Genomic DNA, 54,378 nt, shown 5'->3' with positions numbered 1-54,378 from the left:
GCGGAGTCCTCGGAGGAGAGGAACGTGATCACAGCGGCGACTTCCTCCGTGGTGGCGTTGCGGCCCAAGGGGATTCCGGCGTTGATGGCGGCTTCCTGCTCTTCGGTGCTGCCGACCCGGATGTTGGTGTCCACAGCGCCGGGGGTGATGGCATTGACGGTCACTCCGGTGTCGCCGATTTCGCGGGCGAGTGCCTTGGTGAAGCCGAGAATGGCGGCCTTGGCTGCGGAGTAGGGAACCTTGCCAAAGACGCCGCCGCCGCGCTGTGCGGAGACCGAGGACATGTTGACGATGCGGCCCCAACCGTTGGCGATCATGTCCGGCAGGAACGCCTTGGTGACCAGGTAGGTGCCGGTGGCGTTGACGTCCATGACCTTGTGCCACAGCTCGAGCGTGGTTTCCAGGAACGGGACCGGTGAGGTGATGCCGGCGATGTTCGCCAGTGCTCCGACGGGCGGGAGGTTTCCGGCGGTGACTTCTGCAGCGACGGCGGCCTGCGCTGCGGTGACTGAAGCTTCATTGGCAACGTCGATTTCGTAGCCGAAGGCGGGAACGTTGAATTCGTTGGCGATCTCGGCGGCGACCTTGGCGGACTTCTCGCCGTCGAGGTCCAGGATCACAATGCCCCAGCCCTGGTGGGCATAACGGCGGGCGGTGGTGAGGCCGATGCCGCGGTCGGATGTAGCCCCGGTGAGGACGGCGGTGCGCTGGATGGTGGTCATGGTGCTCCTTGAATATGAGGTAACGCGGTTTAGATGAGGTCTGAGATGTAGCTGGCCGCTTTGGCTGCAGCCGCGGGGCGTTCATCGTGGGTGACGTCCCGGGTTTCGAGTTCCAGGGAGAAGTGGCCGGTATAGCCAACGTCCCCCAAGGCCGAAAGGCCGGCAGCGAAGTCTGCTTGTCCGTTGCCGATGCTGAGGTTGATGTTCCCGGGCTCGTTTGCGGTCGCTGGAACCGCGTCACGTAGGTGGACGTGCTTTATCCGTGCGGAGAAGCGGTCCACGAAATCCGCGGGGTCGCCTCCGGACGCGACGATGTGGCTGAAGTCCATGACGATCCCGACGTCGGAACCGGCAAGGCGGTCGGCGAGCAGCTGCGCGCGTTCGGTGTTCCAGCACAGCCGGTAGTAGTGCAGGGATTCGGTCCACAGCTCGACGCCGAACTCCTTGGCACGGGCAGAGGCGTGAATTAGTTGAGCTGCGACAGCGTCGATGTCTTCTTCCAGGCCCCGCAAAGGATCGTGGTCGATCGCACCGCACGGCAGGACAAGTGATTTGGCGCCGGTCTTGGCCGCCAGAGTGAGCAGCATCCCGAGGTGTCGTTCGCGCGCTTCCCGGGCGCCGGCGTCGAGCGTTGCGTTCAGGTCGCCGACGTCGCCGTTGACCGAGCGGACGCGCAGTCCCGAGCTGTTGACGACGGCGGCAACCGCCTCCACTGCCTCGGCGTCCAGTATGTAAGGCACATGGTCACAGACGCCGGGGAGCGCGCCGAGGTCGATTTCCTCGAAGCCGAGGCCACGCATGGTGTGCAGGGCTGTGGCCAGGTCCTGGTGGCGGAAGCTGATCGACGAACAGCCAAGTCGTTGATGAAACATCGTCGTTTGATCCTCGTGTCGAGCCCCTCGACGGAGAGGGGCCTTAGTGATGGAGACCACGTTAGCTAGGTTGACTGTCAACAGTCAACCTCCTAAGTTGACTGTTGACATTGCTGGTGGTGTCGGTCACAGTTGACGTATTATGTTGACTGTCGACAGTGGGGTTGCCGAAGACGCACCGCACTCTTGAAAGGGAAAGACACACATGAGCAATGAAGCTCTGACCATGCGTGGTCCGGTTCATGGAACCAAGGAAGCAAAGCGCGTCGCCGTCGGTTCCGGCGTTGGCGCAGTCATCGAAACCTACGACTTCATCGGTTTCGGCACAGCCGCAGCACTGTACTTCGGTACGGCGTTCTTCCCGGGCGCTGACCCGGTAACCGGCACCCTGGCCTCCTTCGCGACCCTCGGCGTCGGCTTCGCTGCCCGTCCACTGGGTGGCATCATCGGCGGCCATCTCGGCGACAAGCTCGGCCGCAAGCCGGTGCTGGTGGCCTCCCTCATCCTTATGGGTCTGGCGACGTTCGCGATCGGCCTCCTGCCCACCTACCAGCAGGTTGGCCTGCTGGCTCCGGCTCTCCTGGTCCTCGTCCGCGTCATCCAAGGCCTGGCCTTCGGCGCTGAATGGGGCGGCGCCATCCTGATGAGCTACGAGCACGCACCCTGGCGGAAGAAGGGCCAGTTCACGGGAATCGTGCAGGCCGGCTTCCCCGTCGGCCTGCTCCTCGCCAACCTGGTGTTCCTGAGCAGCGTGGGCCTGGGATCCGAGTGGGCATGGCGTGTACCGTTCCTGGCCAGCATCGTGCTGGTTGCCGTCGGTCTCATCATCCGTTCAAAGGTTCCCGAGTCCCCGGTTTTCGAAGACGTCAAGAAGTCGGGCGACATCGTGAAGTCCCCCATTGTCGAGGTCATCAAGACCGATTGGCGCAACATCGTGCGGGGCATCGGCCTCCGCATCGCTGAGACAGCCGGCTACGCCGTGTCGGTGACCTACATGATTTCCTACCTGCACACCAACAAGCTGGCTGACAAGACCGAAACCCTGGTGGCGCTCTGTGTCGCCGCAGGAATCGGAATTTTCGCCACGTACTTCTGGGGCAAACTGACAGACAAGGTTGGCCGCCGCCCCGTCTACGTGTGGTCCACGGCCTTCGCAGTGGTGTTCGGTATCCCCATGTTCATGCTGGTCAACACTGGCCTGTTCTTCCTGATCATCGCCACTATCGTGGTGGCCTACGCGGTTTGCCAGAACTCCCTCGCCGGCGCCCAGGGTGCATGGTTCCCCGAGTTGTTCCAGGCCAAGACCCGCTCCTCCGGGGCGTCGCTGTCCTACCAGATCTCGGCCATGGTCTCCGGGTTCACCCCCTTTATCACCACCCTGCTGTTCGTCAGCATGGGATGGATGGGGCCGGCGCTTCTCTTCAGCGTCTATGGAGCCATCGGTCTCTGGGCAGCCCTGATCACCAAGGAAACCTGGGGCAAGCGTGAGCGTCAGCTCGCCGAAGAAGCCGCCAGCAAAACTCCCCAGACGGTAAACGCCTAAGCAACCATCGACGTCGGGCACGTTCTCTCCATTGGTACGCGCCCGACTCCGGAAGGAATCCAGTGACTATCTCATCCGTCGAAACGGCCGCCGTTTCCGCCCCCACGCCGGAGCGCATAGAGCGCATCCGCGCCGCCGCATTCCGTATCCGACACCACGCACTCAACATGGGCGAGGTCCAAGGCCAGGGCTATGTGGGCCAGGCGCTCGGTGCGGCAGACATGTTCGCCGCTGTCTACGCAGACCAGCTCAACTACCGCGCCGAGGACCCCCATTGGGCAGACCGGGACCGGTTCCTGCTCTCCACCGGGCACTACGCAATCGGCCACTACGCCGCCCTGGCCGAGGCCGGAATCGTCCCGGTGTCCGAACTTGAAACCTACGGCTCGGACGATTCCCGGCTACCTATGTCCGGCATGTCCACCTACACGCCGGGAATGGAAATCTCCGGCGGTTCGCTCGGACACGGACTCACGATCGCGGTCGGCATGGCGCTGGGCCTGCGGGCGCAGAACTCGACCAACCGTGTCATCAATTTCCTCTCCGACGGCGAACTCGACGAAGGTTCCACCTGGGAGGCCGCCATGGGCGCCCACCACCACCAACTTGGCAACCTCATCGCCATGGTGGACATCAATGCGCTCCAGGCCGACGGTGCCACCAACACGGTGCTCCGCACCGAACCGGTCACCGAAAAGTGGGAATCGTTCGGCTGGTACACCCAGCGGGTGGACGGGAACGACGTCGGCGCGCTGCTGGCCGCGTTCGACAACATCGCCACCCGCAGGGCGGCTGCGGGATCCTCTGCATCCGGACAGCCGTCGGTGATTCTCTGCGACACCAAAGTTGGCCGCGGGGTTCCACTGCTGGAGACCCGCGAGAAGGCGCACTTCATGCGCATTGAAGAAAACGAATGGCAGATCTGCCGCGATCAATTGACTGCAGGATACGAAGGGGCGGCTTCAGCATGAGCACCACCACAACAGCAAAGCCGAAGCTCAAGACCTCGGCGATGATCGCATCCTTCGCTGATCCCGGCCAGAAGACCACGTCAGCTCCGTTCGGGCACGCGCTGGTTAGGGCCGCTGAGGCGGACTCCCGGATTGTCGGGCTCACCGCTGACCTGGGCAAGTACACGGACATGCACATTTTCGCCAAGGCGTTTCCTGAGCGCTTCTTCCAGATGGGCATGGCTGAGCAGCTCCTCTTCGGCGCAGCCGCGGGCATGGCCGAAACGGGACTGGTCCCGTTCGCATCCACCTACTCGGTGTTCGCTGCCCGGCGTGCATATGACTTCCTGTGCCTGGACATCGCGGAACCAAACCTGAACGTAAACATTGTGGGCGGCCTCCCCGGCCTGACCACCGGCTACGGACCCAGCCACCAGGCCACCGAGGACATGGCGATCTTCCGCGGCATGCCCAACCTGACCATCGTGGACCCCTGCGACTCCGTTGACATCGAACAGGCGGTTCCGCAGCTCGCTGCCTCGGACGGGCCCACGTACCTGCGGCTCCTGCGCGGCAATGTGCCCACCGTCCTGGACGAGTACGACTATAAGTTTGAGCTCGGTAAAGCCAAGGTTTTGCGCGGCGGGAACGACGTCGTCTTCGTGTCTTCCGGTCTGATGACCATGCGTGCCCTGCAGGCGGCGGATGCGTTGGCGAAGCACAACGTGGACGTGGCCGTAGTGCACACGCCCACCATCAAGCCCTTCGATTCCGCCACCGTGCTGGCTGAGCTGAACACGGACCGGCTGGCCGTCACCCTGGAGAACCACACGGTTGTTGGCGGTTTGTTCGAAACCGTTGCCTCCGCCGTCGTCACCGCCGGGCTCGGCAAGCGCGTGGTTCCCATCGCCCTGCCCGACCAATTCCTCGACGCCGGTGCGCTGCCCACACTGCACGAACGCTACGGTCTGTCCGTGGACCGGATCGTGGCCAAGGTCCTTTCCGAACTCGGCTGAGTTTCCCGGGAGTGCGGGACGGATATGACTGCCCGTCCCGCACTTCTGCCCGTAGTATCGACAGTTAACACCTGACTGTCAGCAGTTGCCCATAGAACCGAGGACACACCATGGCCGCCACAGCCTCCCTGCTGGGACTGGAGAAGAAGAGCCTCCGCGAACAGGCGCTCGCAGCCCTGCGGACCGCGATCACCAGTGGCGAGCTTGAGCCCGGACGGCACCTTGTGGAAACCGAACTGTCCGAAATGCTGCAGATCAGCCGCGGTACCCTCCGCGAAGCGCTGCGGCAACTGGAACAGGAAGGTCTCATCTCCGCCGGACCACGCGGCCGGATGTCCGTCAGGCACCTGGACGTCAAGGAAATCCGTGACATCTTCGCGGTCCGGGGTGTGCTGGAATCCTTGGCCGCCCGGACGCTCAGCGACATGCCCGATAAGGAGGGTGCGCTCGCAGAGTTACGTGCCGCCGTCGACAATATGGAGAAGGCCGCGAAATCCTCATTGGAGGAACGGATCGAATCCGACCTCGAGTTCCACCGCACCCTCTGCCGCTTGTCCGGAAACGAGACGCTGCTGCACTCCTGGGAATCCCTGGAAGGCTCCATCCGGATGTCCATCATGTTCGCCGGGCTGGAACGCGCAACCCGAAACATGAGCGTCGGCCGGCACCACGACATTGTTGCGGCCATTGAGACCGGAAATGCCGCCAAGGCACGGGAAACGATCATTGAACACATGAATGGTGCGGCGGAGAATCTGGTGGGTTAGGCAAATGACCGGGCCGTGTTGGGCTATCGGGCAGGTTGCCGGGCTCCAGCCGGGCATAGCATTGTGAACCATGGCACTGCGACTGGTTCAAGTGAATTTCAAGGCCGGGGACGACTCAGCCCTCGGGCAGTTTTGGGCGGATGCTCTCGGCTGGGGTGTTTCCAGCGAAGGTCCGGGGGTCACCAACGTGGAACCCCTTGATTTTACGTGGCCGGACCCTGCGGCTGTATGTGTGGACGTGGTCAGTGTTCCGGACCCCGAGTCAGTGAAGTACCGTGTCCATCTGGACCTTGCCACCACGTCCGCTGATCATCAGAGGGAACTCGTACAGCGGCTCAAGGAGCTTGGTGCTTCGCCTGCGGATATTGGCCAGGGAGAGGTGCCGTGGGTGGTGATGGCTGATCCTGAGGGCAACTTGTTCTGCGTACTCGAACCTCGTGCGATCTATCAGGACACCGGCCCCATAGCCACCGTGGTGGTCAACTGCGAAGATCCCCTGGCCATGGCCGATTTCTGGGGCCGGGCAACGGACTGGACCGTGCATGAGGTGACTGATGAGCATGCGAGGTTGCGCTCGTCCAAGGGGGTTGGTCCCTACCTTGAGCTTCTTCGTACCCCCGAACCGGACGCCCTGCCCAACCGTATCCATCTGGATCTCAAGCCATATCCCGGCGACGATCAAGCCGCTGAGGTTGCCAGGCTCCACAGCCTGGGTGCCCGCGATGTCGACCTCGGCCAAGGCGATGTGTCCTGGAAGTGCCTGACCGACCCCGAAGGAAACGACTTCTGCGTATTGAGTCCAGGGTGATCATTCCTGAGCGCGGCTAGTTCTGCGCGGCCTTCAGCAGGTGGTCCGGCAGTCGGTTTCCCGGGGCGCGGCCACGGATTTCGAGAAGTTCGCGCGCGTGCGCATGCAGTTTCTTGTCCTCCTCGGATACAGGGACCCATTGGGGAATCGGCACGGCCGTCCCCGTTTCGTCACGGGCCACCATCACCGTCAGGCAGTACGTGGTGAGGTTCATTTCCCGGGTCTTGGGATCGCCCGAGCGGACGTGGACCGCGATGTGCATGCCCTTGGCGCCGGTGTAGACCAGCCGGGCTTCGACTTCCACCACATGGCCGATCAGCAGCGGCCGGTAAAAACGGACACCACCGGAGAAGACGGCCACAGTGTCCTTGCCGCAGTAACGGGACGCGCAAACGTACGCAGCCTCATCGATCCACTTCATCACGATGCCACCGTGGACTTTGCCGCCCCAGTTCACATCGGTGGGGGACGCCATGAACCGCAGCGTGACGCGCTCGGCGGTTCCGGCGTCGGTGTATTCCTGGGCGTTCATCGCATTGACGATCTGCTCACGGACTTCGATGCGCGCCAGCGCGTGGTCCCGCTGCTCGATCTCGGCAGGCGTTGAGGGTTGGAACTGGGGAACGGGAATCGGCTTGCCGTCCGGACCCACAGCTACGAAAATCACCATGCATTGGCTGTGCATTGTCTCCGGCCCGCCCTTGGGATCCCGGGAACTGACCACGGTGTGGATGTGCATGGAGGACCGGCCGGTATAAACGATCGTTGAGGTCACTTCAACCATATCGCCGCTGTTCACGGGGTCGGTGAAGTGGATGTTGCCCACACAGGCGGTGACGCAATAGGACTTGGCCCATCCCACCGCCGCTGCGTAAGCCGCTTTGTCCACCCATTCAAGGACGGTCCCGGCATCAACGGATCCGCTGTGCCCAACGTCCGTGGGGGCTGCCAGGAAGCGGAGGGTCACAGAGTTGCCGGCGTCTTCGCTCATGCTCGAAGTTTACTGGTGCCATGTTTCTGTTACGTGACTAAGACTGCGCCCGCTGGATGCCCAGGGTGGCAATGAGGTCCTCATGGATTTCGAACCAGACGTGGTGGAAAGAGTCGCGGTCTGTACCCGTCAGCCAGGAGGCGTCCTCGGTTGAGAACTTGAGGGCCCGCAGGAGCCGGTCCGAATAGCCGCCGAACCGCGGAAGGCTTCGCATGAGCTGCGCTTCCAGGGGGCGCCACGCCGCCAAGGCTCCAATCAGCACATCCGTGGCTTCCTGATTGGAGGAAATCCCCAGCTGAAGAGTGCCGCAGGCGTTGACGACTCCATCATTGAACTCCGTAAAGTCCTCGTGCACCGCCAGGACCCGGGATCGTGCACCTGCCAGGTCCAGCTCCTCGGCGAGCAGCCGTTCGTTCTCCGCCCTGCCGGCCCCGGAGAGCAACCAGCCGCTGGTACCGGCGAAGGTGCTGCGCGAAACAAAGCCGTTCACACCGGCGTCGATGAGGGCGGACTCCACCACGCTTGGGTCCTGGGCAAAGCGCGCCGCTACGGCTTCTGTGTCAGCGAATCCCAACAGGCGCACGGCGTGCAAGATGAGGAGGCTCATTGCATGCCCGCCAAGGTGACCGTCCCGGTCGAACCATCAACAGTCACAACGCTGCCGTCAGGCACAAGCTCCAACGCAGCGTGCACTCCCAGGACGGCCGGAATGCCGTATTCCCTCGCGACGATCGCGGCATGGGACAGCATTCCTCCTGTTTCGGTGACCACTGCCGAAGCCATCCCGAACAGAGGCGTCCATGCGGGATCAGTGGTGCGGCAAACCAGTACGTCTCCGGTCCGGAAACGGGCGAAATCATCGGGCCCCTGGATCAGGCTGGCCATCCCCCTGGCACTGCCGGCGCTCGCTGCGGTTCCGTTCAGGACTACCGCCCTTGTCACTTGGCGGCACCTGTTCCTGGGCGGTCGGACAGCCGGTCCAGCCGCTGCTGCGCGGCCTGCGCGGAACGGAGCCCAAGGCTCTCCGCGATCTGCGGCCAGGTCAGCCCTTCCGCCCGGGCCAGAAACAGGAGTGCAGTTTCGACGGCGTCCATCTCACCTCGGGCGGCGGGTATCAGTGCGAGGGCCGCGCGGAGATCGGAGGAATCCGGGGCTGGATCACCCTCCTGGCTCCGGAAACGCCACAGCACGTGCTGGATGAGGTCCATGGCGGTCGGTGGCTGTTTTTCGTGGAGCCAGGGACGCTGGGGCAGTGCGGCGGCGCCCCGGTCCAGGAGCAGCCGGGTCGCGTCCGTCTGCAACTGCGCGTCTTTCCCGTCTTGGGGTGTGGTGGAGGCGTTCATGCGAGCGAGCATCCCCCATCAACATCATGTTGTCAATATTTTGTTGATATTTGGGATTGATTTGCCCTCTAAATGAGAATCAATAGCATTTAACTCATGTCACATCACTCACACCCCACCCTTCCTGCCGTGCGCGGCCGTAAACGCCACTTGCCCACGGGCGCGGTCGCCGTCGTCGGGCTTTCCGCCCTTCTTCTTACTGGCTGCGCGACTCCCGGCGGCTCCGCTGGCAGCACAGCCGACGCTTCGCCGTCGTCGTCCGCAAAGCCCAGCCCCAAAGAGGCCGACGCCCCGACCCCTCGCCTGGTCTACACGTACGACGGCGGCATGGGAGTTCTGGACGCCGCCTCCCTGGAGAAGGTGGGGAGTGCGGACCTGGGTGGTTTCAACCGGCTGAATCCCGCAGGCGACGGCAGGCATGTTTTCGTGTCCACCGGTGACGCCTTCCGCCTTTTCGACGCCGGCGCCTGGACCGAGCCGCACGGCGACCACAGCCATCACTACGTCAGCGATCCCAAGCTGACGGATCTGGCGTTCGAGGCGAATAAAGCCGGTCACGTGGTGTTGCACGCCGGCAAAACCGTGCTGTTCAGCGACGGGTCGGGCAAGGTGGAGAGCTTCAAGAGCTCTGCGCTGGGGGCTGCTGTGGAGGACGGCAAATTGCCTGACGCCGACGTTTACACAACGCCTGAAGCGCACCACGGAGTCGCCGTCGAACTCGAGGACGGCAAGCTGCTGGTGACCCTCGGCAATGAGGAAAGCAGGTCCGGGATCGCAATACTCTCCGCCGGCAAGGGGCAGGACCGTAAGGAAATCGTCCGCAACGAGGACTGCCCGGGCGTGCATGGTGAGGCAGTGGCTGCCGGAGAAGCAGTAGTGGTCGGATGCGAAAACGGCATGTTGATCTACAAGGACGGGGCCATCACCAAGGTGGCGAGCCCTGATGCTTACGGCCGCTTGGGCAACCAGGCGGGATCGGAAAAATCCCCGGTGATCCTGGGCGACTACAAGGTGGACAAGGCCGCCAAGCCGGAACGTCCCACCCGGATTTCGCTGGTCAACACCGAAACCGCAGCCATGCAGCTCGTGGACATCGGCACCAGCTACTCGTTCCGCTCACTGGGCCGCGGCCCGGCGGGTGAAGCCCTGGTTCTGGGAACTGATGGCGGCCTGCGCGTGATCGACCCACTCTCCGGTGCCGTCACCTCAACCATCCCTGTGGTTGCCGCATGGGAGGAGTCGGCCACCTGGCAGGACCCGCGGCCCACCCTTTTTGTCCAGGGCTCGACGGCGTACGTCACCGAACCTGCGACGCAGTCACTTCACGCTGTGGACCTGAAGGCGGGCAAGGTGGCGAAGTCGGTGAAGCTTGATCAGACCCCGAACGAGCTCACCGGCGTCACGGGCTAGTCCAATCCTTGGGTCCCGCGTCGTGGAAATCGGACGCTCGCTCACGTCCCCTGCCTTAAACGCCGACGCTCCCTCACGTCCCATGCCTTAAGCGCCGACGCTCGCTCACGTCCCACGCCTTAAGCGCCGACGCTCGCTCAATTTCCTCGAGAAAGTGAGCGAGCGTCCGCGTGAAAGTGTTGTTACGTGAGGGGGCGTCCGAGGGGAGGGGCCGCTTAGGCCAGTGCGCGGAGCTTCGAGCCGGAGCGGCCGAAGAGTGCGGCGTCGGCCGAGATCCTGCCGGCGCCCGCCAGTGCGAGGGCCAGCGCGGCACCTGCGAAGAGCAGTACGAGTTCATACCCTCCGTTGGCCACAAAGATGCCGGCCGGAGCGTGCACCAGGAAGAGGGCCCCCAGCATGTCGATGGCCAGGAGTGCTGCGAAGACGCGGGTCAGGAGGCCGAGGATCAGTGCGATGCCGCCGACGAGCTCCAGTGTTGCCACGATGGGGGCCACGACGGATGCGCCCGGGACGCCCATCTGGGTGAAGGAAGCCTGGGTTCCGGCGATGGTGAATTCGTTGAACTTCTGCCAACCGTGCGCGGCGAAGAGAAATCCTGCAATGACGCGCAGGATGGTCAGGGCTGTGGTGGTCAAGCTGGACTTGTTCATGCTTCAACCCTTGCAGCCAATTTATTGAAGTGTCAACTAAATGTGGCGCACTATCACCGAATTCCCAGCTAATTACGAGGCTTCGCCTGAAGCCAGGGCTGCAGGAGCCGGGTGGTGATCGGCAGGAAAATGTACGTCATCAGAGGCGTCAGGATCACGATGTTCAGCAAAACGGCAAACACCAGCGGCCAATCCTGCGTCAACGGGTGCAGCAGGAAATTTGCCAGCAGGCTGAGCGGGAAGAACGGGAGGAAGATGCTGATGGCCTGCTTCCAGCGCGGTGGCACCACAGTTTCGGGCACGACTACCGAGACATCGCCAGGCCGCGAGAACCAACCCTCAATCCCCGTGTGACGTTCCACGCGGGTGGTCTCCATCATGTCCCTGGCACTGTCGATCCACCAGCGCCTCTCCTCGGAGTCCTCCCACGCCTGCAGCGATTCGGCGTCGGCGAAACGATAGAGCATGTGCCACTCGGTGGAATCCACTCCGTTGCGCACCCATCCAGATCCCAGGTAACCCGGCCACTCGCGGGCAAGTTCCTGCCCGGCATGTGCCCACGCGTTGGCTTGGCGGGTGTAGCCCGGAAGAATGGTGCGGGCTACGGAAACGGTGACGGGATGCTCATATGACACGGCCCAAATGTACCCGTCCCCCAGCAGACTAGGCTTGTTTAGTGCCTCAAACCACAATCGCCCCCGCCCGCTCCACCGCGCGCGAAATCCTGCGCCTGGCCGTCCCCGCGTTCGGTGCGCTGATTGCCGAGCCACTGTTCCTCCTGGCCGACTCTGCGATCGTGGGGCATTTAGGGGTCGACCAGCTGGCCGGCGTCGGACTGGCGTCAACCATCCTGCACACTGCGGTGGGACTCATGGTCTTCCTGGCGTATTCGACGACGCCGGCGGTCGCCCGCGCGATCGGCGACGGAAAGTTGGGGAAGGCTCTGGCCGCAGGGCGCGACGGCGTCTGGCTGGCCCTGCTGCTGGGGCTGGTGCTCGCTGTGGTGGGCTTCGTAGCAGCCGAGCCCTTGGTCGGTTTCATGGGTGCATCGGGCGATGTGCAGGGATTCGCCGTGGACTACCTCCGGTGGTCCATGCCCGGGCTGGCGGCAATGCTCCTGATTTTCGCCGGCACCGGTGTCCTTCGTGGTTTACAGGACACCCGGACGCCGCTGGTGGTGGCGACGGCCGGATTCGCGGTCAACATAGCCCTCAATGTGTTCCTGGTCTACGGGTTGAACATGTCCGTGACGGGTTCGGCGATCGGTACCAGCATTGCGCAGTGGGCCATGGCCGCCGTCTACCTGGTGATGGTGGGCCGTAATGCGCGGCAGCATGGTGTGTCCCTGCGGCCCGACTGGCACGGCATCCGGGCCATGACCAAGGTGGGCTCGTGGCTTATGCTCCGCACGCTGAGTCTTCGCTTGGCCATCCTCGCCACGGTCCTGGTGGTGACGGCCCAGGGTGCCGTCAATGTGGCAGCGCATCAGTTGGCCATGACAATTTTCTCCTTCCTTGCCTTTGCCTTGGATGCGCTGGCGATTGCGGCGCAGGCCCTGATCGGCAAGGAACTCGGAGCCCGGAACGCAGCCAGGGCCCGTGAACTGACCCGCACGATGATCCGCTGGGGTACGGGCTTTGGCGTGATCACCGGCATACTGCTGGCCGTGGCGGCTCCGTGGGTGGGATACATCTTCACGTCCGATTCCGGCGTTCGATCGGCACTGACGGTTGCGCTCTGGGTGCTCGCGCTCGGTCAGCCGCTGGCCGGGTACGTCTTCGTCTTGGACGGTGTCCTCATTGGCGCCGGCGACGCGCGCTATCTGGCGATTGCCGGCGTCGTAAATCTTGCGGTCTATTTGCCGCTGCTGGTGGCGGTCCACCAGCTGAGGCCCGGCGGCGAGGCGGGTCTTCTGTGGCTGTGGGCGGCGTTTGCGCTGGGTTACATGTTGGCCCGTGCGGTGACGTTGGGGCTGCGCGCGCGGACCGATCGGTGGATGGTGCTGGGTTCGCACTAAACTGGACGGGTGACTCTTCCATCGACTCCTGCCCAGACTCCTGCTGCCCCGCCGGCCGGACTGTGGAAACCCATCCTGATCCGCGCAACGGTCGCGGTGTTGTTTGGTTTGGTGACCATCTTCTGGAGTTCGCCGTCAGTGGAGGTCCTGGCGTGGGCCGTGGGCCTGTATCTGCTTGGAACGGCAGCGGCCGTGTGGATGTCCCGCGTTTTGCCAGTAGCTGTAGCAGTTGTGGTAGCCGCGGGCGGCCTCGGCGCATTGGTGACGCAGTCGGATCAAGGCGTGGCTCTTTCCGCCATGCTGGCTCTGCTGGTTCTTGGACTTCTTGAGTTCATGCAGGGCCTGAAAAAGCGCGATTCCGTAGCCCGCGACTGGCTCATCTCGGGCATTATTTCGGTGGGTACGGGCATTCTGCTGCCATTCTTTACTTCGCTGGGGGCGCACGCGCTGCTGGGGGTTGCAGGTGGGGGCGCCATTCTCTCGGGCGTCTTGTGGATGCTTTCCGGTCTGTCGCTGCGCCATGATTCCCGCACCGGTACGAGGACGCAGGCCTCTGCGCCCGGCGCCTCGCCGGAGGCCGTAAACTAGTAGTTTGGACGTTCTACTCGTTGTAGAACTTTTGCAGACCGGCGGGCATGTACCGCCATCATTGGAGGAATGACCGTGGCAGACCAGACACCAGGAGAACCGCGCAAGATGCGGACCTCGGTCAAGGGACCCCTCATGTTCTCCGCCTTCTTCGCCGTGCTGGCCTTCGTGGCCGTGCTGATCTTCGCTTCCGGCGGCAGCGCGCGTGTTCCGCGGTTCGACCTCGCGTTCACCGGCGCAGGCATCGCGTTCATTGTGAGCCTCGTTGTGGCCGCCATGCTGTCCATGAGCTACAAGGAGAACGCCGACCACCTCGGCAAGGGTTCCGGGGTCAACCTCAGTTCCAAGCGTCCGCATGGCGGGTCGCCGGCTGCGGACTCCTCCGGCGGGACTGAGACGCCCGACGCCGGCCACTAACCTTCCAGCGCTTCCCCACTGTTGTTGGGGGAGCGCTTTTTGGTGGGTTTGGCTGGGCTGGCGTTAGTGGGCCAGCGAAGCGGCAGTGATGCGTTCACCAGAAGAAATGCGAGAACGCACCAGCCGCCCATGAGCAGGCCGCCGTCCGGTGCCGAAGGAATGTAGTCGATCCCGTTGGGCCTTAAGGTCTCAGGCGTGGGTTTCAGGTACCCGGAAGCAATAAGGGCCAGGCCAGCGGCGGCCACGAGTACGTAGATTCGACCGTTGCCCGCCCACCAGCGGTTGATCGGGGGAATGAGGCGCAGGGGCAGACCCACCATGACTGCGAGGGAGATGGTTGCTGCCGGCACGAGAATGCCGCCCAGTACAAGGCCGATTATCACTCCGATGCCGTCGTAGTCCACCATGGTTGCCACCTGCAACATGATCCACGATGGGGCCAGGAAGGCGAAGGCCAGGGCGAGTTGGCCGAACCCGGTCATTCTTAGGCTTCCGTAGCGTTCACGTGGCAAATCGCGCAGTGTGGGGACTGGGCGATCCGCGGAGGGGTGGGTCACTTGGCCATCCTTCCAATGCGTGGTCGTTTTCGGAACCGGAGCGGGAACGATGCACTAACGACGAGGAAGTTGATGATGAGGCAGCCGCCCATGAGCATTCCGCCATGGCTCGTGACGACGTCGAAGTGGTAACCATCGATGTCGCCTATGTGGCGCTCGGGCGTGTTGAACCCGGAAATGATGAGAGTCACGCCGGCGACCGCCAGAAGAATGTACATGGGGGCATTCCCCAGCCACCAGCGGCTTAGCCGCCGGTTGAGACGCAAAGGCAGTCCGACGGCCACTGCAACGCCCATCAGGAAGGGTGGCCCTATCAGCAGGAAGAGGAGAGTTCCCAGGAACTCATACCCCGGACTTGCTGCCATCACGCATACGAACCACATTGTCGCCATGAAGGGGTATGCGATGGCCAATTGGGCAATCGGGGCCATGTCCGGTTTATCGGGGGGCCGGACCCAGGCGGTATTCGGAATCGGCGTCCGTCCAGCCGGAAAGTCGTAAGCGCCTGTATTCGGCTGTTCCCCCATGCCGCAATTATGTCTGGGTTATTCGCTTTCGGCGGCTTTCCGTGCGCGGTATGCCGCCACGTGGGCCCGGTTGGCGCAGTTGCCTGTGTCGCAGTAAAGCTTGGAGCGGTTGCGGCTGAGGTCCAGCACCACGGCATCACAATCCTCTGCGGCGCAAATGCGCATCCGGTCCATTTCCCTGCTGCGGATCACGTCGACGATGGCCATCGCGGCCTCGGTGCCCATCCTGTCAGCCAGGGGCGCTTCCGGTGTGGTGGCGTGCAGGTGCCAGTCCCAGTGGTCATGCTTGACCAGCTGTGGGAGGGCTTTTGCGTCCGCGAGCAGTTTGTTGACGGTCTTGGCTGCAGTGTCTTCGTCAGAGGTCCAGAGTGCTGCGAGTTCGCTGCGCAGGCGCTTGATGCTGGTCAATTCATCGGCCGAATTGGCGCGCGAGCCCGTGAACTCCTCGGCGTTCAGGAACGAGTTGAGTTCCTCCACGGTGGCCAGCAGTTCTTCACCGTTGGCGGCAGTGTTGATCAGGTTGACGACGCTGCGTAAGGCAACTTCGGTGTCAGGCGCAAATAGCACTTTGACTCCTTACATATTTCGGGAGTACTGTCATGACCATAAGCCCACTTTACTCCTGACAGGAGGCTGCTGTGTCAGCTCCAACGACGAAGGCTGATGCAAAGAGTTTCTTGGCATCGGGACTCGGCATTGCCCTTTTCTCTTCAGCTGTCTTCGGAACCTCCGGCTCTTTCGCCAAGTCGATGTTGGAGACCGGCTGGTCCCCGGGCGCCGCTGTTACCGTGCGCCTCACGGGAGCGGCGCTGATCCTGGCGATTCCCGCCGTCATGGCTCTCCGGGGCCGTTGGCATCAGCTCAAGGAAAACTGGCTCACCATCCTGCTGTTCGGCCTCATCGGAGTAGCCGGCTGCCAGCTTTTCTACTTCAACGCGGTAGCCCGGCTGTCCGTTGGCGTTGCACTGCTACTCGAATACCTGGCCCCGGTGATGATTGTGCTGTGGCTGTGGATCTCCAGCCGACGCAAACCGCGCGCACTCACCGCTGCCGGCGCGCTGCTGTCCCTGGGTGGACTGGTGCTGGTTCTTGACCTGACCGGCGCTGTGAAGGTGGACTTCGTTGGCGTCCTGTGGGGCATGGCGGCTGCCGTGTGCCTGGTGATCTACTTCTTCATCACCGCAAAGGAAAACGACACCCTCCCCCCACTGGTGCTCGCCTCAGGCGGTCTGCTGGTAGGTGCACTGGTGATGTGGCTGGTGGGCCTTTTGGGGCTTCTTCCCATGACGTTCAGCACCGCAGACACAACGCTGGGACCCTGGACCGTGCCCTGGTGGGTGTCCGTCGTCGGCTTGATCATCCTGGCAACGGTCCTGGCGTACGTTTCCGGAATCATGGCGGCCCGGAGCCTGGGATCGAAGGTGGCCTCGTTCGTGTCCTTGACGGAAGTGCTGTTCGCAGTGATCTGGGCTTGGCTCCTGTTGGGCGAACTCCCCGGCCCAATCCAACTGCTGGGCGGTCTCCTGATTGTGGGCGGCGTAGTCCTGGTCCGTGTGGACGAACTGCGCGGGGACCGTCGTGCCGCTGTCGTCCACGCGTTGGATCACCCGAACGACGTCGAACCTGTACCTTCGGGGCCCGTCGCCGGAGCTTCCCGGGACTGAAGCAGGGCCACGCGGCCGTGTCGGGTCGCCTTGCCGTGCATTGAAGGCAAACGCGGATAACTGCGGGTTCTGCTGTGAACACAAAAATGCCCGGACGCTTGTGCGTCCGGGCATTTTCCCAACTGTCTTAGTTGGAAGCCTGCTGCTGCTGCTCAGCGTTCTTCTGAGCGCGATCGCCGGCTTCGCGAAGAGCATCGGCAACCTTCTTCAGGTTGGAAGCGTGCTGGCTGTCCCACTCGCCGCGGAACTTGTCAGCGTCCGGACCCTTCCAGTCGGTGCCGTCGAGTGCACCCTTCAGCTGTGAACGCTGCTGCTCGATGTGCTCGGCACCTGCCTTCAGCTTGTTACCGAGCTGACGAAGCTGATCAACATCTGCACCCCAAATAGCCATGAGATTCTCCTTCATTTGTTCGGACCCGAGCTCTTCGGCATCCCCAGCGGCCTCCGGCTCATCCGGAAGATCCAATAGCTAAAACCTATCCCGGGAATCGCGAACCCGTCGATGGGCACCCCTCCCCATGCAGCACTGCCCATGGTTAGCATGGGGTTATGTGCCGGAATATCAGGACTCTGCATAACTTCGAACCGCATGCCACCAGCGAGGAAGTGGAGGCCGCTGCCCTCCAATACGTGCGAAAGATCAGCGGATCCACCAAGCCCTCCAAGGCCAACGAGGAAGCCTTTGCCGAGGCTGTCCACGAAATCGCACACATTACGCAACATCTTCTGGACTCGTTGGTGAGCCACGCGCCGGCCAAGAACCGGGACGAGGAAGCGGCCAAGGCAAAGGCCCGGGCTGCGGTCCGCTTCGGAACCGCGTAGCCCAGGCCTTCCGCGAAGCTATTTGCCGAACGAGCGCAGCCTTAGCGAGTTGGCCACCACCAGGACCGAGCTGGCGGCCATCGCTGCCCCCGCGATCATCGGATTCAGCAGCCCCAATGCGGCTACGGGAATGCCGATCGCGTTGTAGAAGAACGCCCAGAACAAGTTGGTCTTGATCGTGGAGAGGGTCTTCCGGGACAGTTCGATTGCCTGGACGAGCTGACCCAGGTCGCTGCCCATGACCGTCAGATCCGAGGCTTCGATGGCGACATCTGTGCCGGACCCCATCGCGATCCCCAGATCCGATTGCGCCAGGGCCGCGGCGTCGTTGACACCATCTCCGGCCATGGCGACTGTCGCCCCGGAGGCCTGAAGCTTCCGAACTGCCTCCACTTTTCCTTCCGGCAGCACCCCGGCGAATACGTCCTCCGGGGATATTCCGACGGCGGCAGCCACTTGGGCGGCCACGGCAGCGTTGTCTCCGGTCAAAAGGATCGGACGGATGCCCAGATCCTTGAGCTTCTGGATCGCTGCCGCCGAGCCGGGCTTGATGGTGTCGCTCAGGCTCACAATTCCAGCCGGCGCTCCGTCAACGGCGACCCAGATGGCGGTGGCGCCCCCGTTCTCCTCGGCTGCCAGCATTTCCCGATGGCCCGCTTCGAGGGAGATACCGTTTTCTTCAAGCCAACCCGAGCGTCCTACGACCACAGCCTTCGGGCTGCCGTCCAGCACAACCCGGCCCCGCACTCCGCCGCCGGGAGCGGAACTGAAGCCGTCCACGGCAGGCAGGGCTCCGGCGTCGGGCATGGCGTCCTTTGCCGCGGCGGCAATCGCGTGGGCGATCGGGTGCTCCGACGCTGACTCGACGGCACCCGCCAGGGTGAGCACTGCGGCGGGGGAATGCCCGTTCAGGGCTACGGTGTGGTCCACGGCCAGCTTGCCGCTGGTAACGGTACCGGTCTTGTCCAACAGGATGGTGTCAACGTGCCGGGTGTCCTCGAGAACCTGCGGACCCTTGATGAGGATGCCCAATTGGGCTCCACGACCCGTTCCGGTCAGCAGGCCAACCGGCGTCGCCAGACCCAAGGCGCAGGGGCAAGCGATCACCAGGACAGCAACGGCGGCGGTGAATGCGGCATTCAGGTCGCCGGAGGTGAACAGCCAGAGCACAAACGTTGCCAGCGCGATGACCAGCACGATCGGGACGAAGACCGAGCTGATCCTGTCCGCGAGCCGCGCAATCGGCGCTTTGCCCGTTTGGGCCTGGCTGACCAGCCGCCCCATCTGGGCGAGCGTGGTGTCGGAGCCAACGCGCGTGGCCCGGACCAACAGGCGCCCGGAGGTATTGATCGTAGCCCCGGTCACCGTGCTGCCCGGCCCCACTTCAACCGGCACCGATTCGCCGGTAACCAAGGAAGCGTCGACGGCGGAAGCGCCGTCCGTGACAACGCCGTCCGTCGCGATCTTCTCGCCGGGGCGGACAACGAACACATCATCCACGAGGAGCTGATCCGCAGGGATCTTCCGCTCGATGCCCCCTTCGAGGATGGTTGCATCCTTCGCGCCCAGGTTCAGGAGGGCCTTGAGGGCATTGCCCGCTTTGGCCTTCGCGTTCGCTTCCAGGTAACGGCCCAGGAGGAGGAACGTGGTGACAACAGCCGCGACCTCGAAGTACAGCCCCCCGCCGGACATGCTTTCCATGCTGGGGTGTTCGGTCATTCGCGGGTCGGCGAACAGCTGCCAGGCCGAGTACACGTAGGCCGCGATCACACCAATGGAAACAAGGGTGTCCATGGTGGACGCCAGATGCCGCGCATTGATGGCAGCAGCCCTGTGGAAGGGCCAGGCTGCCCAACTCACCACCGGCAGCGCCAGGGCGCCCACAACCCAGCCCCAGTTGGCGAACTGCAGGGCGGGAATCATGGAGATCGCAAACACAGGAACGGTCAGGACGGCAGCCAGGATCAGGCGCGGCCGGAGTGTCGATGCCGACGGACCGTGATCCATATGGTTTTCGTGCCCGGAATGCTCGTCGTGCATGGGCTCAGCGTCGTGATGATGATTGTGATGCTCATGCCCGGGACTGTTTGCCATGTCACTGGCGGCCGGGCGGGTATGCGGCGCGGGTGCCTGGCGCAGGGTGGCTTTGTACCCCGTCGCATTGACCGTGTCCACGATCTGCTGGTCCGTCACGGTGGCGGGGACGGTGACATGGGCTGATTCGAGGGGCAGGTTGACGCTCGCCTCGACGCCTTCGAGCTTGCCCAGTTTCCGTTCCACCCGATTGACGCATGAGGCGCAGGTCATGCCCTCAATGTCCAGCTCGATCACCCGTTGTGCGGGTTGGTTGAAGGTTTCCTGGTTACTCAAGGGAGCCCCCTAGGCTTCGTTGGCTACCACCAGGTAGCCGGCTTCTGCCACGGCCTCGCCAATTTCTGACGGCGAGAGTTCATGGGTGGATGTGATGGTGACGGTGGACAGGCCGCCGGGGTTGAGGTCGACTGCGACATTCTGGACGCCGCTAAGAGATTCGAGTTCTTCGCTCACGCTGGAAACACAGTGGCCGCAGGTCATGCCGGAAACGTTCACGTTGGTCTGGATGGTCTGGCTCATGGAGTGCTCCTTGGTGCTGAGTTGGATGGTGTGGTGGGTGGTAGCGGGGTTACCGCAGCAGGCGCCCGATGGCATCGGTGGCCTCCTTGACTTTCGCGTCGATTTGTTCGGCGCGGGCTTCGGGGTCGGGCTCGGAGGCAGCGCCAACGACGCAGTGGCCGATGTGCTCCTCAACGAGGCCCAGGCTCACTGCGTGGAGGGCTTTGGTGGCAGCTGCGACCTGCGTGAGGATGTCGATGCAGTATTTGTCGTCTTCCACCATGCGCGCGATCCCGCGGACTTGGCCTTCGATTCGTTTCAACCTCTTGAGGTACGCGTCCTTATTGCTGGTGTAGCCGTGGTGCGCGGAGGGTTCCAGGTCCACCTCGATGACTGGCGCATCCGGGTGGCTCAGTTTCAGGTCTGGTGAATTCATGTCCTCAACTTATACCCCAAGGGGGTATGCGTCAAGTACCCCCAGGGGGTATGGTGAGGAGGTGAAAGAACCCTCAATAAGGCAAGGTGACTGAATGGCGTCCGACGATCAGGCCGGGATTTTTGGCATGAAGCTCGACCCCGCCGACTATTTCCGGGCCAAGCTTCAGTGCGAGATTGACGTCATGGAGGTGGCCGAGGCGGACCCGGAAACGCTGTTTATCGTGGACACCCGACGCCGGTCTTCCTGGGACCACGGACATATTCCTCAGGCCGTACATATACCTACGGCGCTGATCCCATCCCAGGCTCCGGACCTTGTCCCCGCTGGCTCACAGGTAGTGGTGTATTCCTGGGGCCCGGGCTGCAACGGCAGCACCTTTGCTGCGCTCGCGTTCGCGGAACTCGGCTACTCCGTGAAGGAGTTGATAGGAGGCATCGAATATTGGATCAGGAACGGGCAGCCCGTTGAAACTGACGCGGGTATCGTTCAGGGAGCGCCCGATGTATTGGTGACAGCGCACACGGCCTGACGTGAAACGGGGCATGATGACGACTTTCGTACTGGTCCACGGCGGTGGTTCCACGGCGTGGGACTGGCATTTGGTTGGCCCGCTTCTTGAAGCGGCCGGGCATGACGTGGTGGCCGTCGACCTGCCCATCGAAGACGTTGATGCCCGGCTTGAAGACTACGCCCGCGCAGCGACGGCCGCCGTTGGCAAAGCCCCGCACTCCATCGTGGTGGGGCACTCGCTGGGCGGTTTCACGGCACCGTTGGTTTGCGAAAAGCTCCATTCCAACGGCCTTGTGTACCTCTCGGCAATGATTCCGATGCCGGGGGAGACCTTCGGCGAGTGGTGGACCAAGACAGGCCATGACCGCGAGACCATCCCCGACGAACCATATTTCAATCTTGTCCCCGCGGAATTGGTGCAACAGGCCACCGACAGGGAGCGTGACCAGCAAGGTGCATGGATGTCAGACCCCTGGCCGGGAAAGCATCCGAGCGTGCCAACCCTGGGGATTTTGTGCCGCGACGATTTGCTCTTCCCTGCGTCGTTCATGAGTCGCCAGATACGCGACCGGCTGGGCATCGAACCAGTGGAGATCCCGGGCGGTCACTACGCCACGCTGAGTCACCCGGGCGCTGTAGCTGGAGCTCTTGTCGACTTTGCCGGAAAGATTGGCCTCTGACTTCACGGAGCCTCCCTCATCCCAAAGCCTCCACGAGACACCGCGAGTGGTAACTGCACCGCATAGGCTTGGATCATGCTGACCCTGGTCCTAGGACTTCTCTTTGCGGGCCTTTTCCTTGCCTCTTTCCAGTCGGACCGGCGCCGGCTAAGGAATGGCGTCTTCCTTCTGGTTGCGGCCTGGTTTCTACTGCAGGCCCTCCTGGACTTCCTGATTGACCTGAATCCATGGTTCGAATGGCTGAACCTCGTAATTGTCGTAGTGCCCGTGGTCAGCATTTTCGTCTTCGCCGGCTTCTTGCTCGCGAACGGCGTCACCATGGTCCGCAGGGAAGGCCCAAGCATCACCAGCTTTTTGCCCATGGCAGTGGGAATGGCTGTTTTCCTGGCACCGGTGGTGGCCTTCCTCTTCGTGCTGAGCGGGCAGCCCGTACTGGCCGGCATCGCAGCCCTTGCGTTCTTCCTCTGCGCCTACCTCGGCTGCGCATTCGTGGTGTTCCTGGGCTATGCCGTGGTGTACTCCAAGATGCGCTTCAGCCCGAACCCGGCGGCGGTCATCGTCCTGGGTTCAGGGCTCATTGACGGCAAGGTTCCGCCGCTGCTCGCCGCGCGCCTGAACAAGGCTCTGGAAATTTACGACGCCGTCACTCCGGTCAGGCCCGTTTTGGTACCTTCCGGGGGGCAAGGCCCCGATGAACCCAGGCCCGAGTCCTCGGCGATGAAGGACTACCTGGTGACCAAGGGTGCCGCTCCCGGCGATGTGGTGGAGGAGAACAAAGCCACTACCACCCGCGAGAACCTTGCCTACTCCGTCGCACTGCTGGCCGACAGGGGAATCCAGGGGCCGCTGCTGGTGTGCACCAACAACTACCACGTACTCCGCGCCGCCCTCCTGTCCCGTCGACAGAAGATCAACGCAGAGGTGGTGGGTGCTCCGACCGCCAGGTATTTTGTGCCCAGCGCGTTCCTTCGGGAGTTCGTGGCCGTGATGAGGGACAACCGCGTGACCAACGCAGTTCTCTGCCTGCCGATGTTCGGGATTGCCCTGCTCATCACGGTCGCACTGATGAACTCTCCGGTGGTGTAGCTCTTCCTATGGGTTGGGGAGCCCGGTGGTGAAGGTGTGGCTCCACTCGGTGACGGCGCCGTCCGTGAAGACGTACCCCTTGTCGGGTGCAGCGGTGACTGTCACGGTGCCCGCCGGCTTCCGGTAGGACCCAGCTGCAACCTCCTTGCCGTCAACGAGGTACGTCACGCCCGGAACTGCGGGGATGGTGTACGAATCCTGCCCCTTGCCCGGCTGGTCCGTAAAGGTGACGGCTGCCGGCGTCGCGGTGTCATAGCTGAGGCCGAAGCCGAGCGGCAGGAGGACGCCGTCGCCGTCGGCCTTCGGGACGTTCACCGGCAGTTTGCCGCTGGGGTTGACCGCGCCGGCAATGGCGCGGACGGCGCCATGGAAGTTGACCTCCTTGACCCCGTAACTGTTGAGAACGGCGTCGGCGCCCGGGAAGACGTTGATGTCGTAAGGGTTGCGCGTGGCAATGACGATCACCGGCGTTCCGGTCGCCGCGAGCTCAGCCACCATCTGCTGTTGCGCAGCGTTGCCGGTGGCGTTGTAGGAAGCGAAGACGACCGCATCCACTCCTCGGGCAGCGGCCACCGCCCGGGCCCGGTAGGCCGCGGAGGGCGATGCGCCATTCTCGTAATCTTCAGTGACCGCGAATCCTTGCTCTTTGAGCATGGGACCGGCCAGTTCCGGCCACGCTGAACCGGAACCAACCATGAGCACCGAGCTCTTGGACGGGAGCGGCAGGACGCGGTCCTCATTGCGGACCAACGTGACGGCGCGGTCGGAGATCAGATTGGCCGTGGCGAGGTTTTCGGCAGTGCCAACAAGCGTGTCCACGGCGCCGGGATCGGTCATGGGCTGGTCGAAGACGCCGCGCTTGACCTTCCATTCGAGGATCCGTCGGACGGACTCGTCCAGGCGGGCTTCAGTGATCTCTCCGGACCCGACGGCGGCACGCACCCCGGCGAACGACGCCTCCACGTCGGGGGAGTTGAGGAGGATGTCGGACCCGGCCTGGATGGCCTTGACCGCGATTTCTTCCTGGGGCCATTCGGCGGCCATCGCGGCCATGTCCAAAGCGTCGGTGGTGACGAGCCCCTTGAAGCCGAGCTCATCACGGAGCAGGCCGGTGAGCACCTTGTGGGACAGGGTTCCCGGCATGTCCGGATCGATGGCCTCGACAATGATGTGTGCTGTCATGACCATGTCCACGCCGGCATCGATCGCGGCTTTGAACGGCTGGAGGTGCTTGTTCAGGGTCGCGCGGTCGTAGGTGACAGTTGGCAGTCCGTAATGGGAGTCCACTGAAGTGTCGCCGTGGCCGGGGAAGTGCTTGGCCGCAGCCCCCACGTTATGTGCCTGCAGGCCGTCGATCTGGGCGACGCCAAGTTTGCTGACCAGTGCGGGGTCTTCACTCATGGAACGGATTCCGATGACAGGGTTGTCCGGGTTGGAGTTGAGGTCCAATACCGGGGCGAAGTCCACGTTGATGCCCATGGCGCGCATCTCCGACCCCAGGATTCCGCCCTGGGCCCGTGCAAGCTCATCATCTCCGGTGGCACCCAGTGCCATGTTGCCCGGGAGTACAGTGGCGGGCGGCCCGATCCGGGCCACAAGGCCACCTTCCTGGTCGATGGTCACGGCCAGCGGGATGCCTTTTCCGTCTGCGCCCACGGCCGCCTTCTGCAGGCCGTTCGAAAGGCCTGCAACCTGCCCGGGGTTGGCCGTGTTGCCGGACCAAGCGAAGTAGAGGACGCCGCCCAGGTTGTACTTCTCCACCACCTCGGCTGGCGTATTGACGCCGTACCGCTCCTGGTTGCTTGACGCCATGGACGTGTCATCCGCGGACGAACCATAAACATGGGTCCACGTCATCTGGCCGATCTTTTCGTCCAGAGTCATGCCCGCAATCATTGCGTCGATGTCCGGTGAGGCGGAGGCCGCCGTCGTCATTACCGTGCTGGTGGGCACGGCGGCAACTGCAGTGCCCGCGCCGGTCATGAGCAGCGCCGTGGCGGCCGCCGTCATGAGGGTAGTTCCTTTTCTGTACATGTGGATCCCAATCCCATCGTCCTTGTTTGTTGGTTGAGGCGGGGTGTTTCTGCGCGCTTAGCGTGGCCCGTTGTAGAGGAGGTACGGGCGGGTATCGCGAACGAACTGACCCAGTTCCTGCCGCCAGCTGTCCATGATCGTCCTGGCGTCAGCGCCGGCGTCGAGCTGTTCGGCGAAGCGGGCCGAACCGCTCAGCAGGCCCATCCAACGGCCGCCGTCGCCGCGCCAGTCGAAGCCCGGGTACAGACGCTTGGCTTCGACCAGCATGTGGGTGCCCACCTCAAGCGCTTCAACGCGGGTGGCGTCGGTGATGTGGACCTGGACGCCCCCACAGATGAGGCCTTGGTTTTTCGACAGCGTGGGCTGGAAGTAAGCCTCACGAAAGGTGACGCCGTTGAGACCCTTGCCGTTCAACGCTTCGGCCCATCGGTAGTCCACATAAGGCGCGCCGATGATTTCGAAAGGTCGGGTGGTTCCGCGGCCTTCGGACATGTTGGTCGCCTCGAACAAGGCTGTACCGGGATACAAGGTGGCTGTTTCCGGCGTGGGCATGTTGGGACTCGGGAGAATCCAGGCTGCCCTGTTATCCGGTCCGGTCATCTCGCGGCGCCATCCCTGAACCTGCACCACGTGAAGGTCCTTTATGGGCGTGAGACCGGCGGCCGGGAGGTGGACGGCGTTGAAGCAGGTGGCGAGCTCGCCCACGGTCATGCCGTGTTGCAGGGCTATGCCCAACCGTCCCACTCCGGACTCGAAGCCGGGTTGGAGGACCGGTCCGCGCGCCTGGCCGCCGATGGGATTGGGGCGGTCCAGGACCACAAACTTGGCGCCGGTCCGGGACGCCGCCTGCATGGCGCCCCACATGGTCCAGATGTAGGTATAGAACCGGGCTCCGACGTCCTGGATGTCGAAGCAGATGGTGTCCACGCCGGATGCTTCGTAAAAGCCCACGTAGTCGGCAACTTCGGCGCCGTAGGAGTCATAGACGGTGATGCCGGTCCGCGGGTCCACCGAAGTGCCTTCGCTGCCGCCGTCCTGGGCGGTTCCGCGGAAGCCGTGCTCGGGTCCGAAGACGGCCCCGACGTCGACGCCCTTGTCCGCCATGTCGTCCACGATGGAGCGGAAGTTGGCCAGGACGCCGGTGGGATTGGTGATGACACCTACCTTGCGACCGGCGAAGATGCTCCAGTTATCGGCGGCGGCGAGGTCGGCTCCGTTGACGGCGGCGCCCGGCTTTCCGGGTCGCGTGCCCGGCGGCTGCGCGACGGCGGCAGGCGTGAAGGGTGCGACGACGGCGGCCGCTGCGGCCAGCCCCGAGGCATGGATCAGTCTTCTGCGGTTGAGGTTCATGGGGTGCCTTTCGGAAAGGTGCTGCCGTGCTCAGGTGGGGATTCCTTGACAACATTTGTGATTTTCCTTACATCGACCGTATTCCCCTCGTGGAGCTGCGTCAATGACTTACCTTCGTATCCACGTTTAGGTAACTTATTTACAAGCCCTTACTTTTGGACCCAGCCGTTGGAAGGAGTCCGCCGTGGACCACGAGCTGAACACGCAGGCATCGCGTACTGTTTTGGTCCGGATCAGATCTGCCCTGCCGGCCCTTCGCCCGTCCGAGCGCTCTGTTGCCGAGCTTGTCCTGGCGGACCCTTCACGGGCCGCGACTTTGTCCATCGGCGACCTCGCCGAGCACTGCGGAACGTCCACCACGTCAGTTGTCCGCTTCTACAAAAAGGTGGGCTACCGCGGGTACTCCGAGCTGCGCCTCGACCTCGCCAGGGAAGCTGCCAGGGAGAGTTCAGCCAACCCCGTGCCCGCTACGGTTTACGACGACGTGAACCCGTCGGATTCGCTTCCCGACATCATTTCCAAGATCGCTTTCAACGAAACGATGTCCATCGCTGACACCGCCCAGGTGCTCGACGTCCACGAACTGGCCACAGCCATCGAGGTCATCACCCGCTCGCGGAAGATCGACATCTTTGGTGTGGGCGCCGGAGGGTTGGTCGGCCACGACCTGCAGCAGAAACTGCACCGGATAGGCCTGACTTCCTTCAACTGGCCCGAGGTTCATGTCGCGTTGACCTCCGCAGCGCTTTTGGACGGGAACGGTGTGGCGGTGGGCATCTCACACTCGGGCACCACCGCGGATACGATCGATTTCCTCAGGGCGGCCAAGGATACCGGGGCCACTACGATCGCCATCACCAACCATGCTGACTCGCCGTTGGGCCGTGCCGCCGACATTGTGCTCAGCACCGCAGCGCGTGAGACACCCTTCAGGCCAGGCGCGATGGGGAGCCGGATCGCCCAGATGATGGTGGTTGATTGCCTTTTCGTGGGGGTCGCCCAGCATTCGTACGACGCTTCCATCTCAGCGCTGCGCAAGACGCACGCGGCCGTCCAAGGCAGGAAAGTGCCGCGCGGGCATACACCGCCCCAGCCGAATATAGTCGTGTGATGTTCACCCTCGTTGCTCCGGATGCTTCCTTTTATCAGTCGTTTACCGAGTCCCACAGCGAGTGGGACGGTGCCCACCAGGACGGTGCCGGGCTGTTCCCGGGGGATGACGTCACCAGTCAAAAGGGCTTTGAGCGCTGGGTGCGCAAGCTCCTGGATGCTGAACGGGCCGTCGAAAAGGACGGTATTGTTCCCTGCACGTTCCGGTGGATAACTGAGGGCCCGCGGTATGTGGGCTCCATTGCGTTCCGCCACTATCTCACTCCAGCCCTCCTGAACTCCGGCGGGCATATCGGCTACGGCGTAAGGCCATCCGATCGTGGACGCGGGGCGGCATCCTGGGCCCTCCAGGAACTCTGCGCTCACCTGGCTGCGCGGGGAGAGCCCGATCGGGTTCTCTTGACCTGCGATGACTCCAATGCCGCGTCCGCCAAGACCATTGAACGCGCGGGCGGGCTCCTTGAGGATGCGCGAATCGACGCCGATGGGCGACTCTTCCGCCGCTATTGGATCGACCTCTAGGCTGTTCATATTCCCGTCACCAAGCCTTGCTAGCCTGCCGTGCACCACACGGCTTAGCAGGAGGACCGCATGACGGACGCAAACCCACTCGCCACATCGCTGGACAACTGGTGGGTTAGGGACAACCTGCGCGAGACCATCGACCATCTGGTGGAGCTGGGATACACCATCAGCGGAGGCCAAGGGGAAGACCCTGAGCTCATCGATCCCGGCGGATCGGCCGTGGAAACATGGAGCGACGAATACCCCTACCCGGAGCGGATGACCCGCGACGAGTACGAGATCGAGAAGTACCACCTGCAGATCGAGCTGTTGAAGTTCCAATACTGGGGCCAGGATCTGGGCCTGAAGCATGTGATCGTGTTCGAAGGCAGGGACGCCGCGGGCAAGGGCGGAACCATCAAGCGTTTCACCGAGCACCTTGATCCCCGTTCGGCCCGGACCGTGGCGCTCGCCAAGCCCTCCGACCGAGAGCAGGGCCAGTGGTATTTCCAGCGCTACATCCAGCACCTGCCCACTGCCGGGGAAATCGTCATGTTCGACAGATCCTGGTACAACCGGGCCAACGTGGAACGCGTCATGGGGTTCTGCACCGACGAGGAATACGACACCTTCATGGGCCAGGCGCCCGTCTTTGAAAAAATGCTGGTGGACGCCGGAATCCACGTCACCAAGTTCTGGTTCTCCGTGACCCGGCAAGAGCAGCGCACCCGTTTCGCGATCCGCCAGATCGACCCCGTGCGGCGCTGGAAACTCTCACCAATGGACCTCGCGTCCCTGGGCCGCTGGGATGAATACACCGAGGCCAAAGAGCAGACCTTCCTCCACACGGACTCCGACCACGCGCCGTGGATCACCATCAAGTCCAACGACAAGAAGCGTGCCAGGATCAACGCCATGCGCTTCTTCCTCAACCAATTCGACTACGAGGACAAGGACACCTCGGTGGTCTTCCCGGCGGATCCGCTGATCGTCCGCCGCGGCCGCGACGCCGTAGGCGACTAGTCGCTCCACGCGCAAAACCCGGCAAACCGCGACGTCGGCACTTACCGTAAGTGCCGACGTCGCGCTTTTCCTGAAAAGTTCCGTTACATTCTTCTGACTGCCGGACATTAACCGGGTATGAGCGTGCAGACGGACCAAGGAGATCGCGTGGAGCCGGCCAGACAGGAACACTTCCTGGCAGCCCACTCGGCCTGCCATGACAAGGTCTATCGCTATTTCCGGCGCCGCGCCGGGGACCCGTCCACTGCGGAGGACCTATGCGCCGAAGTCTTCCGCATCGCCTGGGAGAAGTGCCGTCAGGACCAGGAATTGTCCGTGCTGATCGTGTTCGGTATTGCCCGGAATGTTCTCCGCAACCACAACCGTTCCGCCGTCCGCTCGATCAACCTCGCGCAGCAACTGGAACGGCAGCAGACCAGGGAACCGGTTAGCGACGACGGCGAGGTGCGGGACGCGCTGGACCGGCTCAAGCCCGAGGACCGTGAGGTTCTCCTCCTGACGTACTGGGACGGCTTCACCTCGGCCGAAGTTGCGGAACTGCTCGATGTCTCGGCCACCGCTGTCAGGATGCGGCTGCACCGGGCTCGAAGACATCTCAGCCAACTACTTCGGGCAGAGCGAGAGATAGAGGATGTGCAGCGATGAGGCATGAGGAAACGGCCGCTGTGGAACGATTGACGGGCGCCGATCCGGGCGTGGCCGTCACGGAAGAGGAACTGGCCCGGAGCCGGGAGAAAAGCCTTGCTGTCAGGTTCACTGACTCGGAGCAACTCGTACCCGGCGGCTCCATCGACGACTTCCATCAGCGACGCCCGCGTCGACGTTTCCGGCTGGCTGCGGGGGCCGGGTTGGCGGCAGCGGCAGTCCTCGCCGGTGTTTTCGTGGCGTCGTCCCTGTCCGCGCCGCTCAATGAGCAGGCGGGTCCAGCCGCCACCCCGTCTGCTGCCGCACCGGAAACAGATTCGTCCGCGTCTCCATCATTGCCTGAAATTATCGGCGCCAAGGCGGCGACGGGCGCTGCCGAAATCGTCGTCGGAGGCAACGGCAACAAGGCCGCCGTCTCTACGGATCAAGGCGTCAACGTCTTCATGGAGGCTCTCAACTCAGGCAGGCTCGGCCTGAACAGCGGAGGGTGCTTCGCCGAAATCCGCCCGGACGGAACATCGACGGGCCTCATCTTCCCCTTCGGAACCCAGGTCACCGGGACGGGAGTCATCTTGCCCGACGGAACTGCAGTCAATGTGGGCGACGACTTTGCGTTCGGAGGAGGACTCGCGCCCGGTACCAGGGACCCCGGCGTGTGCTCTCCGACCGGTGCAGCGTTCCTGGTCCAGAGTTGGTGAGCCCGCGAGTTGGCATTTAATGCCCATGTTTTGGGGGCAAAGTCATTAGGTGCCAACTCGCGGAACGTGGGGCTTCCTATTCGGTAGCTTCGTCCTCGGCGACCGGATCCTTCAACAGGAGTGCCGTGCCCTGGAAGGGCCGCAGTTCCAGGAAGAAGCTGCCCAGGTCATCCACCTGGCCCACGTCTTCGCCGCTGAACAGATCGTGGACCGTCGCGCCAGGCACCAGATGCGAGGACTGGATGCTGCCTGCGATGTCCTGGTCGGAGAAGTTCAGGACCGTCACTTGCACCGCTCCGTCAGCGAGCTGGTTGACCATCACCAACAGTCCACGGTTGGACACGTCCGGGACATCCAGGAGCGTACTGGTTGCGATCCCGGACTCTTCCCGCACCGTGAGGATCTTCTGGAGCCGCCGCGCATAGGACGCCGGATCCTTGAGTTGCTCGGGCAGCGGGCCGTAGAGGCTCCGTGCCCGGGCCATGTCCGCCAAGGAGGTCGTTGCGTCCGGGCTGGTCCCCATGAGGTCGTGGGCTCCGCGGTTGATCCAGCGGGTGTCGCCCTGGGACGTCAACTCGCGGACAGTTTCACGGTCCAGGGCAGTGATGCCGGTGAGGTCCCAACCGGACAGTGCGAAGACGCCCGGCTGCAAAGCGTTGTACATGGACAGCAGGACGTGGGCATCCAGTACTTGGGCTTCCTGTTCCGCCGTGATGGCGTCCGGGTCCTTGATCCCCAAAGTGGCCATGATGAAGCTGACGGTGGTGCAGGCGATGCCGTTGGTGGTGAAGACGGCGTTGTAAGGGCCGTTCTCACCTGTGAGGCGCTCCCGCAGGGTGTCCTGTACTTTCTCGGCCACCTCCGAGCCCGTCAGTTCTTCCCCGCCGAGCTCGAAAATGTCGTCCCTGTGGCCGGCCGCGAAGTGCAGCAGTTCGTAGGTCAGTTCGTCGTGGTTCTGGAGTGCGTGGACCAAGGACGCCTGGTCGACGCCGATCTCCATGGCGAGCTTCAAGGTCAGGCGCAGGAACTCGGTATCACCGGTCACCAGGGCGTAGTGGTAGGCGGGCCTGGTGACGAAGTCGTAGGACAGGTCCGGACCCGACTCGGACTGGGCCTTGATGTCATCAATGGTGAGGTTGAGTTCCTGGAAGGAGAAGCCACCCACTTTGCGGATCATCGAGCCGATCAGCTGGTTCGCTGCCTCGGACAACGGGTGGCCTTCGGACCAGCCCGGCTCTTCCTCGGCGCTTTTCTCAACACCCAGGAAGCCGTTGGCGTCCAGGCGCAATGCGCCCGTTCCAAGGTCCAGCAGGGAATGCAGGGCATCGCCCACCACCAGGCGCATGCCGGCAAAGGTGGGGTCCAGCCAGTTAATGGACGGCTGCCCGGCCTTGAAATAGTGGAGGTACACCCAGCGGCGTTTCTTGCCGGTGGTGTCGACGATTGCCTTGGTCGCGCTCCAGTTGGTTTCCTTCACGCCCGGCTCGTAGAAGATGACCCGCTGCAGGCGGCCGATGATGTAGCCGGCCTGCTGGAGGGCCTTCTCCGTCTCGGGACTGATGTTGACGGAGTCCTCGTTCTCGGGAACGTCCGGCAGGAGGTGCCAGTCCTCTTCGGGGATGTCCACCATGTGATAAATGCCGGGGTAGTCCCGGAAGTTCATTTCAGCAAGCCGGAAGTCAGCACCCTTGCCGGTGTGCCCGGGAACAATGTCGTCGATGATCGTGCCGCCGTGCTCGACGGCGACCTCGCACATCTGCCGGAATTCTTCCTCGGTGCCGAACGCAGGGTCGATCGCCATGCTGATGCGGTCGAAGTGCCCGTCGACGCTGGGTGTCTGCGACCATCCGCGGATACCGCCGGCAAGCTTGACCGGCCCAGTGTGCAGCCCCCGGATGCCGATCTGGCTGAACGCATCCCACAGTGCAGGGTCACCGAGCGCCGAAAGGAACGACTGGCCGTCCTTGGTGATGAAGGACAGTGGGTAGGCCGTGAACCAGACAGGTGCGCGCTCCACTGCCGAGCGCGGGTTCGGCCTGGCGTAGGAGTTCTGCCACATGCTGGCTTGCCCCGAAAGCTGCCGGGCCATGGTGTTGGCGTCGCCGAGCATGGACTGGTTGCGCAGCCAATCGACGTACGTGGAGTTCAGTCCGTCGAACTCCAGGGACGGTCGGGCTGCAAAGAACTGACGACGGCGGGCAATCGGCCTCAGCGCTTTGGGCCGCGCAGGGTAGAACTGCTCGTCGAACGTGATTTCCGGTGACTCTGTTGCGGTTTCCTCAGTTACCTGCGGTTCTTCCTGTGATTCAGATGGATCAGCGCTGACTTCTGCCGCGCTCTCGTTGACTACAGGCTCCCGCACAGCATTCTCCTTTACGTGGTCGGCGCTGACGCCGACCTTCCGAGGGGGTCGTTCAAGAGTTCACGTACCCGGGCTTACCCGGAGTATTCATGCTAGGCACGACCGCATGCGGTTTGTCGAACTTGGGAGAAGTGAGTCGTCAGGTTGCTGGCTAATGTCCGCCCGAAGACTGTTGCTGCGCTAGTAGACAGACCCTTCCAGCAGCTCCGAAAGCCGGCCCGCTGCACGCCTTAGTTCCGGTACGCCGGCCCTCAACGCTTTGTCGGTGACGGACTCCACTGGGCTGAACCAGCAGGAAGGCATCAGGCGTAGAACAATCCCAGGAGTTCGTCGCCTGGGCGTGGGACAACCAAATTGCGCTGCTGGCCGCCGACAACTTCGCCTTCGAATGCCTCCCGGCCGTGGCAGGCAGCCCGTTCCTGGAGGCGGCGCCGAATGACAACGGCATGATGCACCAGCAACTCCTCGCCAAACTCGGCATGCCCCTCGGTGAGCTTTGGCGACTGGGTCCATTGGCCCGGCACATGAGGTCCACCGGAAACTGGGACGCCTTTGTCAGCATCAAGCCGCTCAACATCGTGGGAGGCACGGGTTCGCCGGCGAACGCCATCGCGCTGCTGTAAACCACGAAGCCGGACTACGCTGGAACTCCCGGCCCCGGAGCAAAGGCGAAGTGGACACCATGAAGACAGTTGTCATCGGAGGCAGCGGCCACATCGGCTCCTTCCTCGTTCCCAGGCTCGTCCGTGCGGGGCATGAGGTGGTCAACATCAGCCGCGGAACCAGCACGCCCTACACGGATTCACCCGAATGGCAGCAGGTCCGCCAGGTCGCTGCGGACCGTGAGCAGGAGGACCGTGCCGGCACCTTCGGTGACAGGGTCGCGGAGCTGGGTGCCGACGTCGTGGTTGACCTTGTCTGCTTCACGCTCGACTCAGCCACCGCGCTGGTGAACCGTCTCCGTGGCGAGGTGGGACATCTCCTGCACTGTGGATCCATCTGGCGGTACGGCGAGAGCTTGAAGTTGCCGTTGGCGGAGGGCTTGGATTCCGCCCTCGAACCGACTGATGAGTACGGCATCCAGAAGCGCGACATCGCCCGCATGCTGAAGGAGGAGACGGCGTCCGGCGGCCTGGTCACGACGTCGCTGCATCCCGGGCATATCGTGGGGCCGGGCTGGCATCCGGTGGGGCCGCTTGGGAATTTCGATCCCACGGTGTGGCAGAAGATCTCCGGCGGGCAGACAGTGCTCATGCCGGGAAGCGGTGCGGAAATGATGCATCACGTCCATGCCGACGACCTCGCGCAGGCCTTTGAGAAGGCCATCGACCGCCGTGATGCGGCGGCCGGCGAAGACTTCAACATCGTCGCTCCCACGGCCCTGAGCGTTCGCGGCTACGCCAGGATTGCGGCGTCCTGGTTCGGCCAGGAGCCGCATCTTGAGACGGTCGGATGGGACGAATTCCGCCGGACCAGCACACCCGAACACGCCGACACTAGCTGGGCCCACTTGTCCCGCAACCATTGCCTCACCATCGAAAAAGCCAAATCCCTCCTGGGCTACGCACCGCGCTACGAGCCCGAACAGGCCGTGCACGAGTCCCTGCGCTGGCTCGTTGACCACGGGCAACTCAAGGTCAGCAGCCCCGACTGAACCTGAACGGTATCTGTACATCCCCCGCGCGAGGCCCGAAGCTTGAAGCAAGCAAAGGGGGCTCTCTGTGTACAAGGCGCCGAGCAGGGACGTGACTGACAGCCGGCTGGACCATGCGTTCTTCATCCTGGGCGGGGCGGCTGCGGTGTGGCTGGCGTTTCTGCTGGTGGGGGAGAGCTTCCATCTGGGTTGGGGCCAGGTGTGGTTCTACTTCTTCTTCTGGGCATTTCTTGCTTATCTGCTCCTGCCCCGCCTGCACCGCATCCTGACCACTATTTACGTCCCTGGCTACTTCATCGGGCGCGCCCGGACCAGTGACGGACTCCTGGGCGATCCCGTGAACGTCGCGTTGCTCGGCCACGAGCCGCAAATCCACGCCATCATGCGCGCTGCCGGCTGGACGCAGGCGGACGACGTCACCTTCGGCAGCAGCCGCCGCATCATTAGCTCCACCATTTTCAGGCAAAGCTATTCCGAGGCGCCGGTCAGCCCGCTCTACCTGTTCGACCGGCAACAGGATTTCGCTTACCAGCAGGAAGTGGACAACAACCCCGGCAAACGCCACCACGTCCGGTTCTGGCGCTGCCCCGATGGCTGGCTCCTGCCGGGCGGTCACAAGGTGGACTGGCTTGCCGCCGGAACCTACGACCGCAGCGTCGGTTTCTCGCTGTTCACCCTCCAGATCACGCACAAGATCGAGCAGAACACGGACGTTGAGCGTGACCACATCGTGCGGACAGTTTCCGACGCAGAGCCCGCGGTGGCCGTTCACGTCATCAAAGACTTCTCCACCGGCTACCACTCGCGGAACGGCGGCGGTGATTCAATCTCCACTGACGGCGACCTGCCCATTATCGACGCGCGGTCCGTGACTGTCCCGGCCGGCCAGCCTTCCCGTCCCACTGACAGCCGTGACAGGCGGCCGGCCCCCACCATGATGGGTGCCGCGTTGGTGGTGGCCAGGTCCATCGCGGCCTTCGTCCTCGCCCTGACGCTGCTGACTTCGTCCGAGGTCTTCACGGACCTCACCGCCGACGGCGACCCCCTTGACCCGCAAACCACGACGGCGGTGGTCACCTTCGTTGCCATCGCGGTGCTGTTGTTCGGCCTGGGTGAGATTTTCCTTGCCTGGCGGATTTTCCTGGGCAGCAACGGAGCCCGGGTGATCGCAATGGGCCTCAGTTCCATATCGGTGGTTGTCCAGGCCATTGACTACTTCACCGGAAGCACCAACATCACCCTCGAAGCCGGACTCTCAGGCCTGGCCACCGACATCCTGGTTCTCCTGGCACTTTCCAGCCAGCGGGCGAGGGTCTACGCCAAACGGCAGCGAATTCCGGCCGTCCCTGCCTCGGTCGTTGGGCGCCGCGTCTCTTCCTGACCCTCTTTCAAGCCGGGAGTGCCGGGACACGCCGTCGTTTCCGGCGTGTCGGGGGCGTTTCAAGTTCAAAGCGGGTCATGGAGGTACAGCTTTCCACGATTCTTCAGCTTGGCTCAATAGACTGGCGGTGCCCGGGGCCGCGCATAGCAGCATTGAGCCCCGGCAATTATCGAACACCGAATTGGGGACCCTCGTTTTGACTGCTGTTTTTCCGAAAATTACCGTCGTTGTGCCTACCTACAATGAGCGCGAGAACCTGCCGGTTCTTGTCGCCCAGCTCCAGGCACTCAGTATTCCGAATCTGCACGTGCTGGTTGTTGATGACAGCTCACCTGACGGGACCGGGATGGTGGCTGATGAATTGTCGGCGGGATCCCGGGGAACAGTGTCCGTCCTGCACCGGAAGGAAAAGGATGGACTGGGCCGGGCCTATGTGGCGGGAATGACCGAGGCGCTGGCCGGGAACTCGGAGATCATCATCCAAATGGACGCAGATCTGTCCCACCCTGTAGCTGCAATCCACACCATGCTTGAACGGATCCAGGATTCCGGGGCGGCGCTCGTGATTGGTTCGCGCTACGTCACTGGCGGCTCCACTGCGGCCGAATGGCCCTGGCACCGCAAGGCCCTTTCGGCGTGGGCCAACTTCTATGTCGGCGCAATCCTGGGGTTGAAGGTCAAGGATGCGACGGCGGGATACAAGGCGTGGACAGCTTCTGCGTTGCAACAGATCGATGTGGCGTCCATCCAAAGCGACGGATATTCATTCCAGGTGGAGATGAACTACCGGGCAGCCCGGCACGGCCTGGAGATCATGGAGGTTCCCATCCATTTTGAAGAGCGGGTGGAAGGCGCATCCAAGATGGACCTTCGCGAACAACTCGAATCCGCGCTCACCCCGTGGAAGCTCCGCTTCCAGAAGGTGGAGGCACCCGCACGGGTGACCGCCTTCTAAGGCGCCAAACTCTTAAAGCCCGACGGCGGCACCCAAGTGAGTGCCGCCGTCGGGCTTTATCCCTGTGCGCGAGCGTTGGCCTCAAGCTTGAGGGATGTGCGGGAGCGTTGGCCTCAAGCTTGAGGGATGTGCGCGAGCGTTACGCGGTGACTGCCAGGGCGTCGATCTCCACCAGCATGACCTCGTGCGGCAGGTCCACGAACACGGTGGTGCGGCTGGGCAGCTGGCCGCTGGGGACGTTCTCGCGGATGAACTCGCCGTAGACCTCGTTCATGGCGGCGAAGTCGTCGCGGGTGGTGAGGTAGACGCGGAACATGAGGACGTCTTCGACGGAGGAACCGCCGGCTTCCAGGATGGCCTTGACGTTCTCCAGGGTGCGGCGGGTCTGGACGCGGACGTCGCCCTCGCCGATGTACTGGTTGGTGGCGGGGTCCATAGGGCCTTGGCCCGAAACCTGGAACATGCCGCCCTTCTTGATGCCCTGGGAGAATACGTGCGCCGGGGCGGGGGCGTTTTCGGTCAGTACTACGGTCTTTTCACTCATGCTGGGTTCCTTTCGTGGCTGATCCAGCCGAGGTCGTTGGAGATGGCCTCGGTGCTGGCTTTGAGGTCGGGCAGCAGCTCAAGCAAGCCTTCATAGCTGAGCATCACTACCGGTACCGAACAAGAGGCTGCGGCAACAACGGCGCCGCTGGCGTCGCGGATGGGGGCCGCGATGCAGTGCACGAACGCTTCGTGCTCGGCGTTGTCGTGTGCCCAGCCCTGTTCCTTGACCTGCTCGAGTTCGGCCAACAAGGCCTCCGGCGAGGTCAGGGTGTTCTCGGTAACTTTCACGTAGTCCAGCCCCGCCGCGATCTTTTCCTGCCGGCTGCGCGGCATGTCGGCGAGGAGGACTTTGGACACAGCGGCCGAGTGCAGCGATGCAGTCAGGCCGATGCGCGAGTACATGCGGACGGGGTGGTGGGACTCGAACTTGTCGATGTACACCACCTCGCTTCCTTCGAAGGCGGCAAGGTGCACGGTGTGCCCGGTCTTGCCGTTGAGTTCGGCCAGATGGGGGTGGGCCACTTTGCGGATGTCCCGCTGTTCCAGCGCCAGCGAGGACAGTTCGAACAGCTTGGAGCCGAGCATGAACCGTTGGTCCTCGTCCCGCACTACCAGCCGTTTTTCTTCGAGGGCGTGCAGGAGCCGCATCACGGTGGTCTTGTGTACGGATGCCTTGGATGAGAGTTCATCCAGGGTGGCTGGCTTCGCGGCGAGTTGGCCGAGCAGGTCGATGGCCCGCATGAGGCTTTGGCTCAAGGTGTCACGCTCCGGTTCCGGTGTTGAATTGTCCGTCTTCAACATGGATAGCAGCCCAAGCCCCATCCGAAGAATCGAGGATGGCCGCGAGGTCCTCCGCGGACGGCAGCGGACCCCGGTCGCCGTGGACCGTCAGCGTGCAGGCAGCGGCGACATGGCCCCGGCGGAGGCTCTCTTTCTGGCCGAGTCCGAACAACATGCCGCTGAGGTACCCGGCGGCGAACGAGTCACCGGCGCCAACAGGTTCGACGACGGCGACCGACAGTGCGGGCACCTCTTCCCGGGTGCCGCTCCGGTCCAAAGAGATGGCGCTGATGGCCTCGTTCTTGATGACCAGGACCTTGGGGTCGGGCATCAGGCGGCGGAGTTCGGCTTCATCAGTGGTTCCGAAAGCGTGTTCGGCTTCGTCTTTTCCGACAAGCACGACGTCGGCGAGGTTCGCCAGCCGCTGCAGGACGGAACGGTCCTGGCCTGCCCACAAGGCTTCGCGCCAGTTGACGTCGAAGCTGATGGTCCGGCCGTTCCGGGGTGCGGTGAGGATCGCTTCGAGGAGGGATAGGCACTCGGGGGAGAGGGCGGCAGTGATTCCGCTCAAGTGGATCAAGGCAGCGTTTTCCAGCAGGGAGGACACCGCGGGATTGGCGAGTGTGTCCCGTCCCATGGCCGATGCCGCGGATCCTTGCCGGTAGTAGAGGACTGAGCTGCCGCCGTCGGGGTCTGAATCCTGGGCCGGGACCTTCACGTAAAGGCCGGTGGGACGCTGGGAGTCGACTTCGACGCCTGAGACGCCCACTCCGTGGTCGCGGAGATCGTGGAGGATTCGGGTGCCGAAGCCGTCGTGACCCACCCGGCTGACCCAGTGGGTGTCCAGTCCCATGGCTGCCAGGCCCATGGCGACGTTGGATTCGGCGCCGCCGATCCCGCAGTGCAGCTCCGTTGCCAGGTGCAGGGGGACGGCTTGGACAGGGGTAAGCATGGCCATGGTTTCGCCGACACATACAGCTGAAAGCACTCGTTCTCCCATAGGTTCGCGCGCTTCGCAGCGGCCTTGACTCTCTATCCGCCACCATGTTAGACATATCACCAGCAGGTTTGCAACCAGCGTTGCAAAATACGCAACGCAAGAGAATCAACCCAAAACGCAGCTTCAACGCCGCAGCACCGCGAAGGGAATCAACGCGTGGACACTTCCGAAGCCATCTCGGCAACCGCCGTGGCATCCTTGGCCGAGCGCCGGCTCGACTGGCGCCACAAGGCCATCCCCGCCGCCGCCAACGGGATCACGCACGCTGAGTTCCTTGCGGCCAAGCCAACTCTGGCCGCGCTGCAGACCCCGCTGCTCACCCTCGACGCCCAGGCACTCCAGGGCAACGCCGACCACCTGGCGAAGTGGTGCGCAGACAAGGGCGTGTTGCTCGCTCCCCACGGCAAAACCACCATGTCCCCGCAGCTCTGGACCGAGCAGCTCAACCGGGGAGCCTGGGGCATCACGCTGGCTAACTTCGCGCAGCTGCGGGTGGCCCGCGGGTTCGGCGTCCGCAACCTGCAGCTCGCCAACAGCCTCACGGATCCCCACGCCATCCAGTGGGTGGCGGAGCAGGACTCCACCATCCTGTCCTGGGTTGATTCAGTGGACACGGTCGCGCTGATCGAACGCACCTTGGCCGGCACCGACTCTGTTCTGGATGTCCTGGTTGAGCTGGGCGCACACGGTGGGCGGACCGGAGCCCGCGGTGTGGATGCCGCGCTTGAGGTTGCCCGGGCCGTTGATGCCGCGGAGCACCTTCGCCTTGTGGGCGTCGCCGGGTACGAAGGCTCGCTCGCGCACACAGCGGACGACGCCGGACTGGCCGCCGTCCGCGGGTACCTCGCCAAGATGCGGCTGCTTCACGAGGAGCTGCTCGCCGCCGGGTTGTACGGTTCCGGCTCCGTCATCATCACGGCCGGTGGCAGCGCGTACTTCGACGACGTCGTCACTGTGCTGTCCCCCTGCCTCAGCACCACAGCGGAGGCGGCCCCGACTGTGTCTCATTCCTTGAAAGTGGATCTCATGATCCGCAGCGGCGCCTACATCATCCACGACGACGGTTTCTACCGCGGAATCTCGCCGTTCTCCCGGGCGGGCAACCAACCCTTCAGCCCCGGAATGTACGGCTGGGCACGGGTTGTGTCGCAACCGGAACCGGGCCTTGCACTCCTCGACGCCGGCAAGCGGGACCTTCCGTTCGACGAAGGCCTGCCCGAGCCGCAGTTCATCGGCTCAACCCTCGGCGGAGCCATGGAGCCCCTGGTCGGAGCTGAAATCACCTCGGTCAACGACCAGCACAGCTTCCTGACCTTCAACCCCGACACCACCACCGTCCGCCCCGGCGACGTCGTCCGGCTGGGCCTGTCCCATCCGTGCACCGCCTTCGACAAATGGACCGTCATCCCGGTGCTCGCGGATTCCACGCCGGGCGGCGACCAGACCGTCGTCGACCTCATCCACACCTTCTTCTAGGACCCACCATGAAGACCCTCATCAGCAATGCCACCCTGGTGGACGGAACCGGAGCGGACCGCCGCCAAGCGGACGTCCTGCTGGACGGCGCGGTGATTGCCGCCGTCGTCGACGCCGGTAGCCTCACCCCAGCGGACACGGGCGCCGAGCGTGTCATCGATGCCACCGGCCTGGTCCTGAGTCCCGGTTTCATCGACATGCACGCGCATTCCGACCTCCAGTTGTTGGTCAACCGGGACCACTACGCCAAGCTCAGCCAAGGCGTCACCACGGAACTGTTGGGCCAGGACGGACTGTCCTATGCGCCCGTGGACGACGCCACACTGGCCGGTGTCCGGGAGAAAATCGCGGGCTGGAACGACAACCCGGCCGGCTTCGACTGGAACTGGCGGACCGTGGGCGAGTACCTCGACCGCCTCGACAGCGTAGAAGAGGGCGGTCGCATCGCCACCAACGCCGCCTACCTGGTACCCCAAGGGACCGTCCGGGCCATGGTGATGGGTTTCGCTGAAGGAGACCCCACGCCCGGGCAACAGCAGCACATGCAGGACGTCATCCGCGCGGCGATGGAAGAAGGCGCCGTCGGCATGAGCTCCGGGCTGACCTACACGCCCGGTATGTACGCGCAGACCGAGGAACTTGCCGGGCTCCTCCGCACGGTGGGTGAGCTGGGCGGCTTCTACGCACCGCACCACCGCTCCTACGGCAAGGGCGCCCTGGGAGCCTACGCCGAGATGATCTCCCTCAGCCGCGATACCGGCTGCGCCCTCCACCTTTCCCACGCCACCATGAACTTCGCCGAAAACAAGGGCCGCGCCGGGGAACTCCTGGACTTGATCGACCAAGCCCTGGACCAAGGCGTGGACATCACCCTGGACACCTACCCCTACCTCCCCGGCGCCACCACGCTCTCCGCGATCCTGCCGAGTTGGGCCTCATCCGGCGGCACCGAGGCCACCCTGGCCCGGCTGGCGGACCCGGACACCCGCGCGCGCATCCGCGAAGCCGTGGAGATCTACGGCTCCGACGGGTGCCACGGCGTCGTTGCCGAGTGGGACACCCTGGAAATCAGCGGAGTGCAGAACCCGGCGCTCGCAGAACTCGTGGGAAAGACCATCAAGGACATCGCGGCCGAAGCCCGGCAGGATCCCTTCGAGGTGTTCGTGCGCATCCTCACCGAAGACCGCCTCGGCACCGGCATCCTTCAACACGTCGGTCACGAGGAAAACGTCCAGGCCATCATGAAGCACCGCACGCACACCGGCGGCAGTGACGGACTCCTGGTCGGCGCCAAACCACACCCCCGGGCCTGGGGCACGTTCCCGCGCTACCTCGGCCATTACTCCCGCGACCTCGGCCTGCTCAGCCTCGAAGAAACAGTCCACCACCTCACGGGCCGGCCCGCCGCCCGCCTCAAGCTCAGCGGCAGGGGACTGGTCCGCGAAGGTTACGCAGCCGACGTCGTGCTTTTCGACCCCGCAACCATCCGCGATACCGCCACGTTCGAGAATCCCCGCCAGGCCGCCGACGGCATCCACTACGTGTTCGTCAACGGCACGGCAGCGATCGACGGCGGCAAACCCACCGGCGCACGCGCCGGCCGCGCCCTCCGCAGACACAGCGACGGCCTCACCCGAGTAGGAAGCAGCACCTCATGACCCCCGAAGAATTCCTCCAGCAGCTCGAAACGGACCGCACGCTCGCTGTGGTCCGGGCGCCCTCCATTACGGACGCGGCCGACCTCTGCCGTGCCTTGGCCAGCAGCGGCATCCGCAGCGTCGAGCTGACGTTCACCACGCCCGATGCGCTCAAGCACGTCAAGCGTGCGGCCGAGACGGCAGCGGACCACGGTGCCGCCGTCGGAATCGGCACCGTCATGACCGGTGACCAAGCCCGCGCAGCGATCGACGCCGGGGCGAAGTTCCTGGTGACGCCCGGGCTCAGGCCGGAGGTCGCCGCCGTCGCTGCGGCTGCGGGAATCCCCTTCAGCCTCGGCGCCATGACCCCCACAGAGGTGGCGCAGGCCCTGGACCTGGGTTCGGCCGCCGTCAAGATCTTCCCCGCCCGCCAGCTCGGTCCGGCGTATCTGAAGGACCTGCAGGGCCCGTACCCGGGCATCCGTTTGCTGCCTTCGGGAGGCATCGACGCCTCCAACGCCAAGAGCTATCTCGACGCCGGTGCTGCCGCAGTCTGCTGTGGCACCAGCGTGGTCCCGCCCGCAGCAGTCGCTGCCGGCGATTGGGCAGACATCGCGGCACGTGCCGCAGCCTTCACCAGCACCCTCAAGTAGGACTCACCCAGAAAGAAACGCCCATGAATGAATTTCTTGAATGGCTGCGGCACGACACCGCCGGCCTGCTCCTCCTGGCAGGCGCGGGCATCGCGTTGCTGCTGTTCCTGATCATCAAGGTCAAGCTCGAACCGTTCATCGCCCTGGTGGGGACGGGTGTGATCGTGGCCCTGGTCGGCGGGATTTCCGTGGAAGCCCTGGTGGGTTCGGCCACCAAGAGCAGCGACGCCCTCATCGAAAAGGGCTTCGCCGGCATCCTCGGCCACATCACCGTGATCATCGGCCTCGGTACCGTGCTGGGCGCCATCCTGGAACGGTCCGGCGGCGCGGAAGTGCTGCTCGGCAGGCTCGTGAAGATCTTCGGTGAAAAGGGCACCCCGCTTGCCATGGGCATCACCGGCTTCGTACTGGGTATTCCGGTGTTCTTCGATATCGGCATCTTCGTCCTGGCGCCGCTGGTCTATGTTGCCGCCATCCGCGGCGGCAAGTCCCTGGCACTGTACGCACTGCCGCTGCTGGCAGGCCTGTCCGTAACCCACGCCTTCCTGCCTCCGCACCCCGGCCCTGTTGCCGCTGCCGGCCTGTTCCACGTTGACCTTGGCTGGATCATCCTGATGGGCCTCATCTGCGGCATCCCCGCCTGGTTCGCTTCCGGCATCCTGTGGGGTACGTACATCGGCAAGCGCGTGATGGTGTCCGTTCCGGAAGACCGGATCGTTCCCGAGGCCGAGGGAGCCCGGGGCCACGAACCGTCCATCGGCCTGGTGCTGCTGGCCATCGGCCTGCCCATGATCCTCATCCTTGGCGGCACGTTCGGCAACATCTTCGCTCCTCCCGGCGCTTTCCGGGACGTCCTCCAGTTCTTCGGCAACCCGGCCATCGCATTGACCGTGGCCGTGCTGCTGGCCATGTGGCTGCTGGGCATCCGCCGCGGCATGACCTCCGCCGAGCTCAGCGAAATCACGGGATCTTCGCTGCGGCCCGTAGGCATGATTCTCCTCGTGGTCGGTGCCGGTGCCTTCTTCGGAGCAGTCCTGTCCGCCACGGGTGTTGGTAAGGCTGTTGCGGACTCGCTGTCCCAGGCCGGCCTGCCGATCATCCTGTCCGCGTTCGTCATCAGTGCGGGCATGCGCATCGCCCAAGGCTCGGCCACCGTGGCAATCGTGACCACCGGCGGCATCCTGGCACCGAGCCTGGCCACCGGGTACTCCCAGCCGCAGCTCGCCCTGATCGTGGTGGCCATTTCCTCCGGCTCCATCATCGCCAGCCACGTCAACGACGGCGGATTCTGGATCATCTCCAAGTACTTCAACATGTCCGTCAAGGACACCCTGAAGACCTGGACCGTGCTGGAAACCGTGCTGTCCATTGTGGGCTTCGGAATGGCGGCCCTGCTGTACACCTTCGTGAGGTGAACCGCCGGCACCCACGGTGGGTTCCGGCGTCGTGAGCTTCTACCGTCACGAGCCAATGTGAAACCGGATCGGCCCCGGCATGCCTGTCAAAAGGCATGCCGGGGCCGTTGTGCTTTAAGGAGGTAGTGGCCGCATCGCGCTGCCGTTAAAGCAAAGAGCTCCGGAGTGCGTTATTGGGGGATACGCACTCCGGAGCGGTCTTTGAGCAGGCGCTTTCGCTTCCTGCACTCATCACTCTACGTGCCATGGGACCCCAATGCCACCACCTCGAATAAGTACTTTCGCTTTAGTTTCTCCGGTCCCCGTCATGGCGCTTTTTCTGGGGCACAATCAGCACCGGCCGGCGCTGGTGATGGCTGAGCCAGGCAGCCACGGAACCGTTGAGGGCCTCGGAAATCCGGTGCCCCAAACCAGGTTCCGGCGAGCCCACAATGATCATGGACGCGTTGATGTCCGCGGCCAGCCGCCCCAGGGCCCGGGCGGGATCTCCGGCCAGCAGCCGCAGGGTCCAGTCGGCGCTGCCGCCATCCATGGCTTCCCCGATCATCTTGCCGAGATCCCCCCGGACCGCGTCCACCTCGGCGTCGTCCTTTTCCGGGTGCAGCGACATCCTGTGGGTTTCGCGGGAGGGATCCCACTCAACGAGGTAGCTGGCCTCGTCCACGTAGGCGCACACCAGCGGCACGCCGAGCTGCTCGGCCAGGTTCCGGGCCGTTTGCAGCACCTCCACGTGCTGGTCGGGAAGGACGCCCACCACGAGGGGAATGGGCCCGCTGAAATTTTCCTCAGCCATACCCTTATTGTTGCGCCGCGCCGTGCTGTTGAACAGGCTTGTTCCACGTCAGCCGCACCTTGAAGTTGGATGCCGTGCTGGCCGATGCGATAAAGGCGCCCGCCTCCGCATGAAGGTCTATCCCGAACTCCACACTCAGCTCGTCGGGGCGGTTTTCCAGGCTGAGCAACTCGTCAATGACGCCTTGGACCGCGGGACGGACATGCTCGAGGGCCCGTTGGAACGTCTGCTGGGCACGCGCGAAGACCCCCGAGTGATCAGCCGTGTGCTCACCACCCCGTGTCACCAGGCTGCCGGCAGTGCTCGCCACCTCCACGATCACCGTGCCGCCGTCATCCGTTGCGAACTCCACCAGGTGCGTCATTTTCCAATCCTTTCCGTTGACCGCGCACGCAGGCGGCGGGAGGCCACCAGGAAAGCCATGCCGGCCGCGCAAACCACAAAAAGCTGTATCAAGGCAAAGTAGGCGTGTGTCCGGTACCAGGATTCAAGGAACACTCCCTTGTCCTGGACCCAGACCAGCGGCACGGACAGTGTGGGCCAGAGCAGCAGCCAGCCCATAAGCCTGGATTGCCTGGAACGCATGGCCAGGATGCCCGCGCACAACCCAAAACCTGCATGCACGAAGCTGAACACCACAGCTGTCAGTTCCACGCTGTAATTCAGTCCCGAAAGTCCAAAGACCGCACCTGAGACAACAACTCCGGCCATCACCAGGCGTCCGATGATGGTCCGATCCGGAAGGCCGGCGACGGCCAGCAGCAGGTATCCCAGGGGAGCCACCAAACCGTAGAGGATCCTCAGGGATGCGTCGCCGCCGCTCTCGTACCAATAGTTGTCATCGAACCACAGGAAGTAGACGGCAAAGCACACCCCAAGCCCGCCGGCCACCGCCAGGACGGCACCGCCCCAGGCAAGGGGAACCGCATTCAATGGCGCGGACGCGCCCGGCTGTGATGCCACCGGGCTTTGCCCGGCTTGGGCAGCTGCAATATTCGACGCCGGCACACCGGTCAGCGGCGCAGCGCGCGGTTGGGGCGGGGGCTGATACACGGTGGTGTACGAACCCCGGGTGCCCGCCATATCAGTTTGGGACTCCTCCGCGGAAGGGGTTTGCTTTGGCTTGGCCTTCTCGATTTCGGCACGCGCTGCCGTGGCGAGCCCGCCGGGATCCGCCGCCGAGGGGTCCACTGAAGCCAATTCACTGGAAACGTCGAGCACTGCCTGCCAGGAGCCCTGGGAGGAGTGGTACCGCAGTTCCCCCTCTAAGTCGGAGACGCGTTGCTTTCGCTCGCAGTCCTGTTTGCGCGCTGCCGCCTGGGGATACTCGGGGTCGTCCAGGACCAAGGCGAAGCCGTCCGCAGCGGCCAACCAATCGCCGGATTCCTCCGCCTGGAGCGCCTCGCGGTAGATACGTGCCAGCTCCAGCCGTCTGCGGGCGGCATCCCTTTGCGTTGCCGCGTCCCTGTAACCGGGTTCCAGAGTGAGCAGGTCCTCAAACAACTCGACGGCCTGCTCGAATCGCCGGGCACGCAATTCCGCGGTTGCCTGCACGTACAACGCCCTCAGCTGGGCCCGCTTCATCGCCTGATCGGTGTGGGCTTGTTCGGTGTTCGCAACAGCAGGGGGCGGCACCGCAGCCTGACCACCCGACGCGGCGGCCGCCGTCGTGCTTTCACTGTAAGCCGGTGCGCGCGGCGGCCCGGTCAGCGTGAAGAGTTGCGTGGAGCCGCCCCGGACGTAGAGGGCCGGCGTGACCCATTCCAACGTGCCGTCGGGGCTGGCCATGACCGAGATGCGGCCAACGCGGGCGGCTTCGTCCACCGTGCGGCCGTTGGCTATTGCGGCGTAGAAGCCGTGGGCGAAGGCGATCGCGGCGGCGTCGCTGATGGCGAACTGCATGGCCGCCACAGCGCCTATTCCGCTCCTGACCAGCGCGGCAGCCGTCCCGGAGAAGAGGTCGGTCTGGCCCATCTCACCGGAAGAACACGAATTGAGCACCACCAGCCGTGGCCTGGGGGAGGCCACGCTGAGCAGGGCCATCAAGCGGACGGCGCGGACCATGGCTGCACGTCCGTCCTGGCCCACCAGGGCGATCCGGCCCTCGTCCGTGCGGGGGTCGTAGTCGCCATGCCCGACAAAATGGACCACATGCCATGGGCCGGCGAGGAGCATCGACTGGACGTCATCCCAGGTCCCGGTTTTGGACCACACCAGTTCCACGCGGCCCTCGCTCATGGGGCCGGCCAAAGCCCGGCCCAAGTGGTCCTTCTCCGTCTCGACGTCAAGGGCAGGCAGGTCGCGCGGCGATGCGACGATGCCCAGAATCCTCAGCGGAGGTGCGACGTCCAGCGGGTTCTGGTTGTAATCGGGGGCCGGGATGTGCCGGATGAGCGGCTCTGTCTGGCAAAGGTAGGTCTCTGTCCCGGGGTCAAAGAGGGTCTCCCACGGCATCATGGCCAACTCCGGAGCCGCGAGCCGAAGCACCACGCGAAGTTGCTGGCCCGAATGCTGTGTTGCCCCAAGGCTTGCCCGGTAAGTGCCGTACACCTCACGGGTAAAGAGGGCTTGAAAGAGTTCCTGCCCCACTTCCCGAACCGCAACCTCGGCGATAGGCAACGTCCGCCGGGCGGCGACCGCGGAAGCCAGGACGGTGGCCTCAAGCTGCGGAAGCCGGTCCTGGATGCCATCTACATCCAAGGTGAAGGCTCCGGACGCATGCCCTCCCGCCGGCGCACGGACCACGTGCACCGTATATTCACCGCGTGCAGAGCCAGCGTCGATTTCCAGCTCGATGTCACAGTCCATCGCGGGTCCCTTGTGGTTCCTACGTACAGATTGGCCCTACGACGGCCACCCCGCAAGGGGTTTCAGGCCTTGAAGCGGCAACCGACCAGGCCTACCGTTAAACCGACGGAAGGTGGTCCCGCGGTGGAAATCTACATGTGGTGGCTTGATCTGCACATGGACAGCAAGGAATGGCTGCGCGAGAACCTGCGCGTGGAAGAACTCCCTCTGCAGGTCCTGCAACATATCGCCGAGGCCGGCGGTCCCCATCCGGACAAAGTCAGCGGTGTGCTGACCACGGCCGACTGGGACTTCATCGAGACCCAGTCCGAATTCGTGGACTGAGGCTATTCCGTCGGCGCCCACCCCAGCGCCGGCCCCAACGTGCCCGCGATGTCGGTGAGGATCTGCACGTAGTCCTCGTGCTCAAAGCTGAACGGCAACGCGAACGCTACCTCGTCCACTTCCTGGAAGCCCTGGTGCGCGTACAACTGTTCGGCAATCTGATCGCTGCTGCCGATGAGGTCCCGCGCGAACATCATGCGCTGCGGGCCTTGGGGCGCGCTGGTGCGCGGAGTCCGCTCATCGACATAGCGCTGGTACTTCTCCCGCTGGGCACTGGAAGCCGAGTCCGTGGGGATCACTACCAGTCCTTGCGAGACGCGGGCGGTGCTGCTGCCGCTTGCCTCAGCCGCGCCACGGAAAGCGCGAATCTGCCGTTGCTGCACTGCAGCAAAATCCGGCTCTTCATCCGGGCCCGGGAACACCACGCTGCTGGTAAGCAGGTTGAAGCCGTTCTCCCCGGCCCACGTTGCCGACTTCAGGCTCGCTGCTCCATACCAAATCCGTTCACGCAGCCCGGCGGAATGGGGTTCCACGCGGTTTGAGAACTCCTCCACCACGCCCTGCTTGCCGGAAAACTCCCGCACCTTCCCGCCGGCGACCAGCCGGGCAAAACGGTCCACGCGGGCGTAGCTGAAATCTTCGGTGTCCGCGGAATCCGGGTAGAGCTCGTGCTTGACGGTGTCGTAGTGCATCGGTACGCCGACGCTGACCCCCGGATTGATGCGGCCTCCGCTGAGTAGGTCCACTGTGGCCAGGTCCTCCGCCAGGCGAAGCGGATTCTCCCAACCCAGCGGGGTCACCGCGGTGCCCAGCTCGATCTTCGAGGTCCGTTGGCTGGCCGCTGCCATCACCGCAACCGGCGACGAAATTCCGTACTGCAGGTGCCGGTGGCGCAACCAGGCACTGTCGAATCCCAAGCGCTCGCCGAGTTCGATGATCTCCAGGGTGGAGCGGTGCCCCGCAGCCGGATCCGCGGGATCGAACAGGCCGATGGTGAGGAATCCAAGCTTGCGCAGCGGACGGTCTGGGGTGGGCATGGCTTCCTTCTCTGTCGGTCGGCGCTTAGTGCCCACCCTAAGCGTTGCCGCTTACGACGACGACGGGAGGTTACCTTGTGTGATGTGCCGCCAAGGGATACGCGGATTACGCGCAGTTGACTGCCTGGCTGGGCCGCGGGATGACCATCTGCGCGGCTGTGTCCGTGATGCTGTCCCGGGCGCCTGTGTCCCAGCCGCCTGTGTCCCAGCCGGCTGGGTCCATGGTGGCGAGGGCCGGGGCGGTCATCGGTTCGGGCTCGGCAACTGCAGCCTCCGTCCGGGAGCGCATCCGCATCAGCGCCACCGCTGAGATGAGGAACCATGCCACGTTGGTCACCACCGAGGGCCACGCTTGGTGGAGGGTGCCGTTGATGATGAACGCGCAGGAGCCAAACAGGTTCACGGCCTGGAAGGTACTGCCCGGCTTGATCCATCCCATGGACACTGTCATGTAGGCACAGAGCATCGCCGCCGCACCGGCCCAACCGGTAATTTCCCACAGCAGTTCCATCGGGGGTCCTCTCATGTCCAGGCAGCCGGAAGTGGCCGGGCGACGAATGGTTTCAGGGGTTTTTCTGCCGAATGCAGAGACCGGCCCTTCAGAGCGAAGAGCGGCCTTGAACTAAATTTTGAGGGATAGCTGCCTTTAGTTCAATTGCATTATTCTGAAGCCCGTATTTAGAATCTCTGAACATGGAAATGGACCCCCGACGCCTGCTCGTCCTCCTCGCCGTCGCCCGTACCGGAGGGGTCCTCGCCGCTGCCGACGAACTGCGGATCACGCCGTCCGCGGTGTCCCAGCAACTCACCAAATTGGAGAACGAAGCGGGCCAGGCACTGCTCCTCCGAACCCCCAAAGGTTCAGTGCTGACACCGGCCGGACTGGCCATGGCGGAGGCCGGGGAGGAAATAGAGCGGGCGTTGAATGTGGCGCGCTCGCGGATGCAGGGAGAAGCGGAAGTCGCGGGAGTTGTGCGGGTAGGTGGGTTCACCAGCTTCATGCGCACGGTGGTCATTCCGCGCCTTCCGGAGTGGCGCGTCCAGTACCCGCAACTACAGATCCAGCTGGTGGAGGACGGCTTCCCGGCGCTTATGCGTCTCTTCCGACAACGCCAGCTGGATGCCGTGGTGGTTGAGCAGGATTCGACGACCTCGGACCAACGTCCCCTGGCAGCCGGGATGGTGGAAGAACCACTGCTGGATGAGCCGTGGAAGCTGGTGGTGCCGGCGGGATCACTGCTCAGCACGGACAATCTGGACCTGAGCCGCCTGCCCCTGCCGTGGCTGGGCGTAGAGCCGTCCGCAGCCAACATTGCCGTGCTTGGCCGCCTGCGCCATTCGACGGGTGCCCACATCGAGACGATTCACCAATACCAGGACACACTGACTGCCTTGGCGCTGGTGGCGGCCGGGGAAGGTGTTGCGATCGTGCCCACCCTGGCGTTGACAGGAGTGGTCCAGGACCAGGTGGACATCCTTGATGTGCCGGGTTTGGGGACGAGGCACATCGCGCTGCGTCGGTTCGACAGGCGAAGGCCGACAAGCCTTCCCTTGGACACGGTGGCCCGGCTCCTGCGGGAATCGGCGGCGGCTTTTGATACTCGGTCGACTTCATAACCGGTTACGGCCTGGAGCGTCAACCTACTGGGTGTCCTTGGGAGCAGTGCGTTTCCCCCGGCGCTATCTCGTGGCCTTGGATGCACGTGCGTTCAGGTGGCTGGTGGTCATCGTGGCGACGTATGAAAATACTGCTGCCGGTTCCCTCCACGCCTGAGTCCTCGCGCTGCAGCCACTCGCCGAAGCGGGTCCTGTGCACCTTGCCGTCACTGTTTTGATCCGGTTTACCGTGGTGGAATGGACTTTTGGCCATGGCAACCGCGCCCCTTCTGCTCGGTCTCTGTTGCCCGCATTTCACAGTAATTTTAGGACCACGCAGCAGGCACTGAAAGAGGTGCCGGGAACGCTGGCCAAGGCCGGTCCCGGCCCGCTCGCTCAGAGCGGGCCGGGACGGCTTAGGCCTAGTTCAGCGCCGGGGTGTCCGTTGGGATGACGCCGGAGCCGTACAGGTCAGAGGCCAGATCCTGAAGAGCGCGGAGGGCCACCCGCTGGGTGAACGGACCGTAGGACACCCGGGCTACGCCGAGTTCCTGGAGCTCGGCAGCAGGCAACGCTCCGGGAGCGCCGATCACGGAGAGCTTGCCGTGGCCGAGGCCCTCAACAAGCGGTTCGATGAGATCACGGTTCAGCGCGCCCGGCACGAAAACCAGCGCTGCACCGGCGTCGAGGAAGGCGCGACCCCGTGCGATGGCGTCCTCGATGCTGTCCTTGATCGGACGGTCACCACCACGGACGATCGCGTCCGTGCGGGCGTTCAGCTGGAACGGAATACCCTCGGCGTTGGCGGCATCGATGATCGCCTTGACGCGGGCAACCGCTTCGTCGAACGGCCGCAGGCGGTCCTCAACGTTGGCGCCCACGACTCCGATGCCAATAGCGCGCCGGATGGTTTCGGCAGGATCCTCATATCCGTCGTCGAGATCTGCAGTGACGGGGACGTCCACAGCCTTGACGATCCTCTCCACTCCGCTGAGCGCCACGTCCAAGGGCATGGTTCCGTCCTTGTAGCCAAAAGCCGCGGCGATGGAGTGCCCGGCGGTGGCGATGGCTTTTGTCTGGGGGAGGGCTGCCACCGTGGTGGCACTGACCGCATCCCAAACATTGACGACACTCAGGATTTCCGGCGCTTCATGCAGGGCCTTCAGTTGTTCTGCGCGTGCACTCGTGTTTGCTTCAGTCATGGTTTTCTCCGTCATCCTCGGTAGGGAGTTGGTGCCACGTTCAGCCTAAACGCAACGCATCCGCCCCGGCCAAGCCCACCCGGATGTCCGTCATCAAAGGTAAATCCGCACTGGATGTCCCCGCGCGGAGGTGGAAGATCCCGGGCTCCAGGGACCAGGAGCCGGCCGCGGTGTCCCAGTGCTCGAACAAACGCCGGGGAATCGTCACGGAAACCGTGTCTTCCGCTCCTGCAGGCAGCTCGGAAACGGCCGCACCCGCGAACCACAGGGCGGGCCTTTCCACCCGGCTCTGCCCCCGGGAGAGGTAGAGCTGAACCACTTCGCGGGACGCCCGGGCGGAATGGTTCCTGAGCCGGACGGTCACAGCCACACCCTCCTCCTGTGCCCGGGCCTCCAACTGTGACAGGCTCCAGCTTCCGTAGCCCAGTCCGTGCCCGAAGGCGTAAGCAGGTGCGGTTTCCGCCCCGGCGCGGTAGCCGATGGCGAGCCCTTCGCGATAGACCACGTCGCCATTCTGCGGCTGCGGCGAAGGCAGACCTTCCTCACGGGACGGGAAGGTGACGGGCAGCCTGCCACCGGGCTCAGCCTCTCCGGTCAGAACGTCCGCCACAGCCCAGCCCATTTCCTGGCCGCCGAACCACGTCAGGAGGATGGCATCCACCTGGTCACGCCAGGGCAGGAGAACGGGCGCTCCGGAATTGACCACCACGATGGTCTTCGCGCTCACGGCCGCCACCGCTGCCACCAGTTCGTCCTGGCGCCCCGGCAGAGCGAGCGTGGTCCGGTCGAAACCTTCAGCTTCGTCTTCCGAACCGGTGCCTGCAAAGACGATGACGCAGTCCGCATCGCGGGCCGACTCCACCGCCTCCGCGATCAGCAGGTCGGCGTCGGGTGCTGCTGAATCAAAGCCCAAGCGGAGGGAGGCCACGGTCCGCTGCGCCGGCGTGTAGGTGAAGACCACCCCCACCACCTGTCCCGGCGCCATGGCGAGGTCAATCAGCGCTTGCGGCGGCAGGGACATGCCCACCACGGCATCGGCATTAATGGGGATGAGCTCCCCATCGAACCGGGCGACGCCGTCCACGGTCACCAGCGCGTGGCCCACGCCCGCCGCGGAGAACAAGTAATCGCCCGGGGTGTCGGCGGTGAGGAGGGTGCTTGCCCGGATGGCCTTGACCTCGTCCTCCGGAACGCCGTCGGGGTAGCCCATCCCGTACGTCAGAGTGTCGCAGCGGTCGCGTGTTTCGCTGCCCAGCGTGCGGCCTTCCTGGTCCAGGAATTCAATGAGGACCACGCCCTGGCCTCCCGGCGCGGAGCCGTTCGCTGCGGAAAGGGTCTTCACCAGCGTGGTGGGGCGGACCCCCTCGCTGTAATGGAACAGGGTGTCCGGCATGGCCGCGCGCAGCGCCTCCAGGGGCGGCACGGTCGGGGGAGCGATGACCGCCGCGCTGCCGCCCGCCGTTGGTTCTCGGCACCACAGCGGCAGGACCGACGACGGCGATCTTCCGTGCCGCCGTCGTCAACGGCAAGGCCCGGTCCTCATTGCGCAACAGCACCATGCCCTTGGCCCCGGTGTCCCGCAGAAGCCGGCGTATCCCGGACGATTCCGCGGACGGCGGCGTGGGGAGGGCATCCCGGTCCACCAGTGGCTCAATGCCGTCGAGGGCTCCGAGCCGGGCCGCCAGCCGCAGCAGCCGGAGCACCTTGTTGTCGACGGCCGCCTCCGGGACGCGTCCTTGGCGGACTGCATCCACGAGGCCCGCGGCCCACATGGTCCTGGGGCCGGGCATCGCCAGGTCGGTACCACCCAGCGCTGTCGACTCCACAGTCCGGATGGCTCCCCAGTCGGAAACCACCAAACCGTCGAATCCCCATTCGCGCTCCAAAATCTCCGTCACGAGGTCCGACTCGACGGCCGGGGTGCCGTTGACCCGATTGTAGGAGGACATGATGCCGAGGCCACCGGCTTTGACGATCGCTTCGAACGGGGCCATGTAGGCCTCCCGCAATACATTCTCAGGGACCACCGAGTTCGAATTCAGCCTGTCCGTTTCGGCCTCGTTCGCGATGAAGTGTTTGGCTGTGGTGGCCGGGCCCTCGGCTTGGATTCCCCGCACCATGGCCGCCCCCATGATGGCCGTGAGGTACGGGTCCTCGCTGAACGCTTCGAAGTGGCGTCCGCCGTAGGGGGTGCGCTGAAGATTGACCACCGGTCCAAGGACGACATCCACGCCCTTGCGCCTGGCTTCCGCGCCGATGACGCCACCCATGGCGGCCGCCACGCGAGCGTCGAACGTTGCTGCCAGCGCCGTCGCCGAAGGGATATTGATGGAGGTGTCCGCCTCGGTCCACCGCACGCCGCGGATTCCCACGGTTCCGTCGGAGAGAACCAGGGAGCGCAGCCCGATCGATTCATCGGCGTAG

At 64.0% G+C, this 54,378-nt stretch carries 57 protein-coding genes and 2 pseudogenes (2 of these 59 cut by a window edge); 29 read left to right on the top strand and 30 right to left on the bottom strand.

What is annotated here, in order from left to right; all coding sequences use genetic code 11:
- Positions 1-722: the 5' portion of an SDR family NAD(P)-dependent oxidoreductase gene (locus ACNAOU_RS21680; RefSeq protein ID WP_422757736.1), read on the bottom strand. It extends 52 nt beyond the left edge of the window; only the first 722 of its 774 coding nucleotides appear in the window; the start codon lies at positions 720-722; its stop codon lies beyond the left edge, outside the window.
- A 29-nt stretch (positions 723-751) separates the two neighbouring features.
- Entirely contained in the window at positions 752-1,594 is an 843-nt protein-coding gene (locus ACNAOU_RS21675; protein WP_422757735.1) for a sugar phosphate isomerase/epimerase family protein, read from the bottom strand.
- A 205-nt stretch (positions 1,595-1,799) separates the two neighbouring features.
- On the opposite strand from ACNAOU_RS21675, the gene ACNAOU_RS21670 reads away from it, so the two are divergent.
- The 5 genes from ACNAOU_RS21670 (at position 1,800) to ACNAOU_RS21650 (ending at position 6,678) form a co-directional block, all read left to right on the top strand.
- Entirely contained in the window at positions 1,800-3,137 is a 1,338-nt protein-coding gene (locus ACNAOU_RS21670; protein ID WP_018779416.1) for an MFS transporter, read from the top strand.
- A 62-nt stretch (positions 3,138-3,199) separates the two neighbouring features.
- Entirely contained in the window at positions 3,200-4,108 is a 909-nt protein-coding gene (locus ACNAOU_RS21665; RefSeq protein WP_039243483.1) for a transketolase, read from the top strand.
- The gene (locus ACNAOU_RS21660; RefSeq protein WP_422757734.1) at positions 4,105-5,103 is read left to right on the top strand and encodes a transketolase family protein; all 999 of its coding nucleotides are present in this window, start codon (positions 4,105-4,107) and stop codon (positions 5,101-5,103) included. Before ACNAOU_RS21665 ends, ACNAOU_RS21660 begins: the two co-directional genes overlap by 4 nt.
- Before the next feature lie 110 nt (positions 5,104-5,213).
- Entirely contained in the window at positions 5,214-5,870 is a 657-nt protein-coding gene (locus ACNAOU_RS21655; RefSeq protein WP_018779413.1) for a GntR family transcriptional regulator, read from the top strand.
- Between the two features lie 70 nt (positions 5,871-5,940).
- Positions 5,941-6,678: a VOC family protein gene (locus tag ACNAOU_RS21650; RefSeq protein ID WP_422757733.1), complete on the top strand. Its 738-nt coding sequence runs from the start codon at positions 5,941-5,943 to the stop codon at positions 6,676-6,678.
- Positions 6,679-6,694: 16 nt separating this feature from the next.
- Here the strand turns inward: ACNAOU_RS21650 and ACNAOU_RS21645 are convergent, their stop codons facing one another.
- From ACNAOU_RS21645 to ACNAOU_RS21630, 4 genes are read right to left on the bottom strand one after another with little or no spacing between them, the layout of a single operon-like run.
- On the bottom strand, positions 6,695-7,669 hold the full coding sequence (locus ACNAOU_RS21645; RefSeq protein WP_422757732.1) for an acyl-CoA thioesterase: 975 nt from the start codon (positions 7,667-7,669) through the stop codon (positions 6,695-6,697).
- Between the two features lie 37 nt (positions 7,670-7,706).
- Positions 7,707-8,276 (bottom strand): hypothetical protein, encoded by a 570-nt coding sequence (locus ACNAOU_RS21640; protein ID WP_422757731.1) that lies wholly within the window; start codon positions 8,274-8,276, stop codon positions 7,707-7,709.
- On the bottom strand, positions 8,273-8,611 hold the full coding sequence (locus tag ACNAOU_RS21635) for a PEP-utilizing enzyme (RefSeq protein WP_039243477.1): 339 nt from the start codon (positions 8,609-8,611) through the stop codon (positions 8,273-8,275). Before ACNAOU_RS21635 ends, ACNAOU_RS21640 begins: the two co-directional genes overlap by 4 nt.
- The gene (locus ACNAOU_RS21630; protein WP_039243523.1) at positions 8,608-9,012 is read right to left on the bottom strand and encodes a hypothetical protein; all 405 of its coding nucleotides are present in this window, start codon (positions 9,010-9,012) and stop codon (positions 8,608-8,610) included. The genes ACNAOU_RS21635 and ACNAOU_RS21630 overlap by 4 nt, the downstream gene beginning before the upstream one ends.
- 96 nt (positions 9,013-9,108) lie before the next feature.
- Between ACNAOU_RS21630 and aztD the strand changes: the two genes are divergently transcribed.
- Entirely contained in the window at positions 9,109-10,422 is a 1,314-nt protein-coding gene (gene aztD / locus ACNAOU_RS21625) for a zinc metallochaperone AztD (RefSeq protein WP_422757730.1), read from the top strand.
- Between the two features lie 215 nt (positions 10,423-10,637).
- On the opposite strand, the gene ACNAOU_RS21620 is transcribed toward aztD, so the two are convergent.
- Positions 10,638-11,072: a DoxX family protein gene (locus ACNAOU_RS21620; protein WP_018779406.1), complete on the bottom strand. Its 435-nt coding sequence runs from the start codon at positions 11,070-11,072 to the stop codon at positions 10,638-10,640.
- Positions 11,073-11,140: 68 nt separating this feature from the next.
- On the bottom strand, positions 11,141-11,707 hold the full coding sequence (locus ACNAOU_RS21615; RefSeq protein ID WP_018779405.1) for an antibiotic biosynthesis monooxygenase: 567 nt from the start codon (positions 11,705-11,707) through the stop codon (positions 11,141-11,143).
- 41 nt (positions 11,708-11,748) lie between these two features.
- Here ACNAOU_RS21615 and ACNAOU_RS21610 point away from each other — a divergent pair, with 41 nt between their 5' ends.
- The 3 genes from ACNAOU_RS21610 (at position 11,749) to ACNAOU_RS21600 (ending at position 14,094) form a co-directional block, all read left to right on the top strand.
- A complete protein-coding gene (locus ACNAOU_RS21610) occupies positions 11,749-13,089 on the top strand; it encodes an MATE family efflux transporter (protein WP_422757729.1) in 1,341 nt (446 codons plus the stop codon).
- Between the two features lie 9 nt (positions 13,090-13,098).
- A complete protein-coding gene (locus tag ACNAOU_RS21605) occupies positions 13,099-13,677 on the top strand; it encodes a DUF308 domain-containing protein (RefSeq protein WP_422757728.1) in 579 nt (192 codons plus the stop codon).
- Between the two features lie 69 nt (positions 13,678-13,746).
- On the top strand, positions 13,747-14,094 hold the full coding sequence (locus ACNAOU_RS21600) for a hypothetical protein (protein WP_018779402.1): 348 nt from the start codon (positions 13,747-13,749) through the stop codon (positions 14,092-14,094).
- Here ACNAOU_RS21600 and ACNAOU_RS21595 read toward each other — a convergent pair.
- From ACNAOU_RS21595 to ACNAOU_RS21585, 3 genes are all read right to left on the bottom strand, one after another.
- The gene (locus ACNAOU_RS21595; RefSeq protein ID WP_422757727.1) at positions 14,091-14,651 is read right to left on the bottom strand and encodes a hypothetical protein; all 561 of its coding nucleotides are present in this window, start codon (positions 14,649-14,651) and stop codon (positions 14,091-14,093) included. The genes ACNAOU_RS21600 and ACNAOU_RS21595 overlap by 4 nt on opposite strands.
- Positions 14,648-15,082 (bottom strand): hypothetical protein, encoded by a 435-nt coding sequence (locus ACNAOU_RS21590; protein ID WP_018779400.1) that lies wholly within the window; start codon positions 15,080-15,082, stop codon positions 14,648-14,650. Before ACNAOU_RS21590 ends, ACNAOU_RS21595 begins: the two co-directional genes overlap by 4 nt.
- Before the next feature lie 114 nt (positions 15,083-15,196).
- Positions 15,197-15,745 carry a CGNR zinc finger domain-containing protein gene (locus tag ACNAOU_RS21585; protein ID WP_018779399.1) on the bottom strand — a complete coding sequence of 183 codons (549 nt, stop codon included), beginning with the start codon at positions 15,743-15,745 and terminating at the stop codon, positions 15,197-15,199.
- Between the two features lie 71 nt (positions 15,746-15,816).
- Here ACNAOU_RS21585 and ACNAOU_RS21580 point away from each other — a divergent pair, with 71 nt between their 5' ends.
- Positions 15,817-16,842, top strand: a complete 1,026-nt coding sequence (locus ACNAOU_RS21580; RefSeq protein ID WP_189076596.1) for an EamA family transporter — start codon at positions 15,817-15,819, stop codon at positions 16,840-16,842.
- Positions 16,843-16,969: 127 nt separating this feature from the next.
- Here the strand turns inward: ACNAOU_RS21580 and ACNAOU_RS21575 are convergent, their stop codons facing one another.
- The gene (locus ACNAOU_RS21575) at positions 16,970-17,233 is read right to left on the bottom strand and encodes a WXG100 family type VII secretion target (RefSeq protein WP_018779397.1); all 264 of its coding nucleotides are present in this window, start codon (positions 17,231-17,233) and stop codon (positions 16,970-16,972) included.
- Positions 17,234-17,391: 158 nt separating this feature from the next.
- Here ACNAOU_RS21575 and ACNAOU_RS21570 point away from each other — a divergent pair, with 158 nt between their 5' ends.
- Positions 17,392-17,664 carry a DUF2277 domain-containing protein gene (locus tag ACNAOU_RS21570; RefSeq protein ID WP_018779396.1) on the top strand — a complete coding sequence of 91 codons (273 nt, stop codon included), beginning with the start codon at positions 17,392-17,394 and terminating at the stop codon, positions 17,662-17,664.
- An 18-nt stretch (positions 17,665-17,682) separates the two neighbouring features.
- Here ACNAOU_RS21570 and ACNAOU_RS21565 read toward each other — a convergent pair whose 3' ends face one another.
- From ACNAOU_RS21565 to ACNAOU_RS21555, 3 genes are read right to left on the bottom strand one after another with little or no spacing between them, the layout of a single operon-like run.
- Positions 17,683-20,034 (bottom strand): heavy metal translocating P-type ATPase, encoded by a 2,352-nt coding sequence (locus ACNAOU_RS21565; protein ID WP_422757726.1) that lies wholly within the window; start codon positions 20,032-20,034, stop codon positions 17,683-17,685.
- 9 nt (positions 20,035-20,043) lie between these two features.
- Entirely contained in the window at positions 20,044-20,277 is a 234-nt protein-coding gene (locus ACNAOU_RS21560) for a heavy-metal-associated domain-containing protein (RefSeq protein WP_026267396.1), read from the bottom strand.
- A gap of 49 nt (positions 20,278-20,326) precedes the next feature.
- Positions 20,327-20,692 carry a metal-sensitive transcriptional regulator gene (locus tag ACNAOU_RS21555; protein WP_018779393.1) on the bottom strand — a complete coding sequence of 122 codons (366 nt, stop codon included), beginning with the start codon at positions 20,690-20,692 and terminating at the stop codon, positions 20,327-20,329.
- A gap of 94 nt (positions 20,693-20,786) precedes the next feature.
- Between ACNAOU_RS21555 and ACNAOU_RS21550 the strand changes: the two genes are divergently transcribed.
- The 3 genes from ACNAOU_RS21550 to ACNAOU_RS21540 all read left to right on the top strand — a co-directional run bounded on the left by ACNAOU_RS21550 (position 20,787) and on the right by ACNAOU_RS21540 (position 22,971).
- Positions 20,787-21,224, top strand: coding sequence for a rhodanese-like domain-containing protein (locus ACNAOU_RS21550; protein WP_422757725.1), 438 nt, complete (start codon positions 20,787-20,789; stop codon positions 21,222-21,224).
- Positions 21,225-21,237: 13 nt separating this feature from the next.
- Positions 21,238-21,885, top strand: a complete 648-nt coding sequence (locus ACNAOU_RS21545; protein ID WP_422757724.1) for an alpha/beta fold hydrolase — start codon at positions 21,238-21,240, stop codon at positions 21,883-21,885.
- 75 nt (positions 21,886-21,960) lie between these two features.
- Positions 21,961-22,971, top strand: a complete 1,011-nt coding sequence (locus ACNAOU_RS21540) for a YdcF family protein (RefSeq protein WP_422757722.1) — start codon at positions 21,961-21,963, stop codon at positions 22,969-22,971.
- A gap of 6 nt (positions 22,972-22,977) precedes the next feature.
- Here the strand turns inward: ACNAOU_RS21540 and ACNAOU_RS21535 are convergent, their stop codons facing one another.
- A complete protein-coding gene (locus ACNAOU_RS21535) occupies positions 22,978-24,981 on the bottom strand; it encodes a glycoside hydrolase family 3 protein (RefSeq protein ID WP_422757721.1) in 2,004 nt (667 codons plus the stop codon).
- Positions 24,982-25,062: 81 nt separating this feature from the next.
- The gene (locus ACNAOU_RS21530) at positions 25,063-26,355 is read right to left on the bottom strand and encodes an exo-beta-N-acetylmuramidase NamZ family protein (RefSeq protein WP_354628219.1); all 1,293 of its coding nucleotides are present in this window, start codon (positions 26,353-26,355) and stop codon (positions 25,063-25,065) included.
- Between the two features lie 184 nt (positions 26,356-26,539).
- Between ACNAOU_RS21530 and ACNAOU_RS21525 the strand changes: the two genes are divergently transcribed.
- From ACNAOU_RS21525 to ACNAOU_RS21505, 5 genes are all read left to right on the top strand, one after another.
- Positions 26,540-27,466: a MurR/RpiR family transcriptional regulator gene (locus tag ACNAOU_RS21525; RefSeq protein WP_055974050.1), complete on the top strand. Its 927-nt coding sequence runs from the start codon at positions 26,540-26,542 to the stop codon at positions 27,464-27,466.
- Complete coding sequence (locus ACNAOU_RS21520; RefSeq protein WP_422757720.1) at positions 27,466-27,987, top strand: GNAT family N-acetyltransferase; 522 nt, start codon at positions 27,466-27,468, stop codon at positions 27,985-27,987. The genes ACNAOU_RS21525 and ACNAOU_RS21520 overlap by 1 nt, the downstream gene beginning before the upstream one ends.
- 69 nt (positions 27,988-28,056) lie before the next feature.
- Positions 28,057-28,992, top strand: a complete 936-nt coding sequence (gene ppk2 / locus ACNAOU_RS21515) for a polyphosphate kinase 2 (protein ID WP_018779385.1) — start codon at positions 28,057-28,059, stop codon at positions 28,990-28,992.
- 147 nt (positions 28,993-29,139) lie between these two features.
- Positions 29,140-29,637, top strand: a complete 498-nt coding sequence (locus ACNAOU_RS21510) for an RNA polymerase sigma factor (protein ID WP_189076589.1) — start codon at positions 29,140-29,142, stop codon at positions 29,635-29,637.
- Complete coding sequence (locus tag ACNAOU_RS21505) at positions 29,634-30,335, top strand: hypothetical protein (protein WP_189076588.1); 702 nt, start codon at positions 29,634-29,636, stop codon at positions 30,333-30,335. The genes ACNAOU_RS21510 and ACNAOU_RS21505 overlap by 4 nt, the downstream gene beginning before the upstream one ends.
- A 76-nt stretch (positions 30,336-30,411) precedes the next feature.
- On the opposite strand, the gene treS is transcribed toward ACNAOU_RS21505, so the two are convergent.
- Positions 30,412-32,697: a maltose alpha-D-glucosyltransferase gene (gene treS / locus ACNAOU_RS21500; RefSeq protein WP_422757719.1), complete on the bottom strand. Its 2,286-nt coding sequence runs from the start codon at positions 32,695-32,697 to the stop codon at positions 30,412-30,414.
- A gap of 290 nt (positions 32,698-32,987) precedes the next feature.
- Here treS and ACNAOU_RS21495 point away from each other — a divergent pair.
- The 4 genes and pseudogenes from ACNAOU_RS21495 to ACNAOU_RS21480 form a co-directional block, all read left to right on the top strand.
- Positions 32,988-33,320, top strand: a pseudogene (locus ACNAOU_RS21495) (cyclase family protein); the annotation flags it as partial.
- A gap of 59 nt (positions 33,321-33,379) precedes the next feature.
- Positions 33,380-34,351 carry an NAD-dependent epimerase/dehydratase family protein gene (locus ACNAOU_RS21490; RefSeq protein WP_422757718.1) on the top strand — a complete coding sequence of 324 codons (972 nt, stop codon included), beginning with the start codon at positions 33,380-33,382 and terminating at the stop codon, positions 34,349-34,351.
- Positions 34,352-34,418: 67 nt separating this feature from the next.
- A complete protein-coding gene (locus ACNAOU_RS21485; RefSeq protein WP_422757716.1) occupies positions 34,419-35,732 on the top strand; it encodes an LssY C-terminal domain-containing protein in 1,314 nt (437 codons plus the stop codon).
- Between the two features lie 229 nt (positions 35,733-35,961).
- Positions 35,962-36,687, top strand: a complete 726-nt coding sequence (locus ACNAOU_RS21480; protein ID WP_422757715.1) for a polyprenol monophosphomannose synthase — start codon at positions 35,962-35,964, stop codon at positions 36,685-36,687.
- 139 nt (positions 36,688-36,826) lie between these two features.
- Here ACNAOU_RS21480 and ACNAOU_RS21475 read toward each other — a convergent pair whose 3' ends face one another.
- The 3 genes from ACNAOU_RS21475 to ACNAOU_RS21465 are packed head-to-tail and all read right to left on the bottom strand — an operon-like array spanning position 36,827 to position 39,001.
- Positions 36,827-37,231 (bottom strand): RidA family protein, encoded by a 405-nt coding sequence (locus ACNAOU_RS21475; protein ID WP_017197328.1) that lies wholly within the window; start codon positions 37,229-37,231, stop codon positions 36,827-36,829.
- Entirely contained in the window at positions 37,228-38,034 is an 807-nt protein-coding gene (locus tag ACNAOU_RS21470; protein ID WP_079582292.1) for an IclR family transcriptional regulator, read from the bottom strand. Before ACNAOU_RS21470 ends, ACNAOU_RS21475 begins: the two co-directional genes overlap by 4 nt.
- Positions 37,994-39,001: a sugar kinase gene (locus ACNAOU_RS21465; protein WP_422757714.1), complete on the bottom strand. Its 1,008-nt coding sequence runs from the start codon at positions 38,999-39,001 to the stop codon at positions 37,994-37,996. The genes ACNAOU_RS21470 and ACNAOU_RS21465 overlap by 41 nt, the downstream gene beginning before the upstream one ends.
- A gap of 168 nt (positions 39,002-39,169) precedes the next feature.
- Here ACNAOU_RS21465 and ACNAOU_RS21460 point away from each other — a divergent pair, with 168 nt between their 5' ends.
- Genes ACNAOU_RS21460 through ACNAOU_RS21445 form a run of 4 tightly spaced genes read left to right on the top strand, consistent with a single transcriptional unit; the run spans position 39,170 to position 44,194 of the window.
- Positions 39,170-40,489: an alanine racemase gene (locus ACNAOU_RS21460; protein WP_422757713.1), complete on the top strand. Its 1,320-nt coding sequence runs from the start codon at positions 39,170-39,172 to the stop codon at positions 40,487-40,489.
- 8 nt (positions 40,490-40,497) lie between these two features.
- Positions 40,498-42,147, top strand: a complete 1,650-nt coding sequence (locus tag ACNAOU_RS21455) for an N-acyl-D-amino-acid deacylase family protein (protein ID WP_422757712.1) — start codon at positions 40,498-40,500, stop codon at positions 42,145-42,147.
- Positions 42,144-42,779: a bifunctional 4-hydroxy-2-oxoglutarate aldolase/2-dehydro-3-deoxy-phosphogluconate aldolase gene (locus ACNAOU_RS21450; RefSeq protein ID WP_422757710.1), complete on the top strand. Its 636-nt coding sequence runs from the start codon at positions 42,144-42,146 to the stop codon at positions 42,777-42,779. The genes ACNAOU_RS21455 and ACNAOU_RS21450 overlap by 4 nt, the downstream gene beginning before the upstream one ends.
- A 23-nt stretch (positions 42,780-42,802) precedes the next feature.
- Positions 42,803-44,194 carry a GntP family permease gene (locus ACNAOU_RS21445; protein ID WP_018779372.1) on the top strand — a complete coding sequence of 464 codons (1,392 nt, stop codon included), beginning with the start codon at positions 42,803-42,805 and terminating at the stop codon, positions 44,192-44,194.
- Positions 44,195-44,480: 286 nt separating this feature from the next.
- Here the strand turns inward: ACNAOU_RS21445 and ACNAOU_RS21440 are convergent, their stop codons facing one another.
- Genes ACNAOU_RS21440 through ACNAOU_RS21430 form a run of 3 tightly spaced genes read right to left on the bottom strand, consistent with a single transcriptional unit; the run spans position 44,481 to position 47,795 of the window.
- Complete coding sequence (locus ACNAOU_RS21440; protein WP_422757709.1) at positions 44,481-44,987, bottom strand: universal stress protein; 507 nt, start codon at positions 44,985-44,987, stop codon at positions 44,481-44,483.
- A gap of 4 nt (positions 44,988-44,991) precedes the next feature.
- A complete protein-coding gene (locus tag ACNAOU_RS21435) occupies positions 44,992-45,351 on the bottom strand; it encodes a CU044_2847 family protein (protein WP_018779370.1) in 360 nt (119 codons plus the stop codon).
- Entirely contained in the window at positions 45,348-47,795 is a 2,448-nt protein-coding gene (locus ACNAOU_RS21430) for a CHAT domain-containing protein (RefSeq protein WP_422757708.1), read from the bottom strand. The genes ACNAOU_RS21435 and ACNAOU_RS21430 overlap by 4 nt, the downstream gene beginning before the upstream one ends.
- A gap of 123 nt (positions 47,796-47,918) precedes the next feature.
- Between ACNAOU_RS21430 and ACNAOU_RS21425 the strand changes: the two genes are divergently transcribed.
- Entirely contained in the window at positions 47,919-48,119 is a 201-nt protein-coding gene (locus ACNAOU_RS21425) for a hypothetical protein (RefSeq protein ID WP_018779368.1), read from the top strand.
- Positions 48,120-48,121: 2 nt separating this feature from the next.
- Here ACNAOU_RS21425 and ACNAOU_RS21420 read toward each other — a convergent pair whose 3' ends face one another.
- Positions 48,122-49,156 (bottom strand): LLM class flavin-dependent oxidoreductase, encoded by a 1,035-nt coding sequence (locus ACNAOU_RS21420; protein ID WP_422757707.1) that lies wholly within the window; start codon positions 49,154-49,156, stop codon positions 48,122-48,124.
- 106 nt (positions 49,157-49,262) lie between these two features.
- A complete protein-coding gene (locus ACNAOU_RS21415) occupies positions 49,263-49,667 on the bottom strand; it encodes a CBU_0592 family membrane protein (protein ID WP_422757706.1) in 405 nt (134 codons plus the stop codon).
- A 182-nt stretch (positions 49,668-49,849) separates the two neighbouring features.
- On the opposite strand from ACNAOU_RS21415, the gene ACNAOU_RS21410 reads away from it, so the two are divergent.
- Entirely contained in the window at positions 49,850-50,773 is a 924-nt protein-coding gene (locus tag ACNAOU_RS21410) for a LysR family transcriptional regulator (RefSeq protein WP_026267390.1), read from the top strand.
- 401 nt (positions 50,774-51,174) lie between these two features.
- Here the strand turns inward: ACNAOU_RS21410 and ACNAOU_RS21405 are convergent, their stop codons facing one another.
- The 4 genes and pseudogenes from ACNAOU_RS21405 to ACNAOU_RS21390 form a co-directional block, all read right to left on the bottom strand.
- Positions 51,175-51,954 carry an isocitrate lyase/PEP mutase family protein gene (locus ACNAOU_RS21405; RefSeq protein ID WP_422757704.1) on the bottom strand — a complete coding sequence of 260 codons (780 nt, stop codon included), beginning with the start codon at positions 51,952-51,954 and terminating at the stop codon, positions 51,175-51,177.
- 40 nt (positions 51,955-51,994) lie between these two features.
- Positions 51,995-52,237, bottom strand: a complete 243-nt coding sequence (locus ACNAOU_RS21400; protein WP_422758702.1) for a fibronectin type III-like domain-contianing protein — start codon at positions 52,235-52,237, stop codon at positions 51,995-51,997.
- Between the two features lie 195 nt (positions 52,238-52,432).
- Positions 52,433-53,353 (bottom strand): annotated as a pseudogene (locus ACNAOU_RS21395) (glycoside hydrolase family 3 protein); the annotation flags it as partial.
- Positions 53,235-54,378, bottom strand: the 3' portion of a protein-coding gene (locus ACNAOU_RS21390) for a glycoside hydrolase family 3 protein (RefSeq protein ID WP_422758701.1). 71 nt of this gene lie beyond the right edge of the window; 1,144 of the gene's 1,215 nt are visible here — the last part of the coding sequence; its start codon lies off the right edge, out of view; the stop codon is at positions 53,235-53,237. The gene ACNAOU_RS21390 and the pseudogene ACNAOU_RS21395, both read right to left, overlap by 119 nt.

Origin of the sequence: Paenarthrobacter sp. C1 (assembly GCF_049315185.1) — a bacterium.
Classification (GTDB): Bacteria; Actinomycetota; Actinomycetes; order Actinomycetales; family Micrococcaceae; genus Arthrobacter; species Arthrobacter nicotinovorans.
This window is presented reverse-complemented; position numbering and strand designations above follow the sequence as displayed.

What these genes read in the sequence shown, in the direction of transcription:
- ACNAOU_RS21560 (WP_026267396.1), bottom strand. Translation starts at nt 20,277, where the DNA reads ATGAGCCAGACCATCCAGACCAACGTGAACGTTTCCGGCATGACCTGC.
- ACNAOU_RS21440 (WP_422757709.1), bottom strand. Translation starts at nt 44,987, where the DNA reads ATGGCTGAGGAAAATTTCAGCGGGCCCATTCCCCTCGTGGTGGGCGTC.
- ACNAOU_RS21675 (WP_422757735.1), bottom strand. Translation starts at nt 1,594, where the DNA reads ATGTTTCATCAACGACTTGGCTGTTCGTCGATCAGCTTCCGCCACCAG.
- ACNAOU_RS21470 (WP_079582292.1), bottom strand. Translation starts at nt 38,034, where the DNA reads ATGTTGAAGACGGACAATTCAACACCGGAACCGGAGCGTGACACCTTG.
- ACNAOU_RS21405 (WP_422757704.1), bottom strand. Translation starts at nt 51,954, where the DNA reads ATGACTGAAGCAAACACGAGTGCACGCGCAGAACAACTGAAGGCCCTG.
- ACNAOU_RS21505 (WP_189076588.1), top strand. Translation starts at nt 29,634, where the DNA reads ATGAGGCATGAGGAAACGGCCGCTGTGGAACGATTGACGGGCGCCGAT.
- ACNAOU_RS21410 (WP_026267390.1), top strand. Translation starts at nt 49,850, where the DNA reads ATGGAAATGGACCCCCGACGCCTGCTCGTCCTCCTCGCCGTCGCCCGT.
- ACNAOU_RS21575 (WP_018779397.1), bottom strand. Translation starts at nt 17,233, where the DNA reads ATGGCTATTTGGGGTGCAGATGTTGATCAGCTTCGTCAGCTCGGTAAC.
- ACNAOU_RS21600 (WP_018779402.1), top strand. Translation starts at nt 13,747, where the DNA reads ATGACCGTGGCAGACCAGACACCAGGAGAACCGCGCAAGATGCGGACC.
- ACNAOU_RS21660 (WP_422757734.1), top strand. Translation starts at nt 4,105, where the DNA reads ATGAGCACCACCACAACAGCAAAGCCGAAGCTCAAGACCTCGGCGATG.
- ACNAOU_RS21630 (WP_039243523.1), bottom strand. Translation starts at nt 9,012, where the DNA reads ATGAACGCCTCCACCACACCCCAAGACGGGAAAGACGCGCAGTTGCAG.
- ACNAOU_RS21455 (WP_422757712.1), top strand. Translation starts at nt 40,498, where the DNA reads ATGAAGACCCTCATCAGCAATGCCACCCTGGTGGACGGAACCGGAGCG.
- ACNAOU_RS21545 (WP_422757724.1), top strand. Translation starts at nt 21,238, where the DNA reads ATGATGACGACTTTCGTACTGGTCCACGGCGGTGGTTCCACGGCGTGG.
- ACNAOU_RS21475 (WP_017197328.1), bottom strand. Translation starts at nt 37,231, where the DNA reads ATGAGTGAAAAGACCGTAGTACTGACCGAAAACGCCCCCGCCCCGGCG.
- ACNAOU_RS21670 (WP_018779416.1), top strand. Translation starts at nt 1,800, where the DNA reads ATGAGCAATGAAGCTCTGACCATGCGTGGTCCGGTTCATGGAACCAAG.
- ACNAOU_RS21550 (WP_422757725.1), top strand. Translation starts at nt 20,787, where the DNA reads ATGGCGTCCGACGATCAGGCCGGGATTTTTGGCATGAAGCTCGACCCC.
- ACNAOU_RS21650 (WP_422757733.1), top strand. Translation starts at nt 5,941, where the DNA reads ATGGCACTGCGACTGGTTCAAGTGAATTTCAAGGCCGGGGACGACTCA.
- ACNAOU_RS21540 (WP_422757722.1), top strand. Translation starts at nt 21,961, where the DNA reads ATGCTGACCCTGGTCCTAGGACTTCTCTTTGCGGGCCTTTTCCTTGCC.
- ACNAOU_RS21415 (WP_422757706.1), bottom strand. Translation starts at nt 49,667, where the DNA reads ATGGAACTGCTGTGGGAAATTACCGGTTGGGCCGGTGCGGCGGCGATG.
- ppk2 (WP_018779385.1), top strand. Translation starts at nt 28,057, where the DNA reads ATGACGGACGCAAACCCACTCGCCACATCGCTGGACAACTGGTGGGTT.
- ACNAOU_RS21555 (WP_018779393.1), bottom strand. Translation starts at nt 20,692, where the DNA reads ATGAATTCACCAGACCTGAAACTGAGCCACCCGGATGCGCCAGTCATC.
- ACNAOU_RS21640 (WP_422757731.1), bottom strand. Translation starts at nt 8,276, where the DNA reads ATGAGCCTCCTCATCTTGCACGCCGTGCGCCTGTTGGGATTCGCTGAC.
- ACNAOU_RS21445 (WP_018779372.1), top strand. Translation starts at nt 42,803, where the DNA reads ATGAATGAATTTCTTGAATGGCTGCGGCACGACACCGCCGGCCTGCTC.
- ACNAOU_RS21530 (WP_354628219.1), bottom strand. Translation starts at nt 26,355, where the DNA reads ATGAACCTCAACCGCAGAAGACTGATCCATGCCTCGGGGCTGGCCGCA.
- ACNAOU_RS21645 (WP_422757732.1), bottom strand. Translation starts at nt 7,669, where the DNA reads ATGAGCGAAGACGCCGGCAACTCTGTGACCCTCCGCTTCCTGGCAGCC.
- ACNAOU_RS21655 (WP_018779413.1), top strand. Translation starts at nt 5,214, where the DNA reads ATGGCCGCCACAGCCTCCCTGCTGGGACTGGAGAAGAAGAGCCTCCGC.
- ACNAOU_RS21535 (WP_422757721.1), bottom strand. Translation starts at nt 24,981, where the DNA reads ATGACGGCGGCCGCCACGGCGCTGCTCATGACCGGCGCGGGCACTGCA.
- ACNAOU_RS21420 (WP_422757707.1), bottom strand. Translation starts at nt 49,156, where the DNA reads ATGCCCACCCCAGACCGTCCGCTGCGCAAGCTTGGATTCCTCACCATC.
- ACNAOU_RS21450 (WP_422757710.1), top strand. Translation starts at nt 42,144, where the DNA reads ATGACCCCCGAAGAATTCCTCCAGCAGCTCGAAACGGACCGCACGCTC.
- ACNAOU_RS21620 (WP_018779406.1), bottom strand. Translation starts at nt 11,072, where the DNA reads ATGAACAAGTCCAGCTTGACCACCACAGCCCTGACCATCCTGCGCGTC.
- ACNAOU_RS21430 (WP_422757708.1), bottom strand. Translation starts at nt 47,795, where the DNA reads ATGGACTGTGACATCGAGCTGGAAATCGACGCTGGCTCTGCACGCGGT.
- aztD (WP_422757730.1), top strand. Translation starts at nt 9,109, where the DNA reads ATGTCACATCACTCACACCCCACCCTTCCTGCCGTGCGCGGCCGTAAA.
- ACNAOU_RS21590 (WP_018779400.1), bottom strand. Translation starts at nt 15,082, where the DNA reads ATGGCCCCGATTGCCCAATTGGCCATCGCATACCCCTTCATGGCGACA.
- ACNAOU_RS21435 (WP_018779370.1), bottom strand. Translation starts at nt 45,351, where the DNA reads ATGACGCACCTGGTGGAGTTCGCAACGGATGACGGCGGCACGGTGATC.
- ACNAOU_RS21570 (WP_018779396.1), top strand. Translation starts at nt 17,392, where the DNA reads ATGTGCCGGAATATCAGGACTCTGCATAACTTCGAACCGCATGCCACC.
- ACNAOU_RS21520 (WP_422757720.1), top strand. Translation starts at nt 27,466, where the DNA reads ATGTTCACCCTCGTTGCTCCGGATGCTTCCTTTTATCAGTCGTTTACC.
- ACNAOU_RS21490 (WP_422757718.1), top strand. Translation starts at nt 33,380, where the DNA reads ATGAAGACAGTTGTCATCGGAGGCAGCGGCCACATCGGCTCCTTCCTC.